Source organism: Campylobacter concisus (genome assembly GCF_002165815.1).
Lineage (GTDB): Bacteria > Campylobacterota > Campylobacteria > Campylobacterales > Campylobacteraceae > Campylobacter_A > Campylobacter_A concisus_BH.
Map to the genome: position 1 here is coordinate 54,791 of NZ_NDYN01000008.1, position 54,159 is coordinate 108,949.

68 protein-coding genes, 1 tRNA gene and 1 pseudogene (2 of these 70 only partly in view) are annotated in these 54,159 nt (G+C 40.7%); 58 read left to right on the forward strand and 12 right to left on the reverse strand.

All coding sequences use genetic code 11. The features are described 5' to 3' along the window. The 41 genes from rplD to B9N65_RS09030 all read left to right on the forward strand — a co-directional run. A protein-coding gene (gene rplD, locus B9N65_RS08830) for a 50S ribosomal protein L4 (protein WP_021089209.1) crosses the window boundary here: on the forward strand, positions 1-76 show its final stretch. It extends 539 nt beyond the left edge of the window; only the last 76 of its 615 coding nucleotides appear in the window; its start codon lies off the left edge, out of view; its stop codon occupies positions 74-76. 1 nt (position 77) lies between these two features. Then, on the forward strand, positions 78-359 hold the full coding sequence (locus tag B9N65_RS08835; protein WP_002941535.1) for a 50S ribosomal protein L23: 282 nt from the start codon (positions 78-80) through the stop codon (positions 357-359). A gap of 1 nt (position 360) precedes the next feature. After that, complete coding sequence (gene rplB, locus B9N65_RS08840) at positions 361-1,194, forward strand: 50S ribosomal protein L2 (RefSeq protein WP_002941522.1); 834 nt, start codon at positions 361-363, stop codon at positions 1,192-1,194. Positions 1,195-1,196: 2 nt separating this feature from the next. After that, positions 1,197-1,478: a 30S ribosomal protein S19 gene (gene rpsS, locus B9N65_RS08845; RefSeq protein ID WP_002941639.1), complete on the forward strand. Its 282-nt coding sequence runs from the start codon at positions 1,197-1,199 to the stop codon at positions 1,476-1,478. An 11-nt stretch (positions 1,479-1,489) separates the two neighbouring features. Next, positions 1,490-1,822: a 50S ribosomal protein L22 gene (gene rplV / locus B9N65_RS08850; RefSeq protein ID WP_009295259.1), complete on the forward strand. Its 333-nt coding sequence runs from the start codon at positions 1,490-1,492 to the stop codon at positions 1,820-1,822. Position 1,823: 1 nt separating this feature from the next. Continuing rightward, on the forward strand, positions 1,824-2,522 hold the full coding sequence (gene rpsC / locus B9N65_RS08855) for a 30S ribosomal protein S3 (RefSeq protein ID WP_002941650.1): 699 nt from the start codon (positions 1,824-1,826) through the stop codon (positions 2,520-2,522). 2 nt (positions 2,523-2,524) lie between these two features. Continuing rightward, positions 2,525-2,950, forward strand: coding sequence for a 50S ribosomal protein L16 (rplP, locus tag B9N65_RS08860; protein ID WP_002941572.1), 426 nt, complete (start codon positions 2,525-2,527; stop codon positions 2,948-2,950). After that, a complete protein-coding gene (gene rpmC, locus B9N65_RS08865) occupies positions 2,937-3,131 on the forward strand; it encodes a 50S ribosomal protein L29 (RefSeq protein ID WP_002941625.1) in 195 nt (64 codons plus the stop codon). Before rplP ends, rpmC begins: the two co-directional genes overlap by 14 nt. Before the next feature lies 1 nt (position 3,132). Continuing rightward, positions 3,133-3,384, forward strand: a complete 252-nt coding sequence (gene rpsQ, locus B9N65_RS08870; protein WP_002941511.1) for a 30S ribosomal protein S17 — start codon at positions 3,133-3,135, stop codon at positions 3,382-3,384. After that, positions 3,384-3,752: a 50S ribosomal protein L14 gene (gene rplN, locus B9N65_RS08875; protein WP_002941516.1), complete on the forward strand. Its 369-nt coding sequence runs from the start codon at positions 3,384-3,386 to the stop codon at positions 3,750-3,752. The genes rpsQ and rplN overlap by 1 nt, the downstream gene beginning before the upstream one ends. Next, the gene (rplX, locus tag B9N65_RS08880; protein WP_009295260.1) at positions 3,752-3,988 is read left to right on the forward strand and encodes a 50S ribosomal protein L24; all 237 of its coding nucleotides are present in this window, start codon (positions 3,752-3,754) and stop codon (positions 3,986-3,988) included. Before rplN ends, rplX begins: the two co-directional genes overlap by 1 nt. Positions 3,989-3,993: 5 nt before the next feature. Next, on the forward strand, positions 3,994-4,539 hold the full coding sequence (gene rplE / locus B9N65_RS08885; RefSeq protein WP_002941643.1) for a 50S ribosomal protein L5: 546 nt from the start codon (positions 3,994-3,996) through the stop codon (positions 4,537-4,539). 1 nt (position 4,540) lies between these two features. Next, the gene (locus B9N65_RS08890; protein ID WP_002941532.1) at positions 4,541-4,726 is read left to right on the forward strand and encodes a type Z 30S ribosomal protein S14; all 186 of its coding nucleotides are present in this window, start codon (positions 4,541-4,543) and stop codon (positions 4,724-4,726) included. Positions 4,727-4,735: 9 nt separating this feature from the next. Then, positions 4,736-5,131: a 30S ribosomal protein S8 gene (rpsH, locus tag B9N65_RS08895; RefSeq protein ID WP_009295261.1), complete on the forward strand. Its 396-nt coding sequence runs from the start codon at positions 4,736-4,738 to the stop codon at positions 5,129-5,131. 197 nt (positions 5,132-5,328) lie between these two features. Then, on the forward strand, positions 5,329-5,865 hold the full coding sequence (gene rplF / locus B9N65_RS08900) for a 50S ribosomal protein L6 (RefSeq protein WP_002941606.1): 537 nt from the start codon (positions 5,329-5,331) through the stop codon (positions 5,863-5,865). 10 nt (positions 5,866-5,875) lie between these two features. Then, positions 5,876-6,232: a 50S ribosomal protein L18 gene (rplR, locus tag B9N65_RS08905; RefSeq protein ID WP_087583626.1), complete on the forward strand. Its 357-nt coding sequence runs from the start codon at positions 5,876-5,878 to the stop codon at positions 6,230-6,232. Positions 6,233-6,247: 15 nt separating this feature from the next. Next, entirely contained in the window at positions 6,248-6,691 is a 444-nt protein-coding gene (gene rpsE, locus B9N65_RS08910; RefSeq protein WP_002941646.1) for a 30S ribosomal protein S5, read from the forward strand. A 15-nt stretch (positions 6,692-6,706) separates the two neighbouring features. Beyond that, a complete protein-coding gene (gene rplO / locus B9N65_RS08915) occupies positions 6,707-7,108 on the forward strand; it encodes a 50S ribosomal protein L15 (protein ID WP_002941506.1) in 402 nt (133 codons plus the stop codon). After that, complete coding sequence (gene secY / locus B9N65_RS08920) at positions 7,108-8,370, forward strand: preprotein translocase subunit SecY (protein ID WP_009295263.1); 1,263 nt, start codon at positions 7,108-7,110, stop codon at positions 8,368-8,370. Before rplO ends, secY begins: the two co-directional genes overlap by 1 nt. Before the next feature lies 1 nt (position 8,371). Next, positions 8,372-9,130, forward strand: coding sequence for a type I methionyl aminopeptidase (gene map, locus B9N65_RS08925; protein ID WP_087583627.1), 759 nt, complete (start codon positions 8,372-8,374; stop codon positions 9,128-9,130). Between the two features lie 32 nt (positions 9,131-9,162). Next, positions 9,163-9,381, forward strand: coding sequence for a translation initiation factor IF-1 (gene infA / locus B9N65_RS08930; protein ID WP_002848031.1), 219 nt, complete (start codon positions 9,163-9,165; stop codon positions 9,379-9,381). Between the two features lie 189 nt (positions 9,382-9,570). Beyond that, positions 9,571-9,684: a 50S ribosomal protein L36 gene (rpmJ, locus tag B9N65_RS08935; RefSeq protein WP_002941545.1), complete on the forward strand. Its 114-nt coding sequence runs from the start codon at positions 9,571-9,573 to the stop codon at positions 9,682-9,684. A 3-nt stretch (positions 9,685-9,687) separates the two neighbouring features. Further along, on the forward strand, positions 9,688-10,056 hold the full coding sequence (rpsM, locus tag B9N65_RS08940) for a 30S ribosomal protein S13 (RefSeq protein ID WP_002941610.1): 369 nt from the start codon (positions 9,688-9,690) through the stop codon (positions 10,054-10,056). 22 nt (positions 10,057-10,078) lie between these two features. Continuing rightward, entirely contained in the window at positions 10,079-10,471 is a 393-nt protein-coding gene (gene rpsK, locus B9N65_RS08945; protein ID WP_002941551.1) for a 30S ribosomal protein S11, read from the forward strand. Between the two features lie 25 nt (positions 10,472-10,496). Next, positions 10,497-11,123, forward strand: coding sequence for a 30S ribosomal protein S4 (rpsD, locus tag B9N65_RS08950; RefSeq protein ID WP_021084023.1), 627 nt, complete (start codon positions 10,497-10,499; stop codon positions 11,121-11,123). A 14-nt stretch (positions 11,124-11,137) separates the two neighbouring features. Next, a complete protein-coding gene (locus B9N65_RS08955) occupies positions 11,138-12,154 on the forward strand; it encodes a DNA-directed RNA polymerase subunit alpha (protein WP_087583628.1) in 1,017 nt (338 codons plus the stop codon). 11 nt (positions 12,155-12,165) lie between these two features. After that, positions 12,166-12,522: a 50S ribosomal protein L17 gene (gene rplQ / locus B9N65_RS08960; RefSeq protein ID WP_087583629.1), complete on the forward strand. Its 357-nt coding sequence runs from the start codon at positions 12,166-12,168 to the stop codon at positions 12,520-12,522. A 905-nt stretch (positions 12,523-13,427) separates the two neighbouring features. Continuing rightward, positions 13,428-14,414: a hypothetical protein gene (locus B9N65_RS08965; protein ID WP_087583630.1), complete on the forward strand. Its 987-nt coding sequence runs from the start codon at positions 13,428-13,430 to the stop codon at positions 14,412-14,414. A gap of 105 nt (positions 14,415-14,519) precedes the next feature. Further along, positions 14,520-15,131 carry a hypothetical protein gene (locus tag B9N65_RS08970; RefSeq protein WP_087583631.1) on the forward strand — a complete coding sequence of 204 codons (612 nt, stop codon included), beginning with the start codon at positions 14,520-14,522 and terminating at the stop codon, positions 15,129-15,131. Further along, entirely contained in the window at positions 15,128-15,877 is a 750-nt protein-coding gene (locus B9N65_RS08975) for an ABC transporter permease (protein ID WP_087583632.1), read from the forward strand. Before B9N65_RS08970 ends, B9N65_RS08975 begins: the two co-directional genes overlap by 4 nt. Continuing rightward, entirely contained in the window at positions 15,874-16,566 is a 693-nt protein-coding gene (locus B9N65_RS08980) for an ABC transporter ATP-binding protein (RefSeq protein WP_087583633.1), read from the forward strand. The genes B9N65_RS08975 and B9N65_RS08980 overlap by 4 nt, the downstream gene beginning before the upstream one ends. Positions 16,567-16,641: 75 nt before the next feature. Further along, positions 16,642-17,562 carry an ABC transporter substrate-binding protein gene (locus B9N65_RS08985; protein WP_087583634.1) on the forward strand — a complete coding sequence of 307 codons (921 nt, stop codon included), beginning with the start codon at positions 16,642-16,644 and terminating at the stop codon, positions 17,560-17,562. Between the two features lie 136 nt (positions 17,563-17,698). Continuing rightward, positions 17,699-17,974, forward strand: coding sequence for a NifU family protein (locus tag B9N65_RS08990; RefSeq protein ID WP_009295267.1), 276 nt, complete (start codon positions 17,699-17,701; stop codon positions 17,972-17,974). Next, positions 17,961-18,515: a hypothetical protein gene (locus B9N65_RS08995; protein WP_009295268.1), complete on the forward strand. Its 555-nt coding sequence runs from the start codon at positions 17,961-17,963 to the stop codon at positions 18,513-18,515. Before B9N65_RS08990 ends, B9N65_RS08995 begins: the two co-directional genes overlap by 14 nt. Further along, complete coding sequence (locus B9N65_RS09000; RefSeq protein WP_087583635.1) at positions 18,493-19,776, forward strand: UDP-N-acetylmuramoyl-L-alanyl-D-glutamate--2,6-diaminopimelate ligase; 1,284 nt, start codon at positions 18,493-18,495, stop codon at positions 19,774-19,776. Before B9N65_RS08995 ends, B9N65_RS09000 begins: the two co-directional genes overlap by 23 nt. A gap of 2 nt (positions 19,777-19,778) precedes the next feature. Further along, entirely contained in the window at positions 19,779-20,126 is a 348-nt protein-coding gene (gene panD / locus B9N65_RS09005; protein ID WP_087583636.1) for an aspartate 1-decarboxylase, read from the forward strand. 3 nt (positions 20,127-20,129) lie between these two features. After that, positions 20,130-20,444: a YbaB/EbfC family nucleoid-associated protein gene (locus B9N65_RS09010; RefSeq protein WP_002941513.1), complete on the forward strand. Its 315-nt coding sequence runs from the start codon at positions 20,130-20,132 to the stop codon at positions 20,442-20,444. After that, positions 20,441-21,550: a DUF7488 domain-containing protein gene (locus B9N65_RS09015; RefSeq protein WP_087583637.1), complete on the forward strand. Its 1,110-nt coding sequence runs from the start codon at positions 20,441-20,443 to the stop codon at positions 21,548-21,550. Before B9N65_RS09010 ends, B9N65_RS09015 begins: the two co-directional genes overlap by 4 nt. Continuing rightward, positions 21,547-22,446, forward strand: coding sequence for a polyprenyl synthetase family protein (locus B9N65_RS09020; protein ID WP_087583638.1), 900 nt, complete (start codon positions 21,547-21,549; stop codon positions 22,444-22,446). The genes B9N65_RS09015 and B9N65_RS09020 overlap by 4 nt, the downstream gene beginning before the upstream one ends. A gap of 107 nt (positions 22,447-22,553) precedes the next feature. Further along, entirely contained in the window at positions 22,554-24,464 is a 1,911-nt protein-coding gene (gene tkt / locus B9N65_RS09025; RefSeq protein ID WP_087583639.1) for a transketolase, read from the forward strand. A gap of 58 nt (positions 24,465-24,522) precedes the next feature. Next, entirely contained in the window at positions 24,523-25,317 is a 795-nt protein-coding gene (locus B9N65_RS09030; protein WP_002941660.1) for an undecaprenyl-diphosphate phosphatase, read from the forward strand. A 68-nt stretch (positions 25,318-25,385) separates the two neighbouring features. Here the strand turns inward: B9N65_RS09030 and B9N65_RS09035 are convergent, their stop codons facing one another. The 3 genes from B9N65_RS09035 to moaC are packed head-to-tail and all read right to left on the reverse strand — an operon-like array spanning position 25,386 to position 27,351. Further along, positions 25,386-26,624: a hypothetical protein gene (locus B9N65_RS09035; protein ID WP_087583640.1), complete on the reverse strand. Its 1,239-nt coding sequence runs from the start codon at positions 26,622-26,624 to the stop codon at positions 25,386-25,388. 9 nt (positions 26,625-26,633) lie between these two features. Then, positions 26,634-26,900, reverse strand: a complete 267-nt coding sequence (locus B9N65_RS09040; RefSeq protein WP_087583641.1) for an HP0495 family protein — start codon at positions 26,898-26,900, stop codon at positions 26,634-26,636. Next, a complete protein-coding gene (moaC, locus tag B9N65_RS09045; protein WP_180385145.1) occupies positions 26,875-27,351 on the reverse strand; it encodes a cyclic pyranopterin monophosphate synthase MoaC in 477 nt (158 codons plus the stop codon). Before moaC ends, B9N65_RS09040 begins: the two co-directional genes overlap by 26 nt. 417 nt (positions 27,352-27,768) lie before the next feature. On the opposite strand from moaC, the gene B9N65_RS09050 reads away from it, so the two are divergent. From B9N65_RS09050 to B9N65_RS09115, 14 genes and pseudogenes are all read left to right on the forward strand, one after another. Continuing rightward, positions 27,769-28,587 (forward strand): ATP-dependent protease, encoded by an 819-nt coding sequence (locus tag B9N65_RS09050; RefSeq protein WP_087583643.1) that lies wholly within the window; start codon positions 27,769-27,771, stop codon positions 28,585-28,587. A gap of 12 nt (positions 28,588-28,599) precedes the next feature. Continuing rightward, complete coding sequence (gene nosZ / locus B9N65_RS09055) at positions 28,600-31,188, forward strand: Sec-dependent nitrous-oxide reductase (RefSeq protein ID WP_087583644.1); 2,589 nt, start codon at positions 28,600-28,602, stop codon at positions 31,186-31,188. Positions 31,189-31,269: 81 nt separating this feature from the next. Then, positions 31,270-32,025 (forward strand): hypothetical protein, encoded by a 756-nt coding sequence (locus tag B9N65_RS09060; protein WP_021087210.1) that lies wholly within the window; start codon positions 31,270-31,272, stop codon positions 32,023-32,025. Then, positions 32,018-33,274 (forward strand): nitrous oxide reductase family maturation protein NosD, encoded by a 1,257-nt coding sequence (locus B9N65_RS09065; protein ID WP_087583645.1) that lies wholly within the window; start codon positions 32,018-32,020, stop codon positions 33,272-33,274. The genes B9N65_RS09060 and B9N65_RS09065 overlap by 8 nt, the downstream gene beginning before the upstream one ends. Beyond that, positions 33,267-33,944 (forward strand): 4Fe-4S dicluster domain-containing protein, encoded by a 678-nt coding sequence (locus tag B9N65_RS09070; protein WP_087583646.1) that lies wholly within the window; start codon positions 33,267-33,269, stop codon positions 33,942-33,944. Before B9N65_RS09065 ends, B9N65_RS09070 begins: the two co-directional genes overlap by 8 nt. Then, positions 33,941-34,492 carry a c-type cytochrome gene (locus tag B9N65_RS09075; RefSeq protein WP_087583647.1) on the forward strand — a complete coding sequence of 184 codons (552 nt, stop codon included), beginning with the start codon at positions 33,941-33,943 and terminating at the stop codon, positions 34,490-34,492. The genes B9N65_RS09070 and B9N65_RS09075 overlap by 4 nt, the downstream gene beginning before the upstream one ends. Continuing rightward, a complete protein-coding gene (locus tag B9N65_RS09080) occupies positions 34,489-34,953 on the forward strand; it encodes a c-type cytochrome (protein ID WP_087583648.1) in 465 nt (154 codons plus the stop codon). Before B9N65_RS09075 ends, B9N65_RS09080 begins: the two co-directional genes overlap by 4 nt. A gap of 2 nt (positions 34,954-34,955) precedes the next feature. Further along, entirely contained in the window at positions 34,956-35,855 is a 900-nt protein-coding gene (locus B9N65_RS09085; RefSeq protein WP_087583649.1) for a NapH/MauN family ferredoxin-type protein, read from the forward strand. Between the two features lie 9 nt (positions 35,856-35,864). Then, positions 35,865-36,518, forward strand: coding sequence for an ABC transporter ATP-binding protein (locus tag B9N65_RS09090; RefSeq protein ID WP_087583650.1), 654 nt, complete (start codon positions 35,865-35,867; stop codon positions 36,516-36,518). Beyond that, complete coding sequence (locus B9N65_RS09095) at positions 36,511-37,338, forward strand: ABC transporter permease (RefSeq protein ID WP_087583651.1); 828 nt, start codon at positions 36,511-36,513, stop codon at positions 37,336-37,338. Before B9N65_RS09090 ends, B9N65_RS09095 begins: the two co-directional genes overlap by 8 nt. 131 nt (positions 37,339-37,469) lie before the next feature. Continuing rightward, entirely contained in the window at positions 37,470-37,877 is a 408-nt protein-coding gene (locus tag B9N65_RS09100; protein WP_087583652.1) for a tetratricopeptide repeat protein, read from the forward strand. A 1,294-nt stretch (positions 37,878-39,171) separates the two neighbouring features. Beyond that, positions 39,172-40,254 (forward strand): PepSY-associated TM helix domain-containing protein, encoded by a 1,083-nt coding sequence (locus B9N65_RS09105; protein WP_087583653.1) that lies wholly within the window; start codon positions 39,172-39,174, stop codon positions 40,252-40,254. Next, positions 40,251-42,382: pseudogene (locus B9N65_RS09110) on the forward strand (TonB-dependent siderophore receptor). Before B9N65_RS09105 ends, B9N65_RS09110 begins: the two are co-directional and overlap by 4 nt. 95 nt (positions 42,383-42,477) lie before the next feature. Next, positions 42,478-42,990 carry a chemotaxis protein gene (locus B9N65_RS09115; protein WP_087583654.1) on the forward strand — a complete coding sequence of 171 codons (513 nt, stop codon included), beginning with the start codon at positions 42,478-42,480 and terminating at the stop codon, positions 42,988-42,990. On the opposite strand, the gene B9N65_RS09120 is transcribed toward B9N65_RS09115, so the two are convergent. The 5 genes from B9N65_RS09120 to B9N65_RS09140 form a co-directional block, all read right to left on the reverse strand. Continuing rightward, on the reverse strand, positions 42,987-44,561 hold the full coding sequence (locus B9N65_RS09120; protein ID WP_087583655.1) for a Na+/H+ antiporter: 1,575 nt from the start codon (positions 44,559-44,561) through the stop codon (positions 42,987-42,989). The genes B9N65_RS09115 and B9N65_RS09120 overlap by 4 nt on opposite strands. Before the next feature lie 29 nt (positions 44,562-44,590). Then, a tRNA-Ser gene (locus B9N65_RS09125) sits at positions 44,591-44,678 on the reverse strand. Positions 44,679-44,721: 43 nt separating this feature from the next. Continuing rightward, positions 44,722-45,204 carry a GNAT family N-acetyltransferase gene (locus tag B9N65_RS09130; protein WP_087583656.1) on the reverse strand — a complete coding sequence of 161 codons (483 nt, stop codon included), beginning with the start codon at positions 45,202-45,204 and terminating at the stop codon, positions 44,722-44,724. Between the two features lie 2 nt (positions 45,205-45,206). Next, entirely contained in the window at positions 45,207-46,010 is an 804-nt protein-coding gene (locus B9N65_RS09135; protein WP_087583657.1) for a M48 family metallopeptidase, read from the reverse strand. 316 nt (positions 46,011-46,326) lie between these two features. Continuing rightward, positions 46,327-47,397 carry a putative transporter gene (locus tag B9N65_RS09140; RefSeq protein WP_257640055.1) on the reverse strand — a complete coding sequence of 357 codons (1,071 nt, stop codon included), beginning with the start codon at positions 47,395-47,397 and terminating at the stop codon, positions 46,327-46,329. Between the two features lie 110 nt (positions 47,398-47,507). On the opposite strand from B9N65_RS09140, the gene B9N65_RS09145 reads away from it, so the two are divergent. Beyond that, positions 47,508-47,954, forward strand: coding sequence for a DUF411 domain-containing protein (locus B9N65_RS09145; RefSeq protein WP_087583658.1), 447 nt, complete (start codon positions 47,508-47,510; stop codon positions 47,952-47,954). Positions 47,955-47,993: 39 nt separating this feature from the next. On the opposite strand, the gene B9N65_RS09150 is transcribed toward B9N65_RS09145, so the two are convergent. Next, complete coding sequence (locus B9N65_RS09150; protein WP_087583659.1) at positions 47,994-49,307, reverse strand: sodium-dependent transporter; 1,314 nt, start codon at positions 49,305-49,307, stop codon at positions 47,994-47,996. Between the two features lie 170 nt (positions 49,308-49,477). Between B9N65_RS09150 and B9N65_RS09155 the strand changes: the two genes are divergently transcribed. After that, on the forward strand, positions 49,478-50,818 hold the full coding sequence (locus B9N65_RS09155) for a hemolysin family protein (RefSeq protein WP_021086551.1): 1,341 nt from the start codon (positions 49,478-49,480) through the stop codon (positions 50,816-50,818). A 428-nt stretch (positions 50,819-51,246) separates the two neighbouring features. Here the strand turns inward: B9N65_RS09155 and B9N65_RS09160 are convergent, their stop codons facing one another. Genes B9N65_RS09160 through B9N65_RS09170 form a run of 3 tightly spaced genes read right to left on the reverse strand, consistent with a single transcriptional unit; the run spans position 51,247 to position 53,391 of the window. Next, positions 51,247-51,918 (reverse strand): sugar transporter, encoded by a 672-nt coding sequence (locus B9N65_RS09160; RefSeq protein ID WP_087583660.1) that lies wholly within the window; start codon positions 51,916-51,918, stop codon positions 51,247-51,249. A 9-nt stretch (positions 51,919-51,927) separates the two neighbouring features. Then, positions 51,928-52,818, reverse strand: coding sequence for a DUF3137 domain-containing protein (locus tag B9N65_RS09165; RefSeq protein WP_087583661.1), 891 nt, complete (start codon positions 52,816-52,818; stop codon positions 51,928-51,930). A 9-nt stretch (positions 52,819-52,827) separates the two neighbouring features. Beyond that, complete coding sequence (locus B9N65_RS09170; RefSeq protein ID WP_087583662.1) at positions 52,828-53,391, reverse strand: LemA family protein; 564 nt, start codon at positions 53,389-53,391, stop codon at positions 52,828-52,830. Between the two features lie 158 nt (positions 53,392-53,549). Here B9N65_RS09170 and B9N65_RS09175 point away from each other — a divergent pair, with 158 nt between their 5' ends. Then, on the forward strand, positions 53,550-54,159 hold the 5' portion of the coding sequence (locus tag B9N65_RS09175) for a fumarate hydratase (protein ID WP_087583663.1). 236 nt of this gene lie beyond the right edge of the window; only the first 610 of its 846 coding nucleotides appear in the window; the start codon lies at positions 53,550-53,552; the stop codon falls past the right edge of the window.

Here is a 54,159-nt window from a genome sequence, read left to right on the forward strand (position 1 = left end):
TGCTTATCTTGTCTCTACATTTAGTTCGGTTATTATTGAAAAAGCTGCACTAAAAACTATAACAAAAGAGGGCTAAAATGGCGGATATAACTGATATCAAAACAATTATTTATACAGAAAAAACTCTAGGCCTTCAAGAACAAGGCGTTGTTGTTATCCAAACTTCACCAAGAGTTACAAAAAACAGCTTAAAAGCGGTTTTACAAGAGTATTTTGGAGTAACGCCTGTTCGCGTAAATTCACTTAGAATTAGCGGCAAGGTTAAGCGTTTTAGAGGAAGAGCAGGCCAACGTGACGAGATAAAGAAATTCTACGTTAAGTTACCTGAAGGCGTAAGCCTAGAAAATACGGAGGCGTAAGATGGCTATAAAATCATATAAACCATATACACCTAGTCGTAGATATATGACTGGACTAAGCTCTGAAGATATAACAGCTAAACCAAGCGTTAGAAGCTTGCTTGTTAAACTGCCTGCAACTGGTGGTAGAAACAACAATGGTCGTATAACTTCAAGACATAAAGAAGCAGGTGCAAAAAAACTTTATCGTATCATCGACTTCAAACGTCGTAAATTTGGTATAGAGGGTAAAGTTGAAGCGATCGAGTACGATCCAAATAGAAACTGCCGTATCGCTCTTATAGCTTACAAAGATGGCGAAAAACGCTATATCATTAGACCAAATGGCCTAAATGTTGGCGACGTTATCGCATCTATCGATGAGGGCTCACTAGATATTAAACCAGGCAACGCTATGAAATTAAGATTTATCCCAGTTGGTACTATCGTTCATAACGTAGAGCTAAAACCTGGCAAAGGCGCTCAGATAGCTCGTTCAGCTGGTGGTTATGCTCAGCTAATGGGTAAAGAAGAGAAGTATGTTATCTTAAGAATGCCAAGTGGTGAGATGAGACAAGTACTAGCTGAGTGTATGGCAAGTATCGGTGTAGTTGGCAACGAAGACTGGGCTAACATCACTATCGGTAAAGCTGGACGTAATCGCTACCGCGGTATCCGCCCACAAACACGTGGTTCTGCTATGAACCCAGTTGATCACCCACACGGCGGTGGTGAAGGTAAGAAAAATTCAGGCCGTCACCCAGTTACTCCATGGGGTAAACCAACTAAAGGTGCTAAGACTCGCCGTAAAAAAGCTAGCGATAAGCTTATAATTTCAAGAAGGAAAGGAAAATAGAGATGGCAAGATCACTCAAAAAAGGTCCTTTCGTAGATGATCATGTAATGAAAAAAGTTATTGCCGCAAAAAATGCAAACGATAACAAACCAATCAAGACTTGGTCAAGACGTAGCACGATTGTACCTGAAATGATTGGACTAACATTTAACGTTCATAATGGCAAGAGCTTTATTCCTGTATATGTTACAGAAAATCATATAGGCTATAAACTTGGCGAATTTGCTCCAACACGCACATTTAAGGGTCACAAAGGCTCAGTGCAAAAGAAAATCGGCAAGTAAGGGGAGATAATATGAGTAAAGCAATTATAAAATTCGTAAGACTTTCTCCTACAAAAGCAAGACTTATAGCAAGAGAAGTTCAAGGTATGAATGCCGAGCTAGCACTTGCAAGCTTGCAATTTATGCCAAATCGTGGTGCTAAATTTATAGCAAACGCTATTAGCTCAGCAGTAGCAAATGGCGGATTTGAGCCAGAAGAAGTTGTAGTAACTAGTTGCCGCGTTGACGCTGGTCCTGTATTAAAGAGATTTAGACCAAGAGCAAGAGGAACAGCGAGCAAAATTCGCAAACCTACTTCTCATGTAATGGTAGAAGTATCTAAACCTGAAAAGAAGGAAGCATAATATGGGACAAAAAGTAAATCCAATAGGTCTTAGACTAGGAATTAACCGCAACTGGGAATCTAGATGGTTTCCAACCAAGCAAAGTCTTCCTGAAAATATCGGTGAAGATTACAAAATTCGTGCATTTTTAAAGAAAAAACTTTACTATGCAGGAATTAGCCAAATTTTAATCGAAAGAACGGCTAAAAAACTTCGTGTAACCGTAGTTGCAGCTCGTCCTGGTATCATCATAGGCAAAAAAGGCCAAGATGTTGAAAACCTAAAGAACGAAGTTAGCAAACTTATCGGTAAAGAAGTAAATGTAAATATCAAAGAAGAAAGAAAAGCTCAAGCTTCAGCTCAACTTGCTGCTGAAAACGTAGCTATGCAACTTGAAAAGCGTGTCGCGTTTAGACGTGCTATGAAAAAAGTTATCCAAGGTGCTCAAAAATCAGGCGCTAAAGGTATCAAAATTTCAGTTGCTGGTCGTTTAGGTGGCGCTGAGATGGCAAGAACCGAGTGGTATCTAGAAGGTCGCGTTCCGCTTCATACTCTTAGAGCAAAGATAGATTACGGTGTAGCTGAGGCTCATACAACTTATGGAAACATAGGTATTAAAGTATGGATTTTTAAAGGTGAGGTTCTTCAAAAAGGTGTTCAACCTGAGAAAACTGAAGAAGAAGCACCTAAGAAAACACGTAGAGCAAGAAGAGGTAAATAATTATGTTGATGCCTAAAAGAACGAAATTTCGTAAGCAAATGAAAGGTCGCAACCGTGGTTATGCGACTCGTGGAGCATCTTTAGCAACTGGCGAATTTGCACTTAAAGCTGTTGAGGCTGGTAGAGTAAATTCACGCCAAATAGAAGCTGCTCGTCAAGCTCTAACTCGTCACGTAAAGAGACAGGCTAAAATTTGGATTAGGGTTTTCCCTGACAAGCCACTTACTAAAAAACCTCTACAAACTCGTATGGGTAAAGGTAAGGCAGGAGTTGAAGAGTGGGTTATGAACATTAAACCTGGTCGTATAATATTTGAAATGGCTGGTGTTGACGAAGAGTTGGCTCGTGAAGCTTTAACTTTGGCTCTACACAAACTTCCTTTCAAATCAAAATTTGTAACGCGAGAGAGTGAAAATGAAATATACTGAGTTAAAAGATAAGAGCGTTGCAGAATTAAACGCGTTGCTAAAAGAGAAAAAGGTGCTTTTATTTACATTGAGACAAAAGCTAAAAACTATGCAGTTAAGCAACCCTAATGAGATTAGTGCTGTTCGCAAAGAGATAGCTCAGATCAACACTGCAATTAGTGCAACAAGACAAGGGGCGTAAAATGGCATTAAAAAGAGAAATTCAAGGTGTTGTTTTACAAAAAGCTGGAGATAAGACAGCTACTATTTTGGTAGAAAGACGCGTTATGCATCCAAGATACCATAAATTTGTAAAACGCTTTAAAAAGTATTTAGTTCATGATGAGAAAAATGAGACAAGAGCAGGCGATACAGTTGTTGCAGTTGAGTGCAGACCACTTTCAGCTCGCAAGAATTTTCGCTTAAAAGCTGTATTGGCAAAGGGAGTTGAGTAATGATTCAAAGTTTTACAAGACTTGCAGTTGCTGATAACAGCGGTGCAAAAGAGTTAATGTGTATAAAAGTTCTTGGCGGCAGCAAAAGAAGATACGCTACACTTGGCGATATCATAGTTTGCTCTGTTAAAAAAGCTCTTCCAAATGGTAAGATCAAAAAAGGACAGGTTGTAAAAGCTGTTGTTGTAAGAACTAAAAGAGAGGTTCAAAGAGATAATGGTTCGCTAATCCGCTTCGACGAGAATGCAGCTGTTATACTTGATAGCAAAAAAGAGCCAGTCGGCACTCGTATTTTTGGACCAGTTGGACGTGAAGTTAGATATGCTAACTTTATGAAGATTGTTTCGCTAGCTCCGGAGGTTTTATAATGGCTAATGTAAAATTTAAAGTCAAAAAAGGCGATACTGTAAAGATCATCGCTGGTGACGATAAAGGCAAAACTGGTAAAATTTTAGCAGTTCTTGCAAAAAAAGGTCAGGTTATAGTTGAGGGATGCAAAGTAGCTAAAAAAGCTATCAAACCAAGCGAAAAAACTCCAAATGGTGGTCACGTAAATAAAGAGATGCCAATTGACATATCAAATGTCGCGAAAGTTGAAGGATAAGAGATATGAGTAGATTAAAAGATAAATTTAACGAAACTATCAAGCCAGCTCTCGTAAAAGAATTTGACATCAAAAATCCAATGCTTATCCCTGCGCTCGAGAAGATCGTGATCAGTGTAGGCGCTGGAGACTCTGCGAAGGATCAAAAAGTGCTTCAAAATATGGCTGATACCATTTCACTTATCGCTGGACAAAAAGCAGTTATCACTGATGCTAAAAAATCAGTTGCTGGTTTTAAAGTTCGCGAAGGTTTCCCTGTTGGTATCAAAGTAACTTTGAGAAAAGAGCAAATGTATGCTTTCTTAGATAAGCTAATCAGCGTTGCTCTTCCAAGAGTTAAAGACTTCCGTGGTCTTCCAAAAAATGGCTTTGATGGACGTGGAAACTATAACTTCGGTCTTAGCGAGCAGCTAATGTTTCCAGAGGTTGAGTACGATAAAATTTTACGAACTCATGGTATGAATATTACGATTGCTACTACGGCTAAAAACGATAAAGAGGCATTCAAATTGCTAGAGCTATTTGGTGTGCCGTTTGCAAAAGGAAAGTAAAATGGCAAAGAAATCAATGATAGCAAAAGCTGCACGCAAGCCAAAATTTGCGGTTCGCGGCTATACTAGATGCCAAATTTGCGGTCGTCCGCACTCTGTTTATAAAGATTTTGGAATTTGCCGTGTTTGCCTAAGAAAAATGGCTAACGAAGGCCTAATACCTGGTCTTAAAAAAGCAAGTTGGTAAGGAAGAGAAATGTTGAACGATTTAATATCAGATGGATTAACACGCATTAGAAATGCAAGTATGAGAAGACTTGAGACTGCGAAATTGCTTCATTCTAAGGTTGTTGAGGCTACTCTTTCTATCCTTGCAGCAAAAGGCTATGTAGAGAGCTACAACGTTATCGAAGAAGGTAACAAGAAATTTATAAACGTAGTTTTAAAGTATGATGAGTACGGCAGAAGCGTTATAAACGAGCTTAAAAGGGTTTCAAAACCTGGTCGCCGCGTTTATCAAGGCAAAGACGACATTAAGCGTTTTAAAAATGGTTACGGAACAGTTATCGTTAGCACAAGTAAAGGCGTTATGAGCGGTATTGAAGCAAGTAAAGCTGGCGTTGGCGGCGAGGTTCTTTGCACCGTTTGGTAATAAACTGCGTTAAAAGCGCTATTTTGACCTTATAGCTTAAGGTTAAAATTTCTTTTTAGCTAGGTGAAATTTTATATTTCGCCAAAGCTAAATTTAGAAATTCAAATGAAGGTTTCGTCAAATTTGACGATCAAATTTACGGCATTGTGGTGTTTATTCGTAAATGTAGGAACACCCTAGACAAGTAAAGGAAAAAAATGTCACGTATTGGAAAACAGCCTATCGCTATCCCAAGTGGTGTAGACGTTAGCGTTGAAAATAATGTCCTAAAATTTAAAAAGGGCAATCACTTAAAAGAGCTTGACACAAAAGGTCACGTTGATGTCAAGATAGAAAATGGTCATATAGTTTTTGCTCCAAAGGGCGAAGATCGCCAAAGCAGAGCTTACTGGGGAACATATAGAGCACTTGCTAACAACATCGTAACTGGTATCACTCATGGCTTTACTCGCCAGCTTGAGATCAACGGTGTTGGTTACAAAGCAGCTGCAAAAGGTAAAATTTTAGAGCTTTCTCTTGGTTTTTCACACCTTATCAACTATGAGCTACCAGCAGGCGTTGAAGCTAGCGTTGATAAAAACGTTATTACTATCAAAGGTGACGACAAACAAGTAGTAGGTCAAGTGGCTGCTCAAGTTAGAGGATTTAGACCACCTGAGCCATATAAAGGCAAGGGCGTTAAATATCTAGAAGAACGTATCATCCGCAAAGCGGGCAAGACATCTAAGAAGTAAGGAGCGGTAAATGACAACAAAAGTACTAAAAAGAAAAATCGCTCTTAGAATTAAGAGAAAAAGAAGAATCAGAGGTAAAATTTCTGGTGTTGCAACTTGCCCAAGAGTTTCTATTTTCAAATCAAACAGAACCCTTTATGTTCAAGCGATTGACGATGTTACAGCTACTACACTAGCTGCAGTTGATGGTAGAAAAATAGGCATAAAAGCAAATAAAGAAGGTGCGGTCACTTTAGCTAAAGAATTTGCTAAGGCTTTGAAAGCTAAGAAGATAGATGTTGCAATTTTTGATAGAAATGGTTATTTGTATCATGGCGTTATCGCAGCATTTGCTGAAGCTTTAAGAGAAAATGGCATCAAGCTATAACCCAAAGGAAAATCGATGGAAAAATATAATAGAGAAGAATTTGAAGAAGTAATCGTCGATATCGGTCGGGTTACAAAGGTTGTTAAAGGTGGTCGTAGATTTAGATTTACAGCTTTAGTTGTTGTTGGTAATAGAAATGGCCTAGTTGGCTTTGGATATGGCAAAGCTAAAGAGGTACCAGATGCGATGAGAAAAGCGATTGATGACGCATTTAAAAATATTATCCACGTTAAGATCAAGGGCACAACTATCCCTCACGATGTAGAGGTAAAATACAACGCAAGTAGAATGCTACTTCGCCCAGCTAGCGAAGGTACTGGTGTTATCGCTGGTGGTAGTGCGCGTCCTATTATCGAGCTTGCAGGTATTAAGGATATCCTTACTAAATCACTTGGCTCAAACAACTCAGCAAACGTCGTTCGTGCTACTATAAAAGCGCTTAGTTTGCTAAAAAGCTAAGAGAAAGGAGTTAAGATGGCATTAGAAAAATTAACACCTGCTGCAGGTTCAACTCATGCAACTAAAAGAATAGGTCGTGGCCAAGGCAGTGGCAATGGCAAAACTGCTGGCAAAGGTAACAAAGGTCAAAGAGCAAGAAAAGGCTACAATGAAAAAAGAGGCTTTGAGGGCGGACAACAACCACTTCAAAGACGTCTTCCAAAGGTAGGCTTTGCTTCTAAATTTGAAAAACCTTATGTTATCAATGTTGAAAAGATCGCAGCCATAAAAGAGCTTGCGGAAATTTCAATCGCAACAATAGCTAGCGTTCATAAAATTTCAAAGAGCGTTACTAAGATAAAACTAATCGGTGCAAGCGCAAAAGCTCTTGCTTCAAAGATCAAAGACGAGAACGTTAGCGTTAGCGGAACAAAATAATGGATAAAACACTGACCAACAAGATTTTGATCACGTTGGCATTTTTGTTCGCATACAGGATACTGGCTTATGTGCCAGTTCCTGGTGTTAATGTCGACGTAATTAAAGAATTTTTCAATTCAAACAATAGTAACGCCTTGGGTCTATTTAATATGTTTAGTGGTAAGGCCGCTGAGCGTTTAAGTATCATATCTCTAGGCATTATGCCTTACATCACAGCTTCGATCATCATGGAGCTTCTAGCAGCGACATTTCCAAAGTTAGGTCAGATGAAAAAAGAGCGCGACGGTATGCAAAAATATATGCAAATCATACGTTATGCGACTATCGTTATCACTCTTGTGCAATCAATCGGCGTCTCTATCGGACTTCAAAGCTTAAGCGGTCGTGGTGGCGAGCAAGCTATCATGATAGATATGAATTTATTTATCGCGATCTCTGCTGTATCTATGCTAACTGGCACCATGCTACTTATGTGGATAGGTGAGCAGATCACGCAGCGCGGTATAGGCAACGGTATAAGTCTTATCATCTTTGCGGGCATCGTCTCTGGCATACCTAGTGCGATCGGCGGAACTGTAAATTTGGTAAATACTTCTGAGATGAATTTCCTAACAGTCATCGCTATTTTGGTGATCATTTTAGCGACCATCGGTGCTATTATCTTTGTCGAGATGGGCGAAAGACGTATCCCTATTTCTTACTCAAGAAAAGTGATAATGGAAAATCAAAACAAACGTATAATGAACTATATACCGATCAAAGTAAATTTAAGTGGCGTTATCCCACCGATATTTGCTAGTGCGATTTTGATGTTTCCAAGTACTATTTTGCAGGCTAGTACAAATCCAGTAATCCAAGCTATCAACGATTTTTTAAGTCCAAATGGCTATATGTTTAATGTTTTAACATTTTTATTTATCATCTTCTTTGCGTTTTTCTACGCATCTATCGTGTTTAACACAAAAGATATAAGTGAAAATTTAAAGAAACAAGGCGGATTTATCCCAGGTGTTAGACCGGGCGAAAGTACAGCTAGCTATCTAAATGAAGTAGCTGGCAGGCTAACTTTAGGTGGTGCTTTATACTTGGGCATCATTTCAACATTACCTTGGGTACTTGTAAAGACTATGGGCGTACCATTTTATTTTGGCGGTACATCTGTTCTTATCGTGGTTTCAGTAGCACTTGATACGATGAGACGTATAGAAGCTCAGTCTTATACAAATAAATACCAAACTCTAAGTGCAGTAGGTCTGTAAAATGGCTATCACGCTAAAAAGACCAGCTGAAATAGAGAAAATGAGAGCGGCGAACAAGATCGTCGCTCGAACACTTGACCATGTTTCTACGATTATAAAACCTGGAATTTCACTTCTTGAGATAGATAAAATTTGCGAAGATATGATAAGAGCCGCTGGAGCAAAACCGGCCTTTAAAGGGCTTTATGGCTTTCCAAATGCAGCTTGCATAAGCGTCAATGAAGTGGTGATCCACGGAATTCCAAATGAATACAAGCTAAAAGAGGGCGATATCGTTAGTGTAGATATTGGTTCAAATTTAGATGGTTATTTTGGTGATTCAGCTAGGACATTTGGAGTCGGTAAAATTTCAAAAGAAGACGAGGCTTTGATCGCTTGCTCAAAAGACGCGCTATATTTTGCGATTGATTTCATAAGAGCTGGTATGCATTTTAAAGAGATTAGCTACGAGCTTGAGAAATTTATTCTTGGTAGAGGATATGTACCTTTGCGCGGATATTGCGGTCACGGCATAGGCAAAAGGCCACATGAAGAGCCAGAAATTCCAAACTATCTTGAAGGAAACAACCCAAAAGCTGGACCAAAGATAAAAGAGGGAATGGTTTTTTGTATAGAGCCGATGATCTGCCAAAAAGATGGCACGCCAGTTTTAGGAAGCGATAACTGGAAAGTAACCTCAAAAGATGGTTTGAGAACTAGCCATTATGAGCATTGCATGGCGATAGTTAATGGCAAAGCCGAAATTTTAAGCCAAGCGTAAAATTTATAGCAAATTTAAAGAAAGGAGAGTTTGTGGCAAAAGACGATGTCATTGAGATTGATGGAAATGTTGTTGAAGCACTGCCAAATGCAACTTTTAAAGTTGAGCTTGACAACAAACATATAATTTTATGTCATATCGCCGGAAAAATGAGAATGCATTATATAAAGATAATGCCTGGCGACCGCGTAAAAGTAGAACTTACGCCATATAGCCTAGACAAGGGCAGGATCACTTATAGATATAAGTAAATTTGATTTTGTGGCAAATATGCTAAGTAAATTTAAAGCTGGTTTTGGGTAAAATCCAAGCTTTGCGAAAAGCTGTATGAAGAATTATTTTCAAAGTTCCCCACTTATTTTGAAAATAGTTGGTTTAAATTATTTCTTTAGACCTGATGCAGCCCCTAAAAAAGTGGAATAAATTTTTAGGAGACTAAAATGAAAGTTCGTCCTTCTGTAAAGAAGATGTGTGACAAATGTAAAATTGTCAAACGTAGTGGCATAATTCGTGTTATCTGCGAAAATCCAAAACATAAACAAAGACAAGGATAAGGCATGGCACGTATTGCAGGTGTAGATTTACCAAACAAAAAGAGAATAGAGTACGGTTTGACTTATATCTATGGTATAGGTCTTTACAAATCTCGTCAAATCCTTGACGCAGCTGGAATTTCTTACGACAAGAGAGTTTACGAGCTTAGCGAAGACGAAGCAGCAGCTATCCGTAAAGAAATTCAAGAGCACCATATCGTTGAGGGTGATTTGAGAAAACAAGTTGCTATGGATATCAAAGCTCTTATGGATCTTGGAAGTTATAGAGGTCTTCGCCATAGAAAAGGTCTTCCTGTTCGTGGTCAAAAGACTAAAACTAATGCTAGAACCAGAAAAGGCAGACGTAAAACTGTCGGTGCGGCTACTAAGTAAGGCAAGGGTTAAAGGATAATAAATGGCGAAAAGAAAAATTGTTAAGAAAAAAGTAGTTAGAAAAAGCATAGCCAAAGGTATCGTTTATATCAGTGCAACATTTAACAACACTATGGTAACTGTAACTGATGAAATGGGAAATGCTATTGCATGGAGTAGTGCAGGTGGCTTAGGCTTTAAGGGTAGTAAAAAATCAACTCCTTATGCAGCTCAACAAGCTGTAGAAGATGCTTTAAATAAAGCAAAAGAACACGGCATTAAAGAAGTTGGCATCAAGGTTCAAGGTCCAGGTAGCGGACGTGAAACGGCTGTTAAGAGTGTAGGTGGTGTTGAAGGCATAAAAGTAACTTTCTTCAAAGATATCACACCTTTACCACACAATGGTTGCAGACCGCCAAAACGCCGCCGCGTATAATTAGAGAAAATTAGGAGAAATTATTATGGCTAGATATACAGGACCTGTTGAAAAATTAGAAAGACGTCTTGGTGTGTCTCTTGCGTTAAAAGGCGAAAGAAGACTTGCTGGTAAAAGTGCTTTAGAAAAAAGACCTTATGCACCAGGACAACACGGACAAAGAAGAGCAAAAATAAGCGAATATGGCTTACAACTTCGTGAGAAGCAAAAAGCTAAATTTATGTATGGTGTTTCAGAGAAACAATTTAGAAGATTATTCCAAGAAGCAGCACGCCGCGAGGGCAATACAGGTGCTCTTTTGGTTCAACTACTAGAGCAGAGATTAGACAATGTTGTTTACAGAATGGGCTTTGCAACGACTCGTCGTTTTGCTCGCCAGCTAGTAACTCACGGACATATTTTAGTAAATGGCAAGAGAGTGGATATCCCATCTTACAGAGTGGAGCCAGGCTCTAAAGTAGAAGTTGCTGAGAAATCTAAAAACAATCCACAAATCATTCGCGCGATCGATCTTACAGCTCAAACTGGCATCGTTGCTTGGGTAGATGTGGAAAAAGAGAAAAAATTTGGAATTTTCACTAGAAATCCAGAAAGAGAAGAGGTTATCATTCCTGTTGAGGAAAGATTTATAGTAGAGCTTTACTCAAAATAATAGAGGGTATAAAGATGAGAAAGATTACTACATCAGCTTATATGCCAACTGAAATAGAAGTTAAAAGTGTTAGCGAATATGTCGCTAACATTACAGCATATCCTTTTGAAGCAGGTTATGCTGTTACTTTGGCTCACCCACTACGCCGTCTTCTTTACACAAGCACAGTAGGCTTTGCTCCTATCGGTGTAAAGATAAAAGGCGTTAGTCACGAATTTGATAGTATGCGCGGCATGCTTGAAGACGTGGCATTTTTTATTATAAATTTGAAGAAGATCAGATTTAAATTAAAAAGCGGCAGCGAGCGTGAAGTTATAGAGTATAGCTTTAAAGGACCAAAAGAGATAACTGGAGCTGATCTAAATAACGACCTAGTTGAGATCGTTAATCCAGACGCATATCTTGCAACCATCAACGAAGATGCTGAGTTAAATTTCTCAGTTATCATCCAAAAAGGTATCGGATATGTTCCTAGTGAAGAGATCAGAGAAGAGATCGAAGACGAGTATATCGCACTAGATGCTTTCTTTACACCTGTTAAAAAAGCAGTTTATGAGATACAAAACGTCTTGGTTGAAGACGACCCAGACTACGAGAAGATCGTATTTACGATAACAACAGATGGTCAAGTTGGTCCAGTAGAAGCTTTTAAAAATTGTTTAGAAGCTATGTATCAACAAATGTCAGTATTTAAAGGAATTTTAGATATTGATGTTAGTGCGCCAGTTGCTAGTTCAAGTGCAAGCGGCGAGTTCTCAAAGCTACTTTCTAGTGTAGAAGATCTAAATTTAAGCGCTAGAAGTTTTAACTGCCTTGACAAAGCCGATATTAGATTTATCGGTGAGCTTGCGTTGATGGACGAAAATGAGCTTAAAGAGCTTAAAAATTTAGGTAAAAAATCTCTTGAAGAGATAAAAGCGGTTATGGAAGAGATAGGCTATCCAGTTGGTGTCGATGTGTTAAAAGATAGCAAAGAGCAACTCAGAAAGAAAATAACCGAGCTAAAATCACAAATGAGTGCAAAAGAATAAAAGGACAATAGATGAGACATAAACACGGATATCGCAAACTTGGTAGAACGTCATCTCATAGATCTGCATTGCTTAAGAATTTAGCGATAGCTATCATCAAAAGCGAAAAGATAGAGACAACTTTACCAAAAGCAAAAGAGCTTAGAAGCTATGTTGAAAAGCTAATAACAAGAGCTAGAAAGGGCGATTCTAACGCTCACAGAGCAGTATTTGCTTCATTGCAAGACAAAGAGACTACAAATAAGCTAGTTACTGAAGTAGCTCCAAAATTTAAAGAGCGCTACGGTGGCTATACAAGAATCATCAAAACTCGCGTTCGCAGAGGCGACGCAGCCGAGATGGCTTATATAGAGCTAGTAGCTGAATAATCCCCAGAGAGCCTATCTGGCTCTCTTTTCTTTCTAAATTTTTCTTTTTACGTTTATTTTTTAAAAATTTTGTTTTAAATTTATCCATTTTAGTCTGTGGCAAATTTACAAGTCGGAGCATTATAAATTTTATTTCGTGGCTTTTAGATGAGCTGCTGTGATAGGTTAAAATAGTTGGTATAAGTAAATTTATAGCGGTTTTAAAGTACGAAAAACGCAAGCAAACGCTCTTTATTTTATGTCAAAAACCTCCTAAATGAGGTTTTAAAATTCTAGCCCAAACTTATCTATTAAATTTCAAAGCTAACACCATAAATTTCTAAATTTAGAGCTAGTTGGTTTTTAAATTTTGCTTCGTTGATTTTTCGTGATATTTGCTTTAGAAAGTATTTGTATTTTGAGCAGTTGTGGGTCAAATTTAAAAGCTAGTTTGCGAAGTTTATTTATGATGCAAAAGCAGAGCAAATCATCCAGGCAAACTATCTCAAATTTAATTTATTCAAAAAACAAATTTAAAATTTATACTCCAAAAAGTTTCAAAATTCTAAATTTTGATAGACTACAAAAAGGGCTTGGCCAATGTAACTAGGGTGGCGGATAAGATGACATAAATTTGATCTGAAATAGCCTATGATATGACAAATATGCGGAGTTGTATATGGTAAATTAACAACCAAATATATAGACTAGATACGATAAAACTAAACCAAAATATATGAACCAGATACAATCAAAAACCGATAGATGCAAATTCTACAAAGCAAATTCTAAATTCCAGCCTTCTCAAATGTCTAAATTTATCCAGTCCCAAGTCAGCCTAAATTTACAAGTCAAACTCTACAAATTTCTAAATTTTACTCTGAAAAAGACGATCTTAGTTTTAACTACCTCGCAAAGGATTTGAGATGATAGGTGGCGTAAATGGAGCTAATGTAAATTTATATAGTGGCTTTCAAAACATTAGAGAGCAAAGCGCTAGCCGTAGTAAGCCTAGCACAGACGAAAATTCCTTAAATTTACCATCTGAAAAATTAGTTCAAAACCTCAATCAAAGCAGCGATCAGATAAATTTAAGTCGCACAAACGAGAGCAAATTTAGCAAAGATGAAGAGCCACTAAAATTTGCTAAAGACTACTCGCTCACAGGCATGGCCGCTAATGGCAAGATAAGCATCTGGGGCAAACTCATGGGATACGACAAGCAAATGAGCCAAGATGAGATAAACGAGCTTAAAAGCTTCGTCAATCAAACTGGGGCGCTTGGTTTTGGAAGGCTTTACGAATCGATCATCGGATACTATCCAACAAACGTCGATCTCTTCGCGAAAGAGTACACGTCAAAAGATGATAGCGGCACCTTGCTCGGACTTGGCCACAAGAGCCACGTGGAGGGCTTTGAGATACTTGATAAGGACATGAGCGTAGAAGAATTTAAAGATAGGTGGCTGGACTATGCGCTGAGGCAATATCTTGGCGAGAGGGTCGGCGTGGAGAGTATTACGATAGGCAAGAAGGCCATCTCAATGCTAACTAGCACGAACAAGCCACCGATCGAATATGAGACAATGCAAAGTATAAATTTCACTGACGATGAGAGCAGGCAGAGATTTTTAACGCTGATGAAGGCTAGCATGAAGAGTGGCGCGAAATTTAAAGAGGTGATAGAGGGCGTGCTGTCGCTTTACAATGTGCAAAATACCGACAAACTTGACGGCAATAAGGTATATGCCTCGGTGATCGGCCGAAGCGAGAAACTAGCGACCTACGATATCAATAAAGATGAGAAATTTGCCTATCTTAAGGAGCTAATGCGCCTTGAAAAAAGCGGCATAGACATACTAAAGCTAATGGAGAAAAGCCAGAAAAAGCGAAATTTAGACGTAAAAGTCTAGTCTTTTTCTTGTAAATTTAACCTCCAAAGCCATCTTTTTACTTTCAAGTGATACAATTTTGATTTTAATTATTACATTTTGCTTTTAAATTTAACGGGAGCTCTTATGAAAAAAGTGGTTTGGTTAAATCCTGTTGTAAAAAACATCTACGACTTTGCCGCACTTAAAGAAATTTTGCAAGATAAAGGCTTTAGCGTAGTAGAGTGCGAAAAAGACCACGTTAAAATCGTAAAAAACGCATACAAAAACGCTCTTGCACAAAGTGAGCTTATTTACGATAGCCGCTGTCCGAGGGCTGTAAATTTCATCAGGGCAAATTTCAAAGAACAAGCCGCATTCATTTCAAATTTAAACCCCATTTTAATAGAAAGTGCCATCGAGCTTAGCGCAAAGCTAAAAGAGGACGAGTGGCTTTACGTGACGACGCCTTGTGAGGACTTGGCCCAGCTTGGCAGAGAGCTAAATTTAGCGCGAACCACATTTTTGACGTGGAAAAGCTTTAGGGGGCAAAACGCTATAAATTTAAAGATGCGTAGTATCGAGCAAAGTCCGATACCGCCAGGCTTTTTCACAAATTTGGGCGTAAAAACACTAAGTCTTAGCAGTAAAGAGAGGATAGAAAACGCCCTTTCATATAAATTTAGCGAGCTTAAAAACTACCAGATCATCGAGCTTTTATACTGCGAAAACGGCTGCCACAACGGAGATGGGCTGTGAGGGAGATTTTTAAAAAGAGCATTTTGATCTTAGTGATCTTTGCCATCTGGCAGGTCGTTTGCGAGCTAGAAATTTTCACGCCGTATATCTTGCCAAGTCCGCTAGCTACGCTAAAGACGATGTATGGCATGAGCCTAAGCGGCGAGCTTGCTACGCACGCCATTATCAGCTTCAAGCGTATATTTGCAGGATATGCTCTCTCGTTTGCCCTAGCGCTCGTGCTTGGCGGTATAGCGGCACTTTTGCCAAAGATCAGCGTTTATTACGAGTGGATACTGGAGTTTTTTAGAAATATCCCACCGCTTAGTTTGATCGCGATTTTGGTGCTTTGGTTTGGTATAAACGAGACGCCAAAGATCATCATTATCATCCTAGCCTCGTTTTTCCCGATGTTTCTAAGCATCCAAAAGGGGCTAACTAGCTGCGATATAAAGCTCATCGAGGTTGGCAAAATTTTTGGCTTTAGTAAATTTGAAATTTTTTACAAGATCATCCTAAAAAGCGCCCTAAAAGATATCATTGTCGGCATGCGAATAGGCTTTGGCTACGCCATGCGCGCGATCATCGGAGCTGAAATGATAGCGGCTTCAAGCGGGCTAGGCTACTTAATCCTTGACGCAGAGGAGCTTTCACGCGCAGATAGGATATTTGTGGGCATTTTTACGATCGGCATTTGCGGAGTGCTCATAGATAGGCTCTTTTTGCTTTTGATAGCGAAATTTAGCCTTTTGCGAGGTGAGAAATGATAGAAATTTCAAATTTATCCAAGCATTTTTTTATAGGTGAAAAGCGGATCGACGTTTTGAAAGAGCTAAATTTGAGTATCAAAAAAGATAAGATCACCGTCATACTTGGCAGAAGCGGTTGTGGCAAAACTACGCTCTTACGCCTTATCGCAGGCCTTGAGAGCGTAAGTCTTGGTGAGATAAAATTTAAAGAGCAGGCAAAGATCGGCTTTGTCTTTCAAGAGCCTCGTCTTATGCCGTTTCTAAACGTCTATGAAAACATCGTTTTTCCTCTTAAAAAGCATGAAATAGAGGCTGAAAAGATAGGTAGCTTGATATCGATGATAGGGCTTAGCGACTTTAAACTTGCCAGCGTTTCGCAGCTTTCTGGTGGTATGAGCTCGCGCGTTTCGCTTGCTAGAGTGCTTGCGTACGAGGCAAATTTGATCCTTATGGACGAGCCATTTGCCGCGCTTGATGCCTTTACGAGAGCTAGCATGCAGGCTGAAATTTTAAAAATACAAGCTGGCAAAACCATCATTTTTGTCACTCACAACATCGATGAGGCGCTATTTTTGGCGGACGAGATCATCTTGCTTGAAAAGGGTGGGATAAAGTCAAACTATGATCTATCAAATTTAGCAAGACCACGAGACCTGCTAAGCGAGGAGCTAATAGCTATAAAACGCAAAATTTTGAGTGAAATTTAGGCAAATAAAATGATAATTAAAACCAAAATGAAGCAAAAGATTATATAATCTTGAAAATTTTTAAAAGGAGTAAGTATGAGAAAGTTTTTTAAGGTTTTGTGTGCGGCCTCTTTGCTTTGTCTAGTCGCAAACGCAAGCGATGGCCTAGATAAGATCGGCATGACCTACGTCAAATCGCCGCTAAACGTCCCATCGATCGTCGATAAATTTAAAGGCTTTTATGCGAAGTCTTTTGGCGTACCAGTTGAGTACTCTGAGATCACCTCGGGTGCGAAACAAACGCAAGCGCTCGCTTCAAATTCGCTCCAGTTTCTAAACTGCGTGGGCGGCACTTCGGTCATACTTGCAGCGGCAAATAAGGCTGATATAAAGATCATAAGTGCTTATTCAAGGGCACCAGAGGCCTTTGTCATATTTTCTAAAGATAAAAACATAAAGTCGCCAAAAGATCTAAAAGGCAAAAAAGTAGCAGGCCCAAAAGGCACTATCCTAAACGAACTTTTGGTGAGATACCTGGCTCTTGGCGGACTTAGCATAAACGACGTAGAGTTCATCTCTATGGGCATCCCAGCTGCGCAAGCTGCACTTGAAAACGGTAGCGTCGATGCAGCGCTTCTTGCAGGACCAGCGGCCTACAACGCTCAAAAATCAGGCCTAAATGTAGTGACAACTGGCAAAGGCGTCATCACACCAGTTATCGTCACAGCAACAAGCGGAGAGTTTTATAAAAAGCACAAAGACGTCGTTGAGAAATTTAAAAAGGCTCAGGATGAAATTTTGGCCTACATCAAAGCAAACGAGGATGAGGCGCTTAAATTTACAGCCGAGGAGACTGGGCTTAGCATAGAGGCGGTAAAGAGCATGTATCCTCAGTATGACTTTAGCTCAAAGATCACGGCTGATGATATAAAAGCACTTGAGGCTACGCAAGAATTTATGCTTGAAAGCAAGATGATAGAGCAAAAAATAGATATAAAATCACTTCTACTAAACTAAACTTAAAGGGCAAATTTGCCCTTTTTCTCCACAAAAAACCACCAAAATTTAAAGCCAAAATGCCCCCAGCAAAAGCCTAGAAAACGTTTGTTTGCACTTTATCTGCTATAATAGCTAAAAAATTTAAGGAAAAAATATGATCCCATTTAGTGATGAAGAGCTTTTAAAACCAGTGACTGCGAGTTTGCAAAAGGTGCTACCAATGCTTGAAAATGATGGTGGCGGCATGGAACTACTTGGCATAAAAAACGGCAAAATTTACGTAAGACTCACAGGGCATTGTCACGGATGTGCAGCCAGCACGACCACGCTAAAATACGGCATCGAAAGGCAACTTCGCATCGACATTCACCCAGAGCTTGAGGTCATAAATGTCCCAATAGGCGAGGAATTTGACATTGATAGATTATAAAAAAATAGGCATAAAATATTTCAAACGCTCTAAATTTAAAGATGCGATCTTTTACTTTTCACTAGCCTACGAAAAGACGCAAGAGAAAAATTTACTATTTTTGATACAAATTTGCTCTCTTGGCGAGGAAAATGCCGAGGAGGCAAAGCTCTTGTTTGACTACTATATGGCGAAGGTAAGAGCCGGCGAAGACGACGAGGGCGTGGAGGAAATTTTAAAAATTTTAGAGTCCAGAGACGAGGAGAGCGAGTATTTTGAAGAGCAAGACGCGATCAGCTACGAGGACTTTAAAAGGGCTGTTTATAAGGACGGCAGCTTTAAAAAGGTCTTTGAAAACATCATGTTCTCAACCAAGGTGATGATCTCAAACAAAGACGATTTTTTGGAATTTTTAGGAAATTTGATAAAAAATGACTTCATCGATATGAGCATGAACTACCTTGAAAGTGCGGCGGTGATGTTTGGCGGCGACGAGCGTATAGATCAGCTTTTTAAAGAGATACAAAAAAGACAAAACGATGAAAATATCAGTAGAAAATAGCTTCATAACAGATGACTCAAACGAGTGCGAGCAGGGTGCATACTTTGTGCAAACTACCGCAAATGCGAAATTTGCAGAAGCTGCGGCAAAAAAGGGCGCTAAGATAATCACCCTTGAAGAGTGCAAAAAGCTTTTAAAGATCGATGAAAGCTTAAAAATAGTTGGCATCACGGGCACCAATGGCAAGACCACAACGGCTGCGGCTATCTACGAGACCCTGCGAAATTTAGGCAAAAAATGCGGCCTAAGTGGCACCAGAGGGGCATTTATAGAGGATGAGCAGATAGATGACAAGGCGCTTACGACAAGTGCCATTTTAAAGACGTTCTCATACCTCAAAGCAGCCAGCGAGCAGGGCTGTGAGTACTTTGTGATGGAGGTTAGCTCGCATGCGATCGCTCAAAAACGCATAGAGAGCTTGAAATTTGCTCTAAAAATTTTTACAAATTTAACTCAAGACCATCTCGACTACCACAAGAGCATGGAGGAGTATGCTAGGGTAAAATCAAGCTTTTTTGACGATGAGAGCGTAAAGCTCATAAACATTGACGATGGCGGAGTTAAATTTAACCCAAAAAACGCTTACACATACGCGATCAAAAAGCCAGCTAGCTTTGCGCCGATAGTTTATGGGCTAAAGGACGGCATAGATGCAGTTATCAAGACGCCAAATGACGATGCGGAGATAGACTCAAGCTTGCAAGGTGAGTTTAATCTCTACAATCTAATCGCAGCCCTTGGCGCCGTTTGCTTGCTAGAGCGCCCAGACGCAGCTGCACTTTCAAAGGCGATAAGTAAATTTAAAGGCGTGAGCGGCAGGATGGAGGTCGTTAGCGCTGATCCGCTAGTCATCGTGGATTTTGCCCATACACCAGATGGCATAGAAAAGGTGCTAAACTCGCTTAGACATCTAAATTTGATCGCAGTCTTTGGCGCAGGCGGCGACAGAGATAGGACAAAGCGCCCTAAAATGGGAGCAATAGCCCAAAAATACGCAAGAATTTGCATAGTCACTAGTGACAATCCAAGAAGCGAAGAGCCAGAGAGCATAATAGACGAAATTTGCGCTGGCATGAGCCAAAATGAAAATTTGATACGAAACGCCAACCGCAAAGAGGCGATCGCGCTAGCCATTAACAAGCTTGAGCCCGGCTGGGCGCTTGTCATACTTGGCAAAGGCGACGAGCCATATCAAGAGATAAAGGGCGTCAAGCACCCATTTAGCGACAAAGAAGTAGTAAAAGAGCTTTTAAAGAGGTAAAAATGAATATAGAAATTTTAGCTAGTAAGATCCACAGAGCCGTCGTAACAGACGCAAATTTAAACTATGTTGGCTCGATCAGCATCAGCGAGGAGCTTATAAAGGCTGCAAATTTGATAGAAAATCAAAAGGTTGAAATTTTAGACGTAAATAACGGCGAGAGATTTGCCACCTACGTGATAAAGGGCAAAAAAGGCGAAATTTGCCTAAACGGCGCGGCTGCTAGAAAGGTCTGTGTTGGCGACGTGGTCATCATCGTGGCTTATGCTAGTATGAAATTTAAAAAGGCTAAGAAATTTAAGCCAACCATCGTGCATGTAAATAACAAAAACGAGATCATAAAGGAGTAGGCGATGTTTGAGGGATTTGACTTTTCAAAGATGGGGCAGATGCTTGAGGATGTGCAAAAGCAGGCCAAGCAGATGGAAGAAGAGAGCAAAAATAAAGAATTTGGCGCAAAAAGCGGCGGCGGACTAGTGAGCGTGAGAGCAAACGGCAGCGGCGAGATACTTGATATCAGTATAGATGATAGCTTGCTTGAAGATAAAGAGAGTATGCAAATTTTGCTAATAAGCGCCGTAAATGACGTGCTAAAATCGGTTGAGGCTGATAAGAAAAACACCGCTTCAAGGATGCTTGGTGGTCTTGCTTCGATGGGGATAAAATGAGACTAAAATATAAATTTGCCCTTGCTTTTTTGCTATCAGCGCTTTGCCTAAACGCCGACCCTAGGCCTACGCAAGAGGACTTTAACGCCTGCTTTGAAAAGAACAAAAACTCAATCGTCTCGGTAAATAAACACTTTGGCTTGGCTATCACTAAAAATTTGATCGCAGTGCCAAAAAGCGAGGGAGCTCCGCTTGGCGAATATGTCAAATTTGACCCATATTTGCAGCTTTTCTTAGTGCGCTCTAGCAAGGAGCTAAGCCCTGTTGTGATGGCTGATGAGACCAACGAGGAGCGCATAAAAAAGAGCACTTGGGTTGGCATCTTAAACGACTCTAATAACACCGTCATGGGTCACATCAAGTCTTTGGGGCAAAATTTAGGCGACTTTGACACGCTAAGTTTTGAGTACAACGCAACTGGCGAGATAAACACGCCTTGTTGCAAGATGATAGGCATAGCTGTTGGAGCTGATAAATTTATACCAAATCGCTATCTAAAGCACTTTGTATCTTACGATGATGTCTATTACGGCGATATCGGCGTGAAATTCTTACAAAAAGAGGATAAATTCTTTGTGGGTCTTGTTGATCCACTGGGCCGCGGCAAGATGATGATGGTTGATGATGAGCTTGTTAGTGTAAATGGCATCAAGCCAAAGAGCCTAAGAGAGCTAAATGAGATGGTACTTTTTGCTCCAAAGGGCGCAAAACTGGACATCATCGTGAAGCGTGATAGGCAAGAGCTACTCTTTCAAGTGCCAGTAAGCGGGGATGTGAAATTTAACCAAAGCCTAGACATTGACGCCCCTTCAAGCCTTGATCTGCCAAATTTAAACGTCATGCCAAAGTCGCCTGAGAGCTTGCTAGATGATAAAGTTTTGGTGGATTATGGTATCACGGTTGATAAAAATTTAGTCGTTACTAAGGTCGAGCCAAAGTCAAATGCCGACATCTTTGGCATCAAGATCGGCGATAAAATTTTAGGCTACAACAAAGAGAACGTGAATAACCGCGAGGAGCTTTTAGAAAAGATCAGCGATCTGCAAAATTTCGTGCTTTTATTTACTAGAAACGACTTTCAGTTCTTTGCAAGAGTGCCAAAATGAGCCTACTTGAGGACTTCGTAAAATTTCTAAATGCAAATTTGCCAAAGGCACCTAGCTTTCACCCTTACTATGAGGAGGCGCTTGGCGTTATGCTAAAGGCTGGAGGCAAGCACTTTAGGGCGCTTTTGCTTCTTGGTGTGGTGGAAAATGTCGATAAAAGCCTCACGCAAAAGGCTATGAGAGTGGCTTTGGGGCTTGAGATGATGCATACATATTCGCTCATCCACGATGATCTGCCTTCGATGGATAACGCAAGCCTAAGGCGCGGCACACCAACGCTTCACGTCACATACGACGAGACGACTGCGATACTTGCAGGAGATGCGCTAAATACGCATGCTTTTTATGAAATTTCACGTGCTGAGTTGCCAGCTGACACACGTATAAAATGCGTTGAAATTTTAAGCCAAAATGCTGGCGTTAGCGGCATGGTGCTAGGTCAGGCGCTTGATTGTTTCTTTGAAAATACAAACAAAGAGGACATCAAAAGAGCAAAGACTAAATTTGGGCTCTCTGGCAAGATGCTAAGCCTTGATGAACTAGTCTTTTTACACATCCACAAAACCGCAAAGCTCATCGCTGCAAGCCTAAAAATGGGCGCTGTGATAGTAAATTTAGACGAAACAGAGTGCGAGAAAATTTATGATATCGGCTTAAAGCTTGGGCTTGCTTTTCAGATACAAGATGATATCATCGATCTTACAAGCGACGAAGCGGCCGCTGGAAAGCCCGTGCATAACGATCTAGCTAAAAACTCATTTACAAATTTACTTGGTCTATCTGGTGCAAAAAAGAAAAAAGATGAGCTTATTTGCGAGATAGAAGAGGCGCTAAAGCAGGTAGATGCAAGCATAGCAAAGATGATCTTAGAGCTTACAGACAAGCACCTAAGATAGTGCGTAAATTTCGTAAATTTATATCACTTTTTAGACATTTTGGGCAAAAATGCAAGGCAAGTTTTAATCACTTTTTTGTATAATCTGACGCAATAAAAGGAGATCATATGCTAAAAAAACAAGCCGATACTATAAGATTTTTGTGCGCTGATATGGTGCAAAACGCTAACAGCGGACACCCAGGTGCTCCTATGGGCCTAGCCGATATCATGGTGGTTTTAAGCAACTTTTTAAAACACAACCCTAAAAATCCAAAATGGCTAAACAGAGATAGGCTCGTTTTTAGCGGTGGTCACGCATCAAGCTTGGTTTATAGCTTCTTGCACCTAAGCGGCTACGATCTAAGCCTAGATGAGCTTAAGAAATTTCGCCAACTTGGCTCAAACACCCCAGGACACCCAGAAATTCACACTCCAGGCGTTGAGATGGCTACTGGCCCGCTTGGTCAAGGCGTAGCAAACGCAGTTGGTCTAGCCATGGCAGAAAAATACGCTGCAAACGTGCTAAATGAGCCAGATAATAAAATAATCGATCATAAAATTTACTGTCTTTGCGGCGACGGCGACCTAGAAGAGGGCATAAGCTACGAGGCATGTTCGGTGGCTGGAAATTTAAGACTAGACAACCTTGTGCTCATCTATGACTCAAACAACATCACGATCGAGGGCGACACAGCGATAGCATTTAGCGAGGACGTCAAGGCAAGGTTTGAGGCGCAGGGCTGGGAGGTCGCACGCATCGACGGACACGACTACAACCAGATCGAATTTGCACTTGAGCAAGCAAGCGAGAAAGAGTCGCCATATCTCATCATCGCAAACACACACATAGCACGCGGCGCAATGGAGCTTGAAGGCAGCCACCACAGCCACGGCGCACCGCTTGGCGAAGAGATCATCAAAAAGGCAAAGGCCGCAGCTGGCTTTGACCCTGAGAAGAAATTTGCTATCGACGAGGACGTGCTTTTAAGATTTAGAGGTGCAGTTGAAAAGGGCGATCTTGAAGAGGCGATGTGGAACAAAAAGGTTGAGGCATTAAGTGCTGAGGGTAAAAATTTGCTAAATTCCCTTCTTAATCCAGACTTTAGCAAGATCGAATTTCCAGACTTTAGCGACAAAAAACTGGCCACAAGAGATACAAACCACGTCATTTTAAATGAGATAGCGAAAAAACTCCCTGGCTTTATCGGCGGTAGCGCAGATCTCGCTCCGTCAAACAAGACCGAGCTAAAGGGTATGGGCGACTTCCCAAATGGCAAAAATATCCACTACGGCATCAGAGAACACGCTATGGCAGCTATCAACAACGGCATCGCTAGATACGGGCTTTTCTTGCCATTTTCAGCGACATTTTTCATCTTCAGCGACTACCTAAAGCCAAGTGCGAGGATAGCAGCGCTAATGGGCATCAAGCACTTTTTTGTCTTTACGCACGATAGCATCGGCGTTGGCGAAGATGGTCCGACACATCAGCCTATCGAGCAGCTTAGCACATTTAGAGCGATGCCAAATTTCTACACTTTCCGTCCAGCTGATGGCAACGAAAACGCAGCTAGCTGGCAAGCGGCTCTAAATTTAAACGCTCCAAGCGCATTTGTGCTTAGCCGCCAAGGGCTTGATCCACTTGCAAAAGGCGAATTTGGTGAGGTTAGCAACGGCGCATATCTTTTAAGCTCGGCAAAAGAAGCAAAGATCACATTTATAGCAAGCGGTAGCGAGGTCTCACTCTGCGTAAAAGCAGCTGCACTTTTAGCTGAGCAAGGTATCGGTGCAAATATCGTATCAGCGCCTTGTTTTGATCTGCTTTGCGAGCAGCCAGCTGAGTATGTGGCTAGAATTTTAGATAAAAACACAACCATCATCGCAGTTGAGGCCGCAACTGGCTATGAGTGGTATAAATTTGCCGACGCGGTTTATGGCATGAATAGCTTTGGCGCCAGCGGCAAGGCAAATGAGCTATTTGACCACTTCGGATTTACTCCGCAAAAGCTTGCAAATTTTGCTAGCGAACTTATATAAAATTTAACTTTGGGGAGTAAAATCCCCAGCTGCAATCTAAAATCAAAAAAGGCATTTTATGGAAATTTCTCATGTTATCGTTTTGGCCTTGGTGCAAGGCATAAGCGAATTTTTGCCGATATCAAGCTCGGCTCATCTCATCTTGGTGCCAAAGCTACTTGGCTGGCCAGATCAAGGGCTTGCTTTTGACGTGGCGGTGCATGTTGGTACGCTAAGTGCGATACTTTTTTATTTTAAAGATACGATTTTTAAGCTACTTCGCGACTTTTTTGCCTCGATAGCACAAAGAAAGATGGTGGGCGATAGCTTGCTTGTCTGGTGCGTGGGATTTGCCACTATCCCAGTTGGTATCTTTGGGCTTTTGTTTAACAACGTGATCGAAGAGTACGCAAGAAGCGGCGTTGTGATCGCAGTTACAACTATCATCTTTGGCATCGCACTTTACTTTGCTGATCTTCGCTCAACAAACAAAAGCGAATACGAAATGACCATAAAATTTGCTCTTATCATAGGCTTAGCGCAGGCTGTGGCGCTCATCCCTGGCGTCTCAAGATCAGGCATAACGATGACAGCAGCACTTTTTTTAGGATTTAGTCACAAAGGCAGTGCAAATTTCTCATTTTTGCTTTCGATCCCAGTCATCATCCTAGCTGGCGGACTTGAGAGCATCAAGCTTATAAAAGATCCAAACGCGCTTCCTTGGAGCGACATCGCCCTTGGCGTCATCATAAGTGCAGTTAGTGCTTATATCTGCGTGAAGCTATTTATGGGGATCATCTCAAGGATCAGGATGCTACCTTTTGTCATCTACCGCTTGATCTTGGGTGCGTTTTTGCTATATCTATTTTTATAAATTTAAGTTATAAAAGGGCTAGGCTAAGACCTAGCCAAAATGATAAATTTGTCAAAAGCTTGGCAAATTTACTCCTCTTTTTTATCTTTTTTTATAACGTTTAAAAAGTCTTTTGCGGCTTGATATGCCCTGTCACCAAATTTCTTAGCTTCTGATTTTATATCCATTTGTTTGATGTCTTCAAGCTTATCATTTGCCTTTTTCTCAAACTCTGCGATATCTTGTTTGAGGCCTTCAAGCTTATCGTTTGCGTCAAAATTTAGCTTTAGCTTTTTGCTCTTGTCGTTTAGCTCTTGCTTTAGAGCTTCAAATTTATTGTTCGCCTCGCTCATAAGCTTTGCAACGCCGTTTGACTTTAGCTCTTCAAGCCTTGAGCTGATCTGCTCCATCGCTTGATCACTTATGCGTTTAAATTTTGCTAGATTTGTGTCAAGCTCGCTATTTATCACGCTTTCGATCTCGCTTTTAGCTACGCCATCAAATTCATTTTCAAGCTCTTTAAGAAGCGCTATAAACTCTTCATCCACGTTTTTTAAATTTAAAAGCTGTGAGTTTAGCCTTAGCTCATCTGGAGCAAATTTCGCCTCATCTTTTAGCTTTTCTATCGCCCTTAAAAGGCCATCTCTCGTGCCGTTTATCGCGCCACTCATCAGCTCTTTTGCAAAGATGTGACCCTCGTTTGCTAAATTTCCAGCCGCACTGATGATATTTTTTGAAATTTCAAGGATGTGCTCCTTGCTAAACTCACCGCCCCTTATCGCAGCGTAGGTCATATTTTTAGCCACCGCATTTGCCGTCTCTTCGACGTCTTTTGCACCCTCAAGCGTCGTCAAAAAGGCGATAGTAGCGCTCTCTTTTAAGATACCAAGCATCCTTGTCTCTCTGATGATCGCGCTGTTTAAGAGCTCTAAAATTTCATCTTTTTCGTCAAAATTTCTATCTTTTACGACCTCTTCAGCCGCTTCAAATGAAATTTTTAGCCTATTTTTTATCTCTTCACGCTTTGTCTCGATGGCTCTATTTATCTCATCTCTTTTATCAAATAGCTCATAAAGCCCCTTCTCTTCGCCGCTAACTAGAGCTTGATTTATCCCCTCCATAGCGCTTTTTAAGTTTTTAGCATTTATGAGGCTCTCTTTGTCCATCTTGTCGTAAAGCTCGTTCATCTTTTGTTTCAAAAGATCAGGCAGTGTGTTTTCGTCTTTGTCTGAGACATCCCTAAAAAAGTCGTTGCAAAGAGCTTTTATGCTAGTTAGTAGCCCCTCGCTATCTTTATAATCACGTAAATTTTGCTCAAGTTTATCCATATTTTTGCCTTATAAAACGTATTTTGCTTCGTGTTTTAGCGCTGAAAATATCTCCAGCCTCTCTTCTTCGCTCAAAACTAGCACGGCTAGATCGTAGCTAGCGTATTTTTTATCCTTGCTAAATTTTGAAAAAACTAGCTTAAATTCTCTATCTTTTACTATCTCTTTTACCTTCTCTTCGGCATTTATGCCAGCGTCAAATATCACTTTATACTCCCAGTGTGTTGGGTAGTCGATTTTTGCCTTTTTATTATTTAGATCGCATATACTCGCCACTTTTGCCTCCTGTTTTACTCTCTAGTACGATGCTATTTATCTCCATGCCCTTATCTATGGCTTTTACCATGTCGTAAATGGTTAAAAGTCCCACGCTTACGCCTGTTAGTGCCTCCATCTCAACACCTGTTTTGCCCTCGATCTTTACGCTCACATAAAGCTTAAAAGCGCAAATTTCAGGCAGCTCCTCGATGTCACAATCCACGCCCAAAATGGCTAGTGGATGGCACATAGGTATTAGCTCGCTTGTCTTTTTAGCGCCCATTATCGCAGCGACAACGGCTGTTTGGATGACTGGGCCTTTTTTGCCAGTATTTTCTTTGATCGCCTTAAAAGCATCTTTGCTCATTTTGATGATCCCGCTAGCAGTTGCTACTCTTTTAGTTGGATCTTTTGGGCTTACATCGACCATCTTTGGACGGTCTTTTTCATCTAAATGTGTTAGCATTATCTCTCCTTTATTCGGTGGATTATAGCCTATTTAAGCAAATTTAAGTTATCAGCAAATTTAAGCAAAAAAATATCAAAAATCTAAAATTTAAGCTTTGCTCAAAACGCAAGAGCGATTTTTCATTTCTTAATATAATTATCTAATTTAAATAATTTTTTTGAAAAAATATTTATAATTTAAATTTTAATGTATAAAATACCTAAAATACGAATTTTTATAGATAATAAATTTTATCAAAAATATATTTATATCCGTTAAATTCCAAAGTCTATTTATTGTAAATGGCAAAATTTAAAAAAAATTATTGATATTTTTCTTTAAAAGCTTAAGAAAATAAATTAACTTCTAATTTGCTTTTAAGATATGAATATGTATATTTTTGTTAATTTTAAATTTACGATGAAAGCAACCTAGATAATGAAATTTCTGCTATGTCTTAGCTTATCTTTGATAGCGCTTTTTGCCGAGAGTAATGGCTGCTTCGTCGATGAAAATAGTCAAAACATCATCTTTGTAAAAGATGGCGAGACAAAAAGCCTAGGACTAAAGGAGAAAATTTATAAAGATCAAAGATGTGCTTACGATGAGAGCTCTTTTTACGTTGCAAATTTAAACAATGAGATCGTAAAGGTAGCTAGCGAGAAGGAATTTTTATTTGCACTGCCAAATGTTGGCTGTAAGGTTTCAAATATCTTGCTAGATAAAGAGAAAATTTACGTCGCTTGCGATATGGCAAATGTCGTAACGATCGCCATTTTTGACAAGAGTTCTAAAAAATTTATATCAAAAAATTTTAACAATGTTTATAAAATTTCTAGCTTTTTATCGCTTGGAGAGGGAGTGTTTTTTACAAGCTTTAATGGCAAGGCATTTTTGCTTGATAGCAAGCTTAACGCAAAAGAGCAAAAAAGCGTTGGCTTTGCGCCAGTGAGCGCTTGTAAATTTAGCGATGATGAAATTTTCATAGGCTTTAGAAACGGAGAAATTTTAGATCTTAAAAGTGGAGCTAAAAAGCAAATTTTAAGATCTAAAATTTCAGCTCTTGCGTGCGTGGGAGATGAGGTTTTAGTAGCTGGCGAGGACGGAGTGATCTATAAATTTGACAAAAGCTTTAAGCTAAAGAGCAAAAAAGAGCTTTTTAGCGGCGAGATAAAAGAAATTTTTATAGATAAAAACGTGCTTGTTGGCGTGGATCTAGGTAATAAGACAAAGAGTTTAGAGATAAATTCATTTTAAAAAGGAGAGTAAATGCAAAAGTTATTTTGTGTCGCAAGTGCTGCACTGCTTGGGCTATCTTTAACTGCTGCTTGTGCTGCTAGTAGTGACCTTGAAAAAGTCATGAAAGAGCGCGGGCTAAGCGAAAAAGATGTCCTTGCAGCTGCCAAGACTTACCAGCCAAGCGGTAAAAAAGATGATTTCATCGTCTTTTCATCTGGCGGGCAGAGTGGTCAAGTGCTAGTTTATGGCGTTCCGTCGATGAGAATTTACAAATACATCGGCGTTTTCACCCCAGAGCCTTGGCAAGGATATGGCTATGACAATGAGTCAAAAGCCGTTTTAAAACAAGGCAACATCAGGGGCAAAGAGATAACTTGGGGCGATACACACCACCCAAATTTCACTGAGAAAAATGGTGAGTATGTTGGTGATTATCTATTTATCAACGACAAGGCAAACCCAAGGATCGCTGTTATAAATTTAAAAGACTTTGAGACAACTCAAATGGTCGTAAACCCTATCATGAAGAGCGACCACGGCGGTAGCTTCATCACTCCAAACAGCGAGTACGTCATCGAAGCTAGCCAGTACGCAGCTCCACTTGATGACAACTACCACTCTATGGACGACTACGAGGCGGTTTATAGAGGCGCTGTGACATTTTGGAAATTTGACTATCCAAAAGGCAAGATCGACGAGAAAGCATCTTTCTCACTTGAGCTTCCTCCATACTGGCAAGACCTAAGTGACGCTGGTAAGGGCGAGAGCTATGGCTGGGGCTTTACAAACTCAATAAACACTGAGATGTATACAGGTGGTATCGAAAAAGGTCTTCCTCCATTTGAGGCAGGTGCAAGTAGAAACGACACCGACTTCTTACACGTTTATAACTGGCAAATTTTAGAAAAACTTGCACAAGATAAGAAAAACTACAAAGTTATAAATGGCCACAGGGTAGTTACGATAGAGGCTGCTGTAAAAGCTGGGGCACTATTTTTAATACCAGAGTCAAAGAGCCCACATGGTTGTGATGTATCACCAGATGGTAGATACATCATCATTGGTGGTAAGCTTGATACTCACGCATCAGTTTATGACTTCAAAAAGATCAAAGAGCTAATCGACAAAAAAGAGTATGCTGGCACTGACCCATACGGCATACCTATCTTAGATAGAGAAAAGACAATGCACGGACAAGTAGAACTTGGCCTTGGACCACTGCACACATCATTTGACTCACAAGATGGCATACTCTATACTTCACTTTACGTTGATAGTCAAATCGTAAAATGGGACTACAAAAATTTAAAAGTACTTGATAAAATAAATGTTCACTACAACATCGGTCACCTTGACACAATGGAAGGCAAATCAGCAAAACCAGTTGGAAAATATGCAATCGCACTTGATAAACTTTCAATCGATCGCTTCAGCCCAGTTGGCCCACTCCATCCACAAAACCACCAGTTAATAGACATCAATGGTCCAAAAATGGAGCTAATCTATGATATGCCGATCCCACTTGGCGAGCCACACGACGTTGTTTCAATAGCTGCTAGCAAGCTAACTCCAGCGCTTACTTACAACATGGGTACAAACTCAAGAACAGGCGAGGCTAGTCCATACGCAACCCTAGCTGGCCAAGAAAGAGTTGAGAGAAATGGCAAAAACGTAACTGTCTATGCGACAATGATCAGAAGCCACATCAACCCAGAGCACATCGAGGTAAATAAAGGCGATAACGTAACAATTCACCTAACAAACCTAGAGCGTGCTCAAGATGAGACTCACGGCTTTGGCATCGACCTTTACAACATCCACGCTTCACTAGAGCCTGGCAAAACTGCTTCAGTAAATTTCGTAGCTGATATGGAAGGCGTCTTCCCATACTACTGCACCGAGTTTTGTTCAGCACTTCACCTAGAGATGATGGGTTACTTGCTTGTTAAAGATCCAAATAAAAAATATGAATCTGCAAAAAATAGCAAGCTAAAAACTCTAAGTCCAGAGGCTCTAAAAGCTGAGTACGACAAAGTAATCGCAACCAACAAAGCAACTGATGATGTTATCCAAGAGGTTGTTAAATACCTAAAAGAGAAACATTATGAGAAATATCCAAAAGTAAAAGCTTTGGTTGATGACGCACTTGATCAATATGGCCATATCAAAGAGGTAAAAGCTAAAGCTGACGAAGCTTACAAAAAAGGCGACGTAAATGGCGCTATCCTTTGGGAGTACCAAGTATGGCAATACATGGTTAAAACTGCCGACGTTGGTCTAAGAGCTAAAAACAACCTAGCTAAAGAGATCGCAACTCCGATGAGCCCAGCTGCTGCAAAAGGCGAAGAGGCTTATCTAAAAGGCGGATGTAATGGCTGCCACGTTATCGGTCAAGTAAGCTCAGGTCCAGACCTAACTGGCGTCTTGCTAAGACATGAAAACGGCGAAAAATGGGTAGCAGACTTCATAAAAGACCCTGCTAAATTCTATAACGACGACTACGTTAAAGCGATGATTGATTTCTTTAAACTTAGAATGCCAAATCAGCACATGAGTGACGAAGAGATCAAAAATATCATCCAGTATCTAAAATGGATAGACGAAAACGCAGGCATGTAGTTTTAAGGGGCATTTTTGCCCCTTTTAAATTTTAAAATTTAACTTTTGCTAGGCTAAATTTTAAAATTTAAAGGAGAGATTATGAGTAAATATAAAATTTATACCATTGTTGCACTTATCATTATGAGCGTTTGTTTTACTCTGCCAGTTCTTGGCTGGCACGGAGCAAAGGAGCGTATAGCTAACGGCGACGAGCTACCTTCTTATGCTTACACTATCTACGATCTTTATAGCTCATTTCAGTATAAAAACCATCTTTTGCCAAAAGAGGTGGCAAGCGATCTTCATAAGATGATCGAGCAAAAAGCAGAGATTGGCACGCCATCTCTTCCTATCTGGTACGTATCTCTTGAAGCGCCAAACTATCCAAAGGCAGCCTTTCCAGATGGCATCCCAGTATATTTTCACGTAGATGGATATAGTGGCGACGTGCACGAGATGAACACGATAAACCACTACATCGGCATGTATCCTATGGAGCATGGCGGCAATGTCGAGCGAGCGATCGCACCTTATTATCTACTTATCGCCACACTTTGCATGCTTGCGTTTTTATACTATGACGGTAAATTTAACTCGCTTCTCATGGTGCCAACCATCATCGCACCTGTGCTATTTATGAGTGCATTTGTGGGCTGGCTATATTGGTATGGACACAACATGCAAGAGTGGGGCGCCTTTAAGATAAAGCCATTTATGCCAACCGTTTTAGGCGATGGTAGCGTGGCGCACTTTACAACTCACTCTTATCCGACCATCGGCTTTTGGGTGATGATGGTGATGAGTGTGCTTTGCATACTTGCAGTCTTTTCAAAGAAAAAAGAGCTAAATGCGTAAAATTTGTAAATTTGCCCTTGCTTTTTTGCCACTTTTTGGCTTTGCAAACGTCCTTCAAGATGCGATAAATAACGCTAGCCCTGGCGATGTGATAAAGCTAGGGGACGCTGTTTATGAAGGTGGTATAACGATAAATAAACCTCTTAGCATCATCGGTGAGGGCAAAAATGCCCACATAAAAGGCAGCGGCAAAGGCAGCGTTATAAAGATCATCGCTTCAAATGTGACACTTAAAAATTTAAAGATAAGTGGCAGCGGCAATGACCTTGGCGAGCTTGACGCTGGCATAGGCTGTGACAAGGCAAATAACGTAGAAATTTCTAAAAACGACATAAGCGATGTGCTTTTTGGGATTGATTTTAAAGAGTGCAGTAGCTCAAAGATCACTGAAAACAACATCACCTCAAAAAAAGGCGCTAGCCTTGGCTTTAGAGGCGATGCGGTGAGACTTTGGTATAGCCATGAAAATTTGATCGAGCGCAACAATATCCGTGACAGCCGTGACATGGTCGCATGGTACGCAAGTCACAATAAATTTCTGAGCAACAAAGCAGTTGGCAGCAGATACTCGCTTCACTTCATGTATGCTAATCAAAATTTAGTTGAAAATAACGAATTTATCGGCAACGCTGTCGGTATGTTTTTTATGTATTCAGCTAGCTCAAATATAAAAAATAACCTAGTTATGGATAGCGACGGCGCCTTTGGCATCGGCATCGGGCTAAAGGACGTGTCTGACTTTACGATAGAAAACAACACCCTTGTCTATAACGCGCGTGGCATCTTGCTTGATAACTCGCCGTTTCAGCCGGGATCAACTATAAATTTTATAGGCAATAAAATTTTACACAACGTGGTTGGCGTATATTTTCACGCTACGCAAGGCACAAGCATCTTTGAAAACAACGACTTTATCGGCAACATGGACATCGTCGTAAACGATACCCCGGGCGAAAAGATGCTACTAAATAGATGGAGCAAGAACTACTATGATGAGTATGAGAGCTTTGATAGAGATAAAGATGGCTACGGCGACACGCCATTTTTGCACCTCTCATACATCGATCAGCTCTGGCAGTACTATCCAAATTTGCAGTTTTTCTATGGCTCAAGCGTCTTTAGCGTCTTAAATTTCTTAGCCAAACTCGCTCCATTTTCTGAACCGATAAAGCTACTTGAAGATAGTTCGCCTAGGATAAAACCGCTTGATGTTTCAAATTTCAACGCTTTAAAGGCGAAACGTGGATAGAAGAAATTTTATGATAATAGGCTCAGCCGCAGCAGTGGCTGGATACGCCATAGGCAAGTTTTTGCCAAAAAGTAGTGGCGACAAACTCTATCTTAGACCGCCAGGTGCTGTTGATGACTTTGATGATCTTTGCGTAAAATGTGGTCAGTGCGTGCAAGTCTGCCCTTATCACAGCATAAGCTTACTTGATATAGAAGATGGCTACTCAAGTGGCTCAGCTCACATCGACGCCAAAGAGCGAGGCTGCTACTTGTGCGACCTTTTCCCATGCGTGCTAGCCTGTCCTAGCGGTGCGCTTAATCACGCCACAAAGGTCGTGGGCGATGTCAAAATGGGCGTTGCAGTTTTAAGTGACACGGCGGCTTGTTTGAGCGTGAAAAGAGAAAATTTAAGCGAAACTGGCGTTAAGCATCTGCTTGATCGCAAAGCCTATAATGACAGAGAAGAGGCGCTAAAAGATAAGATAAAAGGCAAGATCGGTCAAATTTGCGATCTTTGCGTCACGCTTTGTCCAGTTGGCGATAGCGCGATAGCAATGAGCGAGGCAAATTTACCACTTATAAAAAATGGCTGCGTGGGTTGTGGCGTTTGTGCTGAGGTCTGCCCAGCAAAGATCATAAATATCGCCCCAAAGATGAGTTATGATGAAATTTACAAGGAGAAAAAATGAGAGCAATAATACCTTTAATAGCTGCTGCGTTGCTATTTGTCGGCTGTGAAAAGAGTGAGGACAAAGCGCAAGAGGCTACTAGCGAGCAAGGTGCAAAAGTAGCGACAAGTGCTAGCATAAAGGTCGAAAAAAGTGAAAACAACGAGAGCGCAAATAAGCAAAATGAATTTATAAAATACGACATGCACGGCGAAAAAAGCGTTAAATTTGGACTTGAAGACAACAACGTAAGCCGCCAGATCGGAGCGCTTGCCATGGTAAAAAGCCCGCTTCAAAGTATAAATTTAAGGCTTATAAAGGGCAGACTTAGCAAGGACTTCATCACAAAGTGCTCAGCCTGCCACGACGACTATGCAAACGGCATCATCGGACCATCTCTTCTAACAAAGAGCGAGGATGAAATTTATAAGATGATAAACGCTTATAAAAACAAAGAGAAAGTAAATGTGCTGATGCGTGATCTTGTTAAAAAGATGGATGAGAGTGAGATTAGAAATCTAGCAAAAGAGATAAGCGATTTTAATGCGCAGTTTAGGAGCAAACAATGAAAATCGGAAAAATCATAACGATCATTTTAGCGGTGCTGATATGCGGCATCATGGTGTTTATGCTAAGCCAAACTCCGCCTAAAAAGGAGAAGTCCGCAGCCAAAGTCGCCACGCCAAAGGTAGAGCAAAATATCTCAAAGCAGCAGCCAAAGTCTAGCGAGGAATTTGCCAGCGAAGATGAGCTAAAAAAGGTAAAAGAGCTAAGCCTAAGCGTGGCTAAGACACAAAATGAAGGCGTTAGTAGGCAGTATCTTACCTCTTGCGCTCCGTGCCACGGTGCAAATGGCAAAGGCATAGTAGCGCCTGACATCACTCATCTAAGCAAAGAGGATCTGCTAAAAAAACTAGCTGATTATAAGGCTGGCAAGGTGCAAAACACGCTTATGAAGGGGCTTCTAACAAACGTTAGTGACAGCGAACTAAACAGCCTTGCTGATGAAATTTCTAAATTTAAAAAGTAAAAATGGATAAATATAACGTTCGCGCGACCGTTAGAAACGTAAGCTTTCTAAGCACGCTAATAACGACTACAAAAGATGGCAAAAAGCGCCCAAGCATACGTTTTTGGCGCATTTTCACCATCGTGCTAGTTCATCTTTTATTTGTGCTCTCATACAGGGTCGATGTGCAAATTTTAGAGGGCGACATCAGCGCTTCTAGGATACTTGGCTTTCACCTAGCAGACGCATTTATGAGCTTGCAAGTCTTTTTAGCAACGCATGAAATTCATGTAAATTTACTAATCGGCTCGCTTAGTATCCTAGCCTTTTACATCATTTTTGGAGGCAGAGGCTTTTGCTCGTGGGTTTGTCCGTATTCACTCATAAGCGAGATAGCTGAGAAAATTCACGAAAATTTGCGCGCCAAAAAGATAGTAAAACCGCGAGTTTTTGACACAAAGTGGCGATACGCTTTTACTATTTTGTTTTTGGCTCTTAGCTTTGCTAGCTCAAGTCTTGTCTTTGAAATTTTTAACGTCGTTGGGATATTTTCAAGATTTATCATCTATGGCTACTTTCACGCTATCTGGCTAGTTGTAGCCATGCTTGCGGTTGAAATTTTCTTTTCACGCAGGGCATGGTGTAGGTATGTTTGCCCTGTTGGAGCGAGCTATTCGCTACTAGCAAAGCCAAATGCGATAAAGATCGGCTGGGATAAAGAAAAGTGCGACCACTGCTTGGTTTGCAGCGATGTTTGCCTAGTGCCACACGTGCTTTTTATGACAAAAAAGGGCGCAAAAACTGATGATAGTAAAAAGCTCTTTAGGATAGCTGGGGCTGACTGCACGCTTTGTGGCAGGTGTATCGACGTGTGCCACCAAGATGCGCTTAAATTTGACAACGGCTTTAAGAAACTCATATAAGGAAATTTTTTGATAGATATAAAAGAAGTAACGAAAATTTTTGGCTCGCAAAAGATACTTGATAGCGTCAGTCTAAATGTAAAAGCTGGCGAAAAGATAGCGATACTTGGGCAAAATGGAGCTGGCAAGAGCTCGCTCATGCGTATCATCTTGGGCGAGTTTGTGCCAAATAGCGGAAGCGTCGCGATAAATGGCGTAAATACTCTAAAAGATAGAAAAGAGGCGCTAAAGTTTATCTCGTTTGTGCCACAAACCCCGCCACCACTTAAATTTAGCCTGCGTGAGCTTTGCGAGTTTGTCTGCAAAAGCTCAAATGTCAAATTTGAAGAGATAGAGAAATTTAGCAAGCTTTTAGAGCTTGACCTGCATGCAAATTTAAACAAGTCCTTTTACAAACTATCTGGCGGTATGAAGCAAAAGATGCTAATAGCCATCGCATTTGCCAAAGATAGCGAAATCTTGATGTTTGACGAACCAACGGCAAATTTAGACGTAAAAGCAAGGGAGTCTTTTAAAAATTTACTTGATAACTTCATGCAAAAAAAGACGTTAGTTTTCATCTCGCACCGCATAGATGAGATCGCTCATTTGCTTGATAGATGCGTCTATATGGACCTTGGCAAGATCATCAAAGAAGAAAATTTAAGGAGCAAGAGTGAATAACCTTTTTTTAATAGCAAAACTAGACGTCAAAGAGTCGTTTCGCTCGAGGTGGTTTGCGATCTATGCGCTTCTTTTTTCTGCTTTGATGATAGGATTTTTATTTAGCGGAGTGACTGACTCGCGCGTGCTTGGCTTTTCTGGGCTAACAAGGGCGCTACTTTTGTTTATACAAATTTGCGTCATCATCGTGCCGATATTTATCCTCATCTCAACCGTTAGAAGCATAAATCAAGACAGAGACACAAACCTGCTTGAATACGTGCTAAGCTTTCCGCTAAGCCTTAAAGAATACTACTTTGGCAAGGCGCTTGGGCGGACATTTGTCGTTTTTGTGCCACTTTTGTTCTCTCTTTTGCTTTGCGTGGTGGTTGGCTTTATAAAGGGCGTGTCGATACCTTGGGGCGTGCTGGTGCTTTACTTTGGCCTACTTTTTAGCCTAAGTATCGTCTTTTTATCGCTTGGCTTTTTCATATCAAGCCTTATTAAAAATCAAGAAACAGGTCAGGGCGTGGCGTTTTTGCTCTGGCTTATCATGCTAGCTTTTATCGACCTAGCGCTCATTGGGCTGCTTATGCGAAGCTCAGTCGATGAGTACGTCATCTACACCATCGCGATGCTAAATCCGATCGAGCTTTTTAGGATAGCAGCGCTTAGTCTTTTTGATCCAAATTTAGCAGTCATCGGCACTGCGTCTTACTTTATCTTGGGCACATTTTCAAAAGCGACCTTCGTAGCTTATGCGATCATCTATCCTTTGGTACTTGGCGTGATCTTGCTAGTTTGCGGCTATTTGGGCTTTAGCAAGAGAGATCTTGTTTGATTGTTTTTTGTTAAATAAGAGTTGGCTTTAAATTTAGACGAGGCTTGTATTATTCCACTTGTCCAACAAGAAACCTCCTTTTTGTAATGACCCCCTTTCCCCCAAAGGGGGTTTATCTCTTAAGGAAATTTATGAAAAAATCCATTTTATTTTTAGCCTTTGCCATTTTATCTCTAAGCGCAAACTGGGATGAAAATATGCAAAACTGCATCAACAAAAGTGACGCAAAAGCTTGCGAGAGCTTTACTAAAAAGCTTTCAAGCGAGTGCGAGAACAAAGACAAAACCTCTTGCTTTTTATATGCTGACATGCTAGGGCGAGGTCTTGGCGTGGAGAAAGATCTGGTTAGATCTTATGAGATATTTAAGTCGCTTTGCGAAAATGGCAGCAGCGAGGCTTGCTACGAGCTAGCTACAAAATATCTGCAAGGAAACGGCGTAGAGCAGAGCTTTGATCTATCTGCAAATGCCCTTGATAAAGCTTGCAAGATGGGCAGCAAACGAGCTTGCAACGTCCTAGAGCTTGTGTCTAAGAATTGAAATTTATCTAACATTTATATCTATGACGAAGTAAATTCGCAAATTTTAAACTTTCATTCACTCGCAAGAATTGACTACTAAAATTTGGCTTCGCTTGCAGCTAAGCTCAAATTGTCGAGCCGAAATTACTCGTTCATGAAATTTTAAAATTTACTATAAATTCTCTCACATAAAACTCATGCGGCACGACAGTGCTATCGCATGCACTTCTAACGTCGTCGGGGTTAGGGGATCGTTAAGGGGGAGCTTCTTTGCTTCGCAAGCTCGCAACTGCAAGCAGACCGTAATTCAAGCCTCTTCCCCCTTAACAAAGAAACAAAACTTTAAATTTCTAAAAAGCTATTTTGCAAATTTTAAAATCTTACTCACTCGGCTTAGCAGACTACTAAATTTAGGCTGCACTACGTTTAGCACTAAATTTAGAGTCGTGATATGCTCGCTCATAAATTTTAAAATTTGTCAGGGCTTCTTTATAATAAAACACATGCGGCACGATAGTGCCATCGCATGCCACCTTGAACGTGCGAGGGGTTTGGAGGATTTAAAAAGGGGGATAAGGGGACGGCTTCGTGTCTGCCCCGCAGTTGCGAGCCTGCGAAGCAAAATTCAAGTCCCCTTGTCCCCCTTTTGAATAAAAAATTTTAAATTTATAAAAATCTATTTAGCAAATTTTAAAACTCCATTCGCTCACAAGAATTGACTACTAAAATTTGGCTTCGCTTAACGCTTAGCTCAAATTTTAGAGCCGAAATTACTCGCTCATGAAATTTTAAAATTTGTCCGAGTTTTTAAGCGCATTTAGCGAGATACCTTTTTACGTCGCTAAATTAAACATTACAAACCACGTTTAATAGTAATAAAAATAAAATTTCAAATGTTAATTTTTCTTTTATACAAAGCATACATTTTTATCTTTTTAAAAGAGAAATTTCATCAGCAAATGCCTAAATATCGCGATTAACTTTAGTATTACGCAGAATTTCTTTTTTATTAACTAAAAATTTCATTAAAATTTATATTTAAATAATAACATTTCATCGTCCTAAACGGGCCCTCCTTTTTGTAGCGGTTAAGACTTTGCTTCCCCCTTTTCTGGCTTTTCCGCTTACACAAAGAGGAGTTGTCTCTCTTTTTTTTTAAATCAAATTTTTACCTTTCTAAACTCAAATTTCACAAGCGTCACTTTCTTTTTAAAATTATATTTTGATAATGGTTTTAAAAATTATAAAAGCAAAAATCTTATAAAATTGCGAGCTGTTATCAAGACTAACTTTTATAAAGGTGGCAAAAAGGGGTGAAATTTTTAAATTTAAAGCTTTTTTACAAGGTGCATGCATATTTGTCGCTTCTCTTTTTTATCCCGCTTGTTGTAGTTTGCTTTAGCGGTGCGATCCTCGTTTATAAAGACGAACTAAACAGCCTTTTTATCCCAAATATCGTAAATGTAAATTTAAACAAAGAAAATTTAAGCAAAAGGATTAGCTTTGATGAGCTAAGAAATATCATCGCAAGCAAGTTTGGCGGCTACGAGATGGTTGGTATAAATATCGATGCAAACCCTAAAAAGTGTGACAAAATTTGGCTAATCGAGCATAATGACAGCAAAAAAGAGTGGAAATTTATCTATTTTGATGCTTTTAGCGGCAAGATAAAGAGCGAGCCACTTGCGCACGATGAGGGATTTTTCGGGGTTTTGGCGCATATCCATGAGGAGCTTTTGCTTGAAAAAAGTGGCAACATTATCCTCTTTCTAACAGCTATTTTTACATTTTTTATCTGCATTAGCGGCTTTGTGATCTACCGCAAATTTTGGCTAACTCTGCTTAGACTGCGCGTAAATGGGCTAAATGTTTTCATGAACGACATACACAAGATAATAGGAATTTTTTGCACGCCAGTTTTACTGCTCATTTGCATAAGTGGCGCTTGGTGGGAATTTAGGATGGCACGCATGCCAGAGTTTAAAAATGACTTTGTGATAGATGCAAAAATTTACAACAAAAGTTTATCCCTTGATGAGCTGGTGGCTCGTTCAAAAAAAGATATAAAAGGTTTCGAGCCACACTTCATCTCGCTGCCTTTCATGCAAGGGGCAAACATCCGCATCTTTGGCTATGTGATATGGCAAAGTTTTGTGCATAACGAATACTCAAGCGTGATCACCTACGACAAAGAAAGCGGCAAACTAGTTAGCGTCCTAGACATAAAAAATGCAAATTTAAGCGAGAAAATCCTCTCAGCCTTTAGGAGATCGCACTTTGGAAACTATAACCAAACTACGAAATTTATCTGGTTTATAGTAGGCATCTCGCCGTTAGTTTTGAGCATTTCAGGGCTTTATCTGTGGTTTAGAAAATTTAAAAGGAGAAAAAAATGAAAAAAATTTTACTTAGCTTAGTTGCTTTAAATTTGGCATTGCCTCAAATTTACGCTAGTGAAAATGACAAGGTTTTAGAAGCAGTCGATGTCGTGGAGAGTGAGCGAAGAGACGATGCAAACTACTTTGCAAAAGAGCTTGTAAAGAGCACAACTAGGCTAAATTTAACCTCTCGTCAAACGCCCCAGTCGCTAACTGTGCTAACAGAGGCCAGGCTAAAAGATCAAGGCATCAAGGACTATCTGGTGCTTCTTAGAAATATCCCAGGCGTCACGCTAAACAAAATGGACGAGCGCGCATATCCGACGGCTCGTGGCTTTAAGATAGATTATTACTTGCTTGATTCGATGCCTAGCTTTAGCGGCTTTAGTCTTGGCGCATATGATATGAGCTTGCTGCCTTATGAAAGAGTTGAGGTGGTAAAAGGGGCAAATGGCCTACTTGCAGGCGCTGGCAGCCCATCTGCAAGCTTAAATTTCATAAGAAAAAGGGCAGACTCAAAGGAGCTAAAAGGAAATTTTGGCGTAAGTGCTGGCTCATACGATAGATACGGCGTAAATGGTGATGTGCAAACGCCTGTAAATGAGAGTGGAAGCGTCAGAGCAAGGCTTTCATTTATACATGAGAAGTCGCACTCTTATATGGATTATTACAACCGAAAAAATAGCGCGATTTACGGCGTAGTCGATAGTGACATAGGCGATAGCTCATGGGGCTTAGTCTTGGTGCGTTTTATCAAGAGCTAAGACGCCGTGGCGTTAGGTGGGGAGGTATGCCGGCATTTTACACAGATGGCTCTAGGACAAATTTTAGTAAAAATGAAATTTTCTCTCAGCCTTGGACGAGGTGGGATATAAAAACACTTGATTTTTATGCTGATTTTAAGCACTACTTTGAAAATGAAGCGAGCTTAAATTTAAGCTACTCATTTAGGCGCGCAAATACTGATTCAAATTTACTTTATTACGGCGGACAAGGTAACAAAGGAGAAGTAAATTTAGACGGCACTGGCAATATAAACGGTCTTAGTATCTACGCAAACAAAAGAGAGGAGAATATCCACAACGTAGATGCATACGCAAATATCCCTTACGAGATAGCAAATTTATCTCATGAGTTTGTCTTTGGCGCGATGTATAACAACTATAAAAAAATTAGCGATAAGGTAAGTAGCTACTGGTTGCAAAGGACTACACCAGCTGGGCTTGCTTATACAGCTAGAAGTAGGATAGACTTTAAAAATTTACACCTTGATGATCCAAAATTTCCTTACGAAGATCAAAATAACAAAGATAAAACGATACAAAAGGCATTTTACGCGGCAAATAAACTATCAATCACCGATGAGCTTAAATTTTTGCTAGGTGCTAGGGTGAGCTACTACAAATACGAGATCGAAGGTGGCAAAGACAATAGAAATTTCACAAATGAGATCACGCCATATCTTGGCATCACCTACGACATTGGAGCAAACCACACTCTATATGCTAGCTACACGAGCATATTTAAGCCTCAAAACGTAAAGGACGCAAACGACAAATATCTTGATCCGATCCAAGGCAAAGACTATGAAGTGGGCATCAAAGGCGAGTATCTTGACGGGGCACTTCAAGCAAGTCTTGGCGTCTTTAAGATCGTGCAAGACAAGCTTGGCATAAACACTGGCAAGAAAAATCCAGCGACAAATGCCGATATATATGAAGCTGGCAAAGGCGTGACAAGCAGGGGCGTCGAGCTAGATCTAAACGGCGAGATCACTAAAAATTTAAGCCTAAGCTTTGGCGCAACGCACTTTAACGCAAAAGATGCTAATGGCGAGAAATACGCCACCGACTCATCAAGAAGCACGGCAAATTTATTTGCAAAGTATGAATTTAGAGACTTTAGAGTAGGGGCTGGAGCTATGTATAAGAGTAAAATTTACACTGGCAATGGCGCAGGTGAGATCACACAAAAGGGCTACACCTTGGCAAATTTGATGTTTGGATATAAATTTGGTAAAAACTTTGACGTGCAGCTAAATATCGACAATCTCTTTAATAAAAAGTACTACGAGGGCATCGGCAAAAACATGATGGTTTATGGCGATCCACGCACATTTAATCTCAGCTTTAACTATAAGTTTTAGCTAAATTTACTCTAATGCGCCAGCTAAATTTCTAGTTGGCGCTCTTCATTTTTTGCATAGTAGGTGTATAATTTCAAAAAACTAAGGAATTTGCATTGCTAAAAGTAGAAGTGATATATAAATTTTGTATCGTCTGTGCTCTTGCCTGTGGGATCTGCCTGCTTGCATTTACTGGGCTAAATTTCGCCATGGGCGAGTATAATGAGTGGATGATGAGCGCGCACAAATTTGCAGGAGCTTTGATCGTTTGTGCTGTGATCTTGCACCTTTTTAACCGCAGAAGAAAGCTAGTAAAGCTCATGAATGAGATGATCGATGTCGCCACGCACCGCAAAAATCCAACGATCTGCAACATGGACCGCATCATCGCCTCGCTTGAGCCTTACACTATCAGTGAAATTTCACGCATGCTTGGCTTTGACGAGACTGAGTTTTGCAAGAGCTTGCGCGAAAATGATGTTAAATTTAATGACGCCAGCCAGACTTTACGCCAGATCGCGAGGCTAAACGATGAGAAGATATTTTTCGTGCTAGTTCTCATCGTCGAAGCCAAATTTGGCAAGAGATTTTGCGGTGCGGTAAGTTGCAATGTCGCAAGAAAATTTTAGTACTCGCTATGCTCCTGCCACCTTCGCTCCTCAAGGTCGATGTGATACAAAAAGATCCTGATGATCTCTTCGTCGATTTTTGGGTCTTTGTTTAGCTCACGAAGCGCCTTTCTTTGCTCCTCTAAAATTTCAAAATATCTCTGCCTACTCTCGTCACTGATCTCAAAATTTTCGCTCTCAAGCTCGAAATTCCAAACTTCTTCAAGCTTTTGAAATAAGAAATGCTCATCGCCCACAAATTTCTCCTTTTTAAATTTAAGCGAAGCCTGCGCAAGTGCCTTTTTGATCTTGATCCTTGCAAGTTCATTTGGCATGTGGTCGTTAAAGTCTGGAAATTTCACGCTTTTGATGAGCAGTGGCAAGCTTAGCCCCTGAACTACGAGCGTTAGTAAGATCACAACAAAGGTGATAAACAAGATGAGATCTCTATGCGGAAACGGCTCGCCCCCAGCCATGGCAGGGATAGAGAGTGCCGTAGCTAGCGAGACTACGCCCCTCATGCCCGCCCAACCGACGATAAACGGCGTCGCTTTGCCTGGATTGCGATCATCCGCCACGCTGATAAAGCGCTTCATAAATATCGTGATATAAACGGCTCCGTATGATGCCATGAGGCGGATAACGATGAGCACGGCAGTCACCAAAACGCCGTAAGATAGTGCCTCAAGCAGCGAGACACCGCTACGCTTTAGCCCTGCTAAAATTTCAGGCAGATCAAGGCCGATCATGGTAAAGGCAAGGCCGTTTAGCAAGAAGATAAAGTTGTACCAAACGGGGAAAGCGTGGATCCTTGTTGAAGCGGTTAAAATTTCGTTTCGTTTTGTCGAGAGGTAAAGTCCGCCGCAAACTACCGCCAAAACGCCGCTCGCGCCAAGCTCCTCAGCTAAAATATACACAACATAAGGCGTCGTGATCGTCATGATCGTATCGATGTTCTCATCGGTTGGCAAGGTCTTATGCAAAAAGTAGGCTACTAATGCCACCACAAGACCGACCAAAACACCGCCAGCCACCATCCAGACAAAGCTTGCAGCCGCCTTGTACCAGATAAACTGCCCAGTTGTCACTGCAACTGCGGCGAAGCGAAAGATGATGAGCGATGATGCGTCATTTAAAAGGCTCTCGCCTTCTAAAATAGCGCTGATCCTGCGCGGTGCTTTGACAAATTTAAAGATCGCAGCCGTGCTCACCGCGTCTGGTGGCGAGACGATAGCTCCTAGCATGAAGCCTAGGGCGAGCGAGAAGCCAGGGATCACTAAATTTGCTATCACGGCAACAGCTGCTGCGCTTATGAAAACGACGATAAATGCAAAACTTCCAATCACTCGGCGCCATTTATAGAGCTCTTTTAGTGAGTTTGCCCATGCGGCCTCGTAAAGAAGCGGCGGTAAAAATATGATGAAAATAAGCTCTGGATCGATCCTGATGGTGGGTAAATTTGGCACAAAGCTAATGGCAAGCCCGCCAAGGACTAATAGCACTGGATAGGCGATCTTTAGGCGGTTTGAGACCATCACTAAAGCGATGATGATAGCTAGCAGTGCAAAAACTAGCAGTAAATGTTCGATCATTTTTGTCCTTTAAATTTCTTTTAAATTTATGGCGGGTAGAGAGAGATTCGAACTCTCGGTGAGTTGCCCCACACACGCGTTCCAGGCGTGCTCCTTAAACCGCTCGGACATCTACCCAAAAAGAAGGTGATTATATCCTCATTTGCTTAATGCTTGGCTTTTAGAGCTTTAGCCCCAAGATAACGACATCTTTATACTCGCCATCCATCAGGCAAACGCCCGGCAGTTCGCCCCATTTTTCAAAGCCAAATTTCAAAAATAGCTCAAGGCTTGCTTCGTTTTTGCTAAAGATTAGCGCGATGATATTTTTTAAATTTAGCTCTCTAGCTTCATTTAGGCTGTGGGCTAAAAGCTGCTTGCCGATACCCTTTTTAAGAGCCTTTTTAGCGACATAGATGCTTATTTCTACGCTTATATCGTAAGCGATTTTAGGGTTAAAATCACTTAGCGAGCAGTAGCCTAAAATTTCATCATTTTCTTTGTAGATAAAAATAGGGCGCGAGCCGCCGTGGGCGTTAAACCAAGGCTCTCGCTCCTTTGTGCTAACTGGCCGCATATCAGCAGTCGCACTTCTTTCTAGTATGTAGTCATTATAAATTTGCGTGATCGCTTCAAGGTCGCTTAAATTTGCTCGCTCGATCAAGCCTAACCTTTTTTGGCTGCTTGATAGATCGGCTCAAGCTTTGCTGCGATCTCTTTTAGATCCTTGATCCTGCTCTCGTTTGATGGGTGAGTGCTTAAAATTTCAGGCACTTTGCCACCACTCATCTTGCTCATCTTAACCCAAACTTCGACCGCCTCTTTTGGATCATATCCAGCTCTTGCCATTAGCTCAGTGCCGATGTGATCAGCCTCGGTCTCGTGTGAGCGAGAAAATGGCAGTGAGATGGTGTATTGGCTGGCTAAATTTAGAGCGCTTGCGCCAAGGTCACCAAGTCCGGTGGCGGTTGCGACTGCAAAGATGCCGATGTTTTTGAGCTGGTCGGTGCTCGCTTGCTCTCTGCTGTGCTCTCTAAGCGCGTGGGCGATCTCGTGACCCATGACCGCTGCCAGCTGTGCATCTGTCAAATTTAGCTTTTTAATAATACCACTATAAACGACGATCCTGCCACCTGGCATGCACCAAGCATTTAGCGTATCTTCGTTGATGACATTTACTTGCCACTTCCATTTTAGTGCGTCCTCTCTGAAAACGCCAGTTTGCGCGATCAGCCTTTTTGCGATATCTTGAACCCTTTTTGTGAGGATCGGATCGACATTTAGCTCGCCCTTGCTTCTAGCAGCTGTGAGCGTCTTGACGTAGGCTTGAGCCGAGCTTTGCTCCATCGCTTCAGAAGATACTAGCATGAACTGCTTGCGATCTGCGCCCACGACGCCTGATTTTGTGACACTCGTGCAGCCTGTGATAAGCATGCTAGCTGTTAATAACGTAAGTAAAATTTTTTTCATTTTCATCCTTTTTGGATTAAAATTTGGCGTATTATAGCTTGTGTTGGATATGCATTGTTAAACGAAGTGCGAAATTTAAATTTTGCGATTTCAAAAATAGAAATTTACCACTTTTGCAAATTTTAAAACTTTCACTCACTCGCAAGAATTGACTACTAAAATTTGGCTTCGCTTATAGCTTAGCTCAAATTTTAGAGCCGAAATTACTCGTTCATGAAATTTTAAAATTTACTTGATACTTATATGCCTGATAAAGCCAATTTGTAAAATTTAAATTTCGCTCATTCGCTTAGTAGGCTACAAATTTCAGTTCTAGTTACTGCTTATCACTAAATTTGGTATCTTTATATGTTTGTCTATAAATTTTAAAATTTTTTGGATGCTCTTGTACAAAAAAACGCCTTTTCACTATTCTAATTTTATTGTCCAAATTTATATTTCTCTCAAATTCTCTCAAACGTTTATTGACCGATCTTAGCTCCGTTATCGTCGTCCAGTTATCGATAAAGACGCTAAAGCTCTCTCTAACCTGTGAGAAGGCATTGCTAGCTTGGATCAAAATGCCAAGCGTGATGACACCGCTAAATAGGCCATTTCCCATGATGATGTAAGGCACGATGACTAAAATTTGCGAAAACGAGATGAGCCAAAGATTGAAGTAGCCGTAGTGTAAAAATAGCTTGTAGTAGTTTAGCTTGACCCCTGTAAAAAGCTCTAGCATGACGTTTGGCTGGCAAAATTTGAGCTTATCATCCTCGCCATAAACTAGCTCTTTTCTAAACGCCGCCTCTGCTTTTTGGTTGTTATACTCAAGATGTGGCAGCTTTATGCCTACAAACCACGATACAATGAGGCCTCCAACGCTAATTAGTAGTGCGATATAAACTAGCGAGCCCTCGATGTCCTTGATGAAAGGTAGGCTCACGCTTTTGCTTAGCTCCCAAAGCACCGGTATAAAGGCAATCAGCGTCATAAATGCCTTTAAAACCTGCACGCCAAGGCTCTCCATGATCTTGGCAAAGCGGTAGACGTCCTCTTGGATACGCTGCGAGCTGCCCTCGATGTCGTTTTGGCAGTTTCGCCAAAATTTGAGGTATTTAAAGGTCATCGCCTCTCTCCAGCGAAAGACCCAGTGGCTTGCAAAGAACGATATCACCGTGTAGGTCACGACATATGGCATGGCGATCTTTATGAAATTTAATATCCCTTGCCAAAACTCATCTACATTGTGATCTTTTGAGTTTTGCACGATGTCGTAGAAATTTTTATACCACTCGTTGATGCGGACGTTTAGATGCGTTTGATAGACAAGCAGCAAGATGATAAATATCGCTCCGCCGTAAGCCCAAAGCGCCCATTTTTTGTCTTTGAAAAATGATGAAAACATAAAGTGCCTTTTGTAAATTTTGGCAATTATAGCAGGCAAGGGTTAAGCATTTATATAAAATTTAAACCCAAACTATATCATTTTGCAAAATTTTAGCGTAAAGGAAAATGATGAAGAAATTTGCATTTTTAGCTCTTAGCCTTTGTGCGACCTTAGCACTTGGGGCCGATATGAAGGTCTATAAAAGCCCAACTTGCGGTTGTTGTGGCAACTGGGCGAGTGCTATGCAAAAGGCTGGCTTTAGCGAAGAGACCATCAAAGTAGATGACTTGGTCAAGGTTAAAAAAGAATTTCATGTGCCACTAGAGCTTTCAAGCTGCCACACAGCTATCGTTGATGGCTACGTCATCGAGGGTCACGTGCCAGCAGATGAGGTCAAACGCCTGCTGGAGCTTAAACCAAAAGATGCCGTTGGTATCGCAGTGCCTGGCATGCCTATGGAGAGTCAGGGCATGGAGCAAGGCGGCAAAGCCGAGCAATACGACGTCATACTCTTTAAAAAAGATGGCTCACAAGAGGTCTTTGCTACTTACATCGGCTCTAAAAAGCTAAAATAACTTCAAATTTAGACTTAGCTCGTCTTTTGATGGGCTAAGTTAAAAAGAAATTCCCTTGCTAATGGCGATGATGCAGAGCAAAAAGGCTATTGGCACATAGATAAATTTACCCACAAAGTACCAAAATGAGCCGTAAGTTTTATTTGCTCCGGAATTTACTTCGTCTAAAATTTCTTCTTTTTTGATGATCCAAAACCAAGATATTGCACCGATGACTGCGCCGATCGGGATGATGTAGATAGAGACAAAGTCCATCCAAGGTCCCCAACTGCTAATAGGCTCCATAAACGCTCCAAAGCCAAAGCAAACCACGCAAAGTAGCGCAAGCACCCAAAACCTGCTAAGGCGCGGGAATTTATGCATGAGCGACTCAGCGACCACCTCAAACATATTTTGAAGCGATGTGATACCGCCAAAGATGACTGCAGTAAATAGTATGATCGCAAAAATTTGACCGCCGATCATATTTTGTAAAATTTTAGGAAGCGTTACGAAAAGTAGCTTTGGACCCTCAGCTGGATCCATAGCGTAGGCAAAGACCGCTGGGATCATGACAAGCGCTGCTACAAGCGCTGCGAGCGTGTCAAAAAATGCCGTAGTTTTAGCGCTTTCTACGATGTCCTCATCCTTTGAAAGATATGCTCCATAAACTATCATGCCAGAACCAGTGATAGAGAGCGAGAAAAAGGCTTGACCCATCGCTGTGACCCACACCATCGGATCTTCAAGCTTGCTAAAATCAGGGATAAATAGAAATTTATACCCCTCAAATGCGTTTGGAAGCATCGCGACATTTATAGCCAAAATGGCAAATAGCACAAAAAATAGCGGCATCATTATTTTATTAGTCTTTTCGATGCTTTTTGCTCCAAAAAATAGCGTAAGAAGCGTGCCAACGATGACTATGAAGTGATAGGGCAAGACTGAGTACTCGGCAAGCGCAAATGAGTTAAACCAAACATTTGTATCAACGCTCATAAATGAGCCAGTAAGCGCCTGAGTAAGGGCTTTTAGCACGTAAGCGATGATGACAGCGTAGCCGATGGCTATGCAAAGTGAGCCAGCAAGTGGAAGCCAGCCGATGATGCTGCCGATGACGCCTAAATTTCTACTTTGCCAAGCAAATTTATATGATCCTAGCGTGCCAGTCTTTGCGCGTCTGCCGATCGCATACTCAGCGCTTAAGCCAACGTAAGAAAAAAGTGCGACAAAAAAGATGTAGATGAGTAAAAACGCTCCACCACCATTTGTGCCAAGCTTGTAAGGAAAGCCCCAAACATTTGCCATACCAACGGCTGAACCAACTGAGGCTAGTATAAACGCCCAGCGTGATGAAAAATTCTTTTTGCTCATTGTAAAATCCATAAATTTAGTGATGAAAATAATGTTATCAAAATATGATTTAAGAACTTTTTATAAATTTTAAATTTAAGAAACGTTGTTACTTTTGGGCGCGGCTAATTTGACCACTAAATATAAATTCGCTATAATCAGCCAAAATTTTTAACTCTTAAGGATCATAATTGTACCCCAGTAGCGATAACTCGCTTTTAATGGTAATACTTGCCATTATATTCATTTTACTAAACGCATTTTTTGTTTTGTCGGAATTTTCCCTTGTCAAGGTTCGCAAGTCTAGACTTGAAGAGCTTATCAAAGAGAAAAAGCCAAACGCCCAGCTTGCCTTTGAGATGTCAAACAAGCTTGATACCTATCTTAGCGCCACTCAGCTTGGCATCACGCTAAGCTCACTTGCCCTTGGTTGGATCGGTGAGCCAGCAGTTGCAAGGCTCATAGAAGCCCCACTTAAAAATGTTTTTAATCTTAGCGATATCTTAGTTCATACGGTCGGCTTTGCGATCGCATTTACGCTTATCACGCTACTTCACGTCGTTATGGGCGAGCTTGTACCAAAGTCAGTCGCCATAGCCAAATCAGAATCAGCAGTGCTTAAAATCGCTCGTCCGCTTCACTTTTTCTGGATACTTTTCTCGCCTATCATAAAGCTTTTTGACATCCTAGCTACATCTGGACTTAAAATTTTAGGCATCCAGCCAGCAAAAGAGAATGAGCTAGCGCACTCTGAAGAGGAGATCAAGATCATCGTTGGCGAGAGCTTAAAGGGCGGCGTGCTTGACAGCTTTGAGACTGAGCTTATCAAAAATGCAGTTGATTTTAGTGACACGGTCGCAAAAGAGGTTATGACGCCAAGACGCGACATGATCTGCATAAACAAACAAAAGAGCTTTGAAGAAAATTTACAAGTCGTTTTTGAGTCAAAATATACTCGCTATCCTTATATAGACGGCTCAAAAGATATCATTTTGGGCATGATACACATTAGAGATATCTTGCAGCTACACTTTAGCGAGGATAAAGAGAAGAGCTTTGATGCGATCGTGCGTAAATTTGTCATCGTGCCTGAGAGCCTTTCTATATCAAAGGTGCTTGTGATGATGAACAAGGAGCAAATTTCAGCAGCACTTGTCGTTGATGAGTATGGCGGCACGGCTGGACTTCTTACGATGGAGGATATCATGGAGGAGGTGCTTGGCGACTTTAACGACGAGCACGACGAGGTCGATCAACACTATAAAAAGATAAATGAAAACATCTATGAATTCCAAGGTAGATACGATCTAGAGAGCGTTGAGGAGCTTCTTGGCATAAGCTTTGATGAAGAGACCGATCAAGTCACGATCGGCGGATATGTCTTTAACCTTATCGGTCGTTTGCCAGTAGTTGGGGACAAGATCGAGGATGAAAACTGCTACTACGAGGTGAGAAAGATGGATGGAGCTAGCATCTCACGCGTAAAAGTTAGAAAAAAGATAAAAGAAGAAGAGGAGCCTGCTCAGGCTTAGTTTATAAATTTAATGGCTTTTTTGCCATTAAATTTAACCTCACAAATCATAAAAAATAGGGCAAATTTAAGCGGCATTGTGCTTTTTAAAGGCTACAAGCCCTTAAATTTAACTTCTAAAACCACAAAATTTAAAGTGGCACTACCTTATTTAAATAGCTCTCTAAAACGTTACCGCCGCTTTTTGTAAATTTGGTTATAAATTTTAAAAATAGCTTGCTAGTTTTAAATTTATCATCCACTTGCAAAAGTAGCTGCGACTGATCTTGCTTGTGATATTTAAATTTACTAAAGTTTATTAGCCTTGGCTCGTAGATGCGACGTCACGAAATTTCGTCATAAATTTCTCTATCGCGCTCATCTAGGCTGCAGCGAGAGAGCCAAATTTCTTTTATTAAATTTTAATAGCTCTTTTGTGGCCAAATTTGCTTATCTATTTTTATGTGTAAATTTATCTTGATAAAAGCGTGCTAGATCTTTGCCGTGCTTTAATGCTAGCTCGTAGTACGGCGTGTCTGGGTTCTCGCCTATCATCTCATAGAGCTTTTTACGAAGCTCTGGTAAAAGGCGAAGATCGCTATAATCTATATTCTTTTTATACGCTGACAAGCCTTGTAAGAGCAGGGCATTTGAGTAGTTTATGCCGCCAGTTTTGCTGCCAGTAATGTTAAATTCATTTTCATATTGCGCACGAGTTAAGCTAGTTGGTATGCTAAGCTCTCCCCTCTCTAGGCAAATTTTATCATTGCTACTGATGAGATACTCTGGAAATTCTAGCTCTTGGTAGTTGATATCTTCGTGATCATAATAGACCCACTTTATGCTGTCTTCATTTTTGCGGTTGAAACTGCTTTTGTAGATGAAGCTACCCGGGATTATAAAATCACGGCTTTTTAGCACCGGCGTATCTGCTATATCTTTATAAACAGCAACCAAGTAGCAGTCACTAAAAAAATCAAGCGGCCAAAGAAGACCCTCATTCGCTCGCTTTACAAGGCGGTTTTTAATATCAACTAAGATCTTGCCAAAGAAAAATTTCTTGTAGTAGTCATTATAGACGTAAAATATGTCGCCTTCTTTGAGCTTTGTCTTGTCTGGCATTTTATAAATTTAGCTCTTCCAGATGTTTTTGTTTAGCTCCAGATCACGCACGATCTCCACAAAGTCGCTAACTCCTGCGATGTAGTTTTGCACGCTCTCGTTGCTGTTTATCGGCTTTTTAAGATCAGGCTCAAAGCTATCCTTTCTAAGATCGATCGCGATAAAAATTTCATTTTTTAAAAAGACTGCCGAGAGTGGGGCATCAAATTTAGTTCTTAGAGTAGTGAAATTTTCCATCAGCTTTGGCGTCAGAGCGTATCTAGCAGCGATCTGATCGGTCGTGTAGGTTTTAAAGAGCTCATTAAATTTAGGGTTATCCATCGTCGCTTGCTCGCCATCGCTTCTTAGATCAGAAGTTCGCTTTTTATCGCAGACATAGATCGTGGCGTTTAGCTCTTTTTTAAACTCAGCCTTTAGCAAAATGCCTTGAAATTTCACCGTTGTGGTGGTGCGTTTCTCGCCTTGTGTCTCTTTTGCCGCATAAAAATCGCAAAGCTTAAACTGTGTGTTATCGATCTGTCCGTAGATCATATCCTCTGCGTAGTGTCTATTTACGTCAGCGTCATAAATTTTTAAAAAATCATTTAAACTTAGTCCGCCATTTGCGCTGAAATTTAGACCATAGTTTTTTACGATTACGCCAACTACTTTTTGTTTAAATTTTGCTATAAGCTCGTTTTTTAGCCCATTTATCGTCTTGCCAAGATAAAAAACTCCGCCTATTAGCAAAAAGAAAAATAAATTTCCAAGGTGCAGTGATGCCAAAAAACCACTTACAACTATGATGCCAAGAAAGCCATAAACTATCATTTTAAAGGCTTTTTGCCCCATAGCAAGACGCTCTTTTTCAAGCTCGTCAAGATCGCTTAGATCGATGCCTTTTAGTTCGTCTGCTTGCATTTTTATGCCTTATTTTTTGAAAAGATCACCGACGTTTGGAGCAGCTGCTTCATTTTCAGGGATATCAAAAAAGACATCTTTGTGAAAGCCAAACATTGAAGCTACGATGTTTGAAGGAAACATCTGTGTGGCGTTGTTGTAAATTTCAACAGCTGAGTTGTAAGCGCGTCTGGCAGCTGAAATTTGCTCTTCAATCTCATTTAGTGTGCTTTGGATGTGAAGTAAATTTTGATTTGCTTTTAGATCAGGATAGTTTTCTACGCTCACTCTTAAACCATTTAGCAAGCCTGAAATTTTGTTATTTAGCTCAAATTTCTCCTCATTTGTAGAGGCGCTTCTAGCACTTTCTCTAAGGGCAGTGATGTTTTCTAGTAGGCTCTTTTCATGCACCATGTACTCTTTTGCAGTAGCTACTAAATTTGGTATGAGATCATACCTTCTTTTTAGCTGTGCGTCGATGCCAGCCTCCACGCTTTTTACCTGGTTTTGCTTTGCAACAAGCGAGTTGTAAAGGCTGATGAAAAAGACAAAAATGACTGCGATAACAAGTATCACGATGACGAACGAATTCATAACTTTTCCTTTGAAATTTAAGTTTGTTGTAGTTTATCCAAAGTTGCTTAAGAGTATTTAAACACCGAGGTTGGGTGATTAAATTTAATATTATAATTTAATCTTAAATTTTACATATAATTTATATAATTAAAAATTGTTTTTTACGAGGAGGATAAATGAGAACGGTAAACGTAAAAGATATAAAAGAGACTGTTGCAAAGCTTTGCAAACAAGCCTGTTACGTCGTTACACCAGATCTAAAGGCTGCTTTTACAAAAGCTCAAACCACTGAGAGCTCATCTCTAGGTAAAGATATCTTGGGCAAAATTTTGCAAAATGCCAAGCTTTCAGAAGAGGGCGTTGCGCCTATTTGTCAAGATACAGGTATGACGGTTGTCTTTGTAGAGATCGGTCAAGACGTGCATATAGAAGGCGGATATATCGAAGATGCGATCAATGAAGGTGTTGCAAAGGGCTACACTGAGGGCTATCTTAGAAAATCAGTCGTTGCTGAGCCGCTTTTTGAGAGAAAAAACACTACAAACAACACCCCAGCCGTCATCCACACTAGGATCGTCCCAGGCGATAAGCTAAAGATAAAAGTCGCTCCAAAGGGCTTTGGCAGTGAGAACAAATCAATACTAAAGATGCTTGTGCCAGCTGATGGCATAGAGGGCGTTAAAAAGGTATTTTTAGAGGCTGTAAAATACGCTGGACCAAACGCTTGCCCTCCAATGACAATAGGCGTTGGCATAGGCGGCACTATGGATAAAGCTGCACTTCTAG

What these genes read in the sequence shown, in the direction of transcription:
- B9N65_RS08835 (WP_002941535.1), top strand. Translation starts at nt 78, where the DNA reads ATGGCGGATATAACTGATATCAAAACAATTATTTATACAGAAAAAACT.
- rplB (WP_002941522.1), top strand. Translation starts at nt 361, where the DNA reads ATGGCTATAAAATCATATAAACCATATACACCTAGTCGTAGATATATG.
- rpsS (WP_002941639.1), top strand. Translation starts at nt 1,197, where the DNA reads ATGGCAAGATCACTCAAAAAAGGTCCTTTCGTAGATGATCATGTAATG.
- rplV (WP_009295259.1), top strand. Translation starts at nt 1,490, where the DNA reads ATGAGTAAAGCAATTATAAAATTCGTAAGACTTTCTCCTACAAAAGCA.
- rpsC (WP_002941650.1), top strand. Translation starts at nt 1,824, where the DNA reads ATGGGACAAAAAGTAAATCCAATAGGTCTTAGACTAGGAATTAACCGC.
- rplP (WP_002941572.1), top strand. Translation starts at nt 2,525, where the DNA reads ATGTTGATGCCTAAAAGAACGAAATTTCGTAAGCAAATGAAAGGTCGC.
- rpmC (WP_002941625.1), top strand. Translation starts at nt 2,937, where the DNA reads ATGAAATATACTGAGTTAAAAGATAAGAGCGTTGCAGAATTAAACGCG.
- rpsQ (WP_002941511.1), top strand. Translation starts at nt 3,133, where the DNA reads ATGGCATTAAAAAGAGAAATTCAAGGTGTTGTTTTACAAAAAGCTGGA.
- rplN (WP_002941516.1), top strand. Translation starts at nt 3,384, where the DNA reads ATGATTCAAAGTTTTACAAGACTTGCAGTTGCTGATAACAGCGGTGCA.
- rplX (WP_009295260.1), top strand. Translation starts at nt 3,752, where the DNA reads ATGGCTAATGTAAAATTTAAAGTCAAAAAAGGCGATACTGTAAAGATC.
- rplE (WP_002941643.1), top strand. Translation starts at nt 3,994, where the DNA reads ATGAGTAGATTAAAAGATAAATTTAACGAAACTATCAAGCCAGCTCTC.
- B9N65_RS08890 (WP_002941532.1), top strand. Translation starts at nt 4,541, where the DNA reads ATGGCAAAGAAATCAATGATAGCAAAAGCTGCACGCAAGCCAAAATTT.
- rpsH (WP_009295261.1), top strand. Translation starts at nt 4,736, where the DNA reads ATGTTGAACGATTTAATATCAGATGGATTAACACGCATTAGAAATGCA.
- rplF (WP_002941606.1), top strand. Translation starts at nt 5,329, where the DNA reads ATGTCACGTATTGGAAAACAGCCTATCGCTATCCCAAGTGGTGTAGAC.
- rplR (WP_087583626.1), top strand. Translation starts at nt 5,876, where the DNA reads ATGACAACAAAAGTACTAAAAAGAAAAATCGCTCTTAGAATTAAGAGA.
- rpsE (WP_002941646.1), top strand. Translation starts at nt 6,248, where the DNA reads ATGGAAAAATATAATAGAGAAGAATTTGAAGAAGTAATCGTCGATATC.
- rplO (WP_002941506.1), top strand. Translation starts at nt 6,707, where the DNA reads ATGGCATTAGAAAAATTAACACCTGCTGCAGGTTCAACTCATGCAACT.
- secY (WP_009295263.1), top strand. Translation starts at nt 7,108, where the DNA reads ATGGATAAAACACTGACCAACAAGATTTTGATCACGTTGGCATTTTTG.
- map (WP_087583627.1), top strand. Translation starts at nt 8,372, where the DNA reads ATGGCTATCACGCTAAAAAGACCAGCTGAAATAGAGAAAATGAGAGCG.
- rpmJ (WP_002941545.1), top strand. Translation starts at nt 9,571, where the DNA reads ATGAAAGTTCGTCCTTCTGTAAAGAAGATGTGTGACAAATGTAAAATT.
- rpsM (WP_002941610.1), top strand. Translation starts at nt 9,688, where the DNA reads ATGGCACGTATTGCAGGTGTAGATTTACCAAACAAAAAGAGAATAGAG.
- rpsK (WP_002941551.1), top strand. Translation starts at nt 10,079, where the DNA reads ATGGCGAAAAGAAAAATTGTTAAGAAAAAAGTAGTTAGAAAAAGCATA.
- rpsD (WP_021084023.1), top strand. Translation starts at nt 10,497, where the DNA reads ATGGCTAGATATACAGGACCTGTTGAAAAATTAGAAAGACGTCTTGGT.
- B9N65_RS08955 (WP_087583628.1), top strand. Translation starts at nt 11,138, where the DNA reads ATGAGAAAGATTACTACATCAGCTTATATGCCAACTGAAATAGAAGTT.
- rplQ (WP_087583629.1), top strand. Translation starts at nt 12,166, where the DNA reads ATGAGACATAAACACGGATATCGCAAACTTGGTAGAACGTCATCTCAT.
- B9N65_RS08965 (WP_087583630.1), top strand. Translation starts at nt 13,428, where the DNA reads ATGATAGGTGGCGTAAATGGAGCTAATGTAAATTTATATAGTGGCTTT.
- B9N65_RS08970 (WP_087583631.1), top strand. Translation starts at nt 14,520, where the DNA reads ATGAAAAAAGTGGTTTGGTTAAATCCTGTTGTAAAAAACATCTACGAC.
- B9N65_RS08980 (WP_087583633.1), top strand. Translation starts at nt 15,874, where the DNA reads ATGATAGAAATTTCAAATTTATCCAAGCATTTTTTTATAGGTGAAAAG.
- B9N65_RS08985 (WP_087583634.1), top strand. Translation starts at nt 16,642, where the DNA reads ATGAGAAAGTTTTTTAAGGTTTTGTGTGCGGCCTCTTTGCTTTGTCTA.
- B9N65_RS08990 (WP_009295267.1), top strand. Translation starts at nt 17,699, where the DNA reads ATGATCCCATTTAGTGATGAAGAGCTTTTAAAACCAGTGACTGCGAGT.
- B9N65_RS09000 (WP_087583635.1), top strand. Translation starts at nt 18,493, where the DNA reads ATGAAAATATCAGTAGAAAATAGCTTCATAACAGATGACTCAAACGAG.
- panD (WP_087583636.1), top strand. Translation starts at nt 19,779, where the DNA reads ATGAATATAGAAATTTTAGCTAGTAAGATCCACAGAGCCGTCGTAACA.
- B9N65_RS09010 (WP_002941513.1), top strand. Translation starts at nt 20,130, where the DNA reads ATGTTTGAGGGATTTGACTTTTCAAAGATGGGGCAGATGCTTGAGGAT.
- B9N65_RS09015 (WP_087583637.1), top strand. Translation starts at nt 20,441, where the DNA reads ATGAGACTAAAATATAAATTTGCCCTTGCTTTTTTGCTATCAGCGCTT.
- B9N65_RS09020 (WP_087583638.1), top strand. Translation starts at nt 21,547, where the DNA reads ATGAGCCTACTTGAGGACTTCGTAAAATTTCTAAATGCAAATTTGCCA.
- tkt (WP_087583639.1), top strand. Translation starts at nt 22,554, where the DNA reads ATGCTAAAAAAACAAGCCGATACTATAAGATTTTTGTGCGCTGATATG.
- B9N65_RS09030 (WP_002941660.1), top strand. Translation starts at nt 24,523, where the DNA reads ATGGAAATTTCTCATGTTATCGTTTTGGCCTTGGTGCAAGGCATAAGC.
- B9N65_RS09035 (WP_087583640.1), bottom strand. Translation starts at nt 26,624, where the DNA reads ATGGATAAACTTGAGCAAAATTTACGTGATTATAAAGATAGCGAGGGG.
- B9N65_RS09050 (WP_087583643.1), top strand. Translation starts at nt 27,769, where the DNA reads ATGAAATTTCTGCTATGTCTTAGCTTATCTTTGATAGCGCTTTTTGCC.
- nosZ (WP_087583644.1), top strand. Translation starts at nt 28,600, where the DNA reads ATGCAAAAGTTATTTTGTGTCGCAAGTGCTGCACTGCTTGGGCTATCT.
- B9N65_RS09060 (WP_021087210.1), top strand. Translation starts at nt 31,270, where the DNA reads ATGAGTAAATATAAAATTTATACCATTGTTGCACTTATCATTATGAGC.
- B9N65_RS09065 (WP_087583645.1), top strand. Translation starts at nt 32,018, where the DNA reads ATGCGTAAAATTTGTAAATTTGCCCTTGCTTTTTTGCCACTTTTTGGC.
- B9N65_RS09075 (WP_087583647.1), top strand. Translation starts at nt 33,941, where the DNA reads ATGAGAGCAATAATACCTTTAATAGCTGCTGCGTTGCTATTTGTCGGC.
- B9N65_RS09080 (WP_087583648.1), top strand. Translation starts at nt 34,489, where the DNA reads ATGAAAATCGGAAAAATCATAACGATCATTTTAGCGGTGCTGATATGC.
- B9N65_RS09085 (WP_087583649.1), top strand. Translation starts at nt 34,956, where the DNA reads ATGGATAAATATAACGTTCGCGCGACCGTTAGAAACGTAAGCTTTCTA.
- B9N65_RS09100 (WP_087583652.1), top strand. Translation starts at nt 37,470, where the DNA reads ATGAAAAAATCCATTTTATTTTTAGCCTTTGCCATTTTATCTCTAAGC.
- B9N65_RS09120 (WP_087583655.1), bottom strand. Translation starts at nt 44,561, where the DNA reads ATGATCGAACATTTACTGCTAGTTTTTGCACTGCTAGCTATCATCATC.
- B9N65_RS09135 (WP_087583657.1), bottom strand. Translation starts at nt 46,010, where the DNA reads ATGAAAAAAATTTTACTTACGTTATTAACAGCTAGCATGCTTATCACA.
- B9N65_RS09140 (WP_257640055.1), bottom strand. Translation starts at nt 47,397, where the DNA reads ATGTTTTCATCATTTTTCAAAGACAAAAAATGGGCGCTTTGGGCTTAC.
- B9N65_RS09145 (WP_087583658.1), top strand. Translation starts at nt 47,508, where the DNA reads ATGAAGAAATTTGCATTTTTAGCTCTTAGCCTTTGTGCGACCTTAGCA.
- B9N65_RS09150 (WP_087583659.1), bottom strand. Translation starts at nt 49,307, where the DNA reads ATGAGCAAAAAGAATTTTTCATCACGCTGGGCGTTTATACTAGCCTCA.
- B9N65_RS09160 (WP_087583660.1), bottom strand. Translation starts at nt 51,918, where the DNA reads ATGCCAGACAAGACAAAGCTCAAAGAAGGCGACATATTTTACGTCTAT.
- B9N65_RS09165 (WP_087583661.1), bottom strand. Translation starts at nt 52,818, where the DNA reads ATGCAAGCAGACGAACTAAAAGGCATCGATCTAAGCGATCTTGACGAG.
- B9N65_RS09170 (WP_087583662.1), bottom strand. Translation starts at nt 53,391, where the DNA reads ATGAATTCGTTCGTCATCGTGATACTTGTTATCGCAGTCATTTTTGTC.